The 57,100-nt window shown below is 52.9% G+C and carries 50 protein-coding genes (1 of these 50 cut by a window edge); 35 read left to right on the top strand and 15 right to left on the bottom strand.

Features of this window, described 5'->3' with window-relative positions; all coding sequences use genetic code 11:
* Positions 1-1,169, bottom strand: the 5' portion of a protein-coding gene (locus tag PsW64_RS14220; protein WP_193757807.1) for a bifunctional 2-C-methyl-D-erythritol 4-phosphate cytidylyltransferase/2-C-methyl-D-erythritol 2,4-cyclodiphosphate synthase. Its footprint begins 46 nt before the window's first position; 1,169 of the gene's 1,215 nt are visible here — the first part of the coding sequence; it begins with the start codon at positions 1,167-1,169; its stop codon lies off the left edge, out of view.
* A 226-nt stretch (positions 1,170-1,395) separates the two neighbouring features.
* Here PsW64_RS14220 and dusB point away from each other — a divergent pair, with 226 nt between their 5' ends.
* The 10 genes from dusB to PsW64_RS14170 all read left to right on the top strand — a co-directional run bounded on the left by dusB (position 1,396) and on the right by PsW64_RS14170 (position 14,171).
* Positions 1,396-2,391, top strand: a complete 996-nt coding sequence (gene dusB, locus PsW64_RS14215; RefSeq protein ID WP_063304030.1) for a tRNA dihydrouridine synthase DusB — start codon at positions 1,396-1,398, stop codon at positions 2,389-2,391.
* A complete protein-coding gene (locus PsW64_RS14210) occupies positions 2,391-3,539 on the top strand; it encodes a two-component system sensor histidine kinase NtrB (protein WP_082831117.1) in 1,149 nt (382 codons plus the stop codon). Before dusB ends, PsW64_RS14210 begins: the two co-directional genes overlap by 1 nt.
* 4 nt (positions 3,540-3,543) lie before the next feature.
* Positions 3,544-4,983, top strand: coding sequence for a nitrogen regulation protein NR(I) (gene ntrC, locus PsW64_RS14205; protein ID WP_057466218.1), 1,440 nt, complete (start codon positions 3,544-3,546; stop codon positions 4,981-4,983).
* Positions 4,984-5,222: 239 nt separating this feature from the next.
* Complete coding sequence (locus PsW64_RS14200; RefSeq protein ID WP_057466221.1) at positions 5,223-7,460, top strand: sensor histidine kinase NtrY-like; 2,238 nt, start codon at positions 5,223-5,225, stop codon at positions 7,458-7,460.
* A gap of 18 nt (positions 7,461-7,478) precedes the next feature.
* Positions 7,479-8,846: a nitrogen assimilation response regulator NtrX gene (gene ntrX / locus PsW64_RS14195; RefSeq protein WP_063288837.1), complete on the top strand. Its 1,368-nt coding sequence runs from the start codon at positions 7,479-7,481 to the stop codon at positions 8,844-8,846.
* A 35-nt stretch (positions 8,847-8,881) separates the two neighbouring features.
* Entirely contained in the window at positions 8,882-10,258 is a 1,377-nt protein-coding gene (trkA, locus tag PsW64_RS14190) for a Trk system potassium transporter TrkA (protein WP_057466224.1), read from the top strand.
* Between the two features lie 327 nt (positions 10,259-10,585).
* Positions 10,586-11,464, top strand: a complete 879-nt coding sequence (locus PsW64_RS14185) for a D-amino-acid transaminase (RefSeq protein WP_063304029.1) — start codon at positions 10,586-10,588, stop codon at positions 11,462-11,464.
* Positions 11,465-11,628: 164 nt separating this feature from the next.
* Entirely contained in the window at positions 11,629-11,886 is a 258-nt protein-coding gene (gene hfq, locus PsW64_RS14180) for an RNA chaperone Hfq (RefSeq protein ID WP_008546823.1), read from the top strand.
* Positions 11,886-13,361, top strand: coding sequence for a GTPase HflX (hflX, locus tag PsW64_RS14175; protein WP_063304028.1), 1,476 nt, complete (start codon positions 11,886-11,888; stop codon positions 13,359-13,361). The genes hfq and hflX overlap by 1 nt, the downstream gene beginning before the upstream one ends.
* Before the next feature lie 195 nt (positions 13,362-13,556).
* Complete coding sequence (locus tag PsW64_RS14170; RefSeq protein ID WP_063304027.1) at positions 13,557-14,171, top strand: YdcF family protein; 615 nt, start codon at positions 13,557-13,559, stop codon at positions 14,169-14,171.
* A 54-nt stretch (positions 14,172-14,225) separates the two neighbouring features.
* Here the strand turns inward: PsW64_RS14170 and mazG are convergent, their stop codons facing one another.
* Both mazG and PsW64_RS14160 read right to left on the bottom strand, forming a co-directional pair.
* Positions 14,226-15,059, bottom strand: coding sequence for a nucleoside triphosphate pyrophosphohydrolase (gene mazG, locus PsW64_RS14165; RefSeq protein ID WP_063304026.1), 834 nt, complete (start codon positions 15,057-15,059; stop codon positions 14,226-14,228).
* A 234-nt stretch (positions 15,060-15,293) separates the two neighbouring features.
* Complete coding sequence (locus PsW64_RS14160; RefSeq protein WP_063304025.1) at positions 15,294-16,655, bottom strand: aspartate aminotransferase family protein; 1,362 nt, start codon at positions 16,653-16,655, stop codon at positions 15,294-15,296.
* Between the two features lie 311 nt (positions 16,656-16,966).
* Between PsW64_RS14160 and arfB the strand changes: the two genes are divergently transcribed.
* Positions 16,967-17,401: an alternative ribosome rescue aminoacyl-tRNA hydrolase ArfB gene (gene arfB, locus PsW64_RS14155; protein ID WP_057466233.1), complete on the top strand. Its 435-nt coding sequence runs from the start codon at positions 16,967-16,969 to the stop codon at positions 17,399-17,401.
* A gap of 226 nt (positions 17,402-17,627) precedes the next feature.
* Positions 17,628-18,482 (top strand): class I SAM-dependent DNA methyltransferase, encoded by an 855-nt coding sequence (locus tag PsW64_RS14150; protein WP_063304024.1) that lies wholly within the window; start codon positions 17,628-17,630, stop codon positions 18,480-18,482.
* A 107-nt stretch (positions 18,483-18,589) separates the two neighbouring features.
* Here the strand turns inward: PsW64_RS14150 and aroQ are convergent, their stop codons facing one another.
* Complete coding sequence (aroQ, locus tag PsW64_RS14145; RefSeq protein ID WP_063304023.1) at positions 18,590-19,033, bottom strand: type II 3-dehydroquinate dehydratase; 444 nt, start codon at positions 19,031-19,033, stop codon at positions 18,590-18,592.
* Between the two features lie 38 nt (positions 19,034-19,071).
* Positions 19,072-19,695, bottom strand: a complete 624-nt coding sequence (locus tag PsW64_RS14140; protein ID WP_057466236.1) for a TetR family transcriptional regulator C-terminal domain-containing protein — start codon at positions 19,693-19,695, stop codon at positions 19,072-19,074.
* A gap of 150 nt (positions 19,696-19,845) precedes the next feature.
* Here PsW64_RS14140 and PsW64_RS14135 point away from each other — a divergent pair, with 150 nt between their 5' ends.
* The 3 genes from PsW64_RS14135 (at position 19,846) to PsW64_RS14125 (ending at position 23,697) form a co-directional block, all read left to right on the top strand.
* Positions 19,846-21,222: an MATE family efflux transporter gene (locus PsW64_RS14135; RefSeq protein WP_063304022.1), complete on the top strand. Its 1,377-nt coding sequence runs from the start codon at positions 19,846-19,848 to the stop codon at positions 21,220-21,222.
* A gap of 298 nt (positions 21,223-21,520) precedes the next feature.
* A complete protein-coding gene (locus tag PsW64_RS14130) occupies positions 21,521-22,861 on the top strand; it encodes an aspartate aminotransferase family protein (RefSeq protein ID WP_057466238.1) in 1,341 nt (446 codons plus the stop codon).
* Entirely contained in the window at positions 22,861-23,697 is an 837-nt protein-coding gene (locus PsW64_RS14125; protein ID WP_063304021.1) for a 3-keto-5-aminohexanoate cleavage protein, read from the top strand. The genes PsW64_RS14130 and PsW64_RS14125 overlap by 1 nt, the downstream gene beginning before the upstream one ends.
* A gap of 60 nt (positions 23,698-23,757) precedes the next feature.
* On the opposite strand, the gene PsW64_RS14120 is transcribed toward PsW64_RS14125, so the two are convergent.
* From PsW64_RS14120 to PsW64_RS14105, 4 genes are all read right to left on the bottom strand, one after another.
* Positions 23,758-24,090, bottom strand: a complete 333-nt coding sequence (locus tag PsW64_RS14120) for a hypothetical protein (protein WP_063304020.1) — start codon at positions 24,088-24,090, stop codon at positions 23,758-23,760.
* Between the two features lie 128 nt (positions 24,091-24,218).
* Positions 24,219-24,953: a pyruvate formate-lyase-activating protein gene (pflA, locus tag PsW64_RS14115; protein ID WP_063304019.1), complete on the bottom strand. Its 735-nt coding sequence runs from the start codon at positions 24,951-24,953 to the stop codon at positions 24,219-24,221.
* A 307-nt stretch (positions 24,954-25,260) separates the two neighbouring features.
* Positions 25,261-27,552: a formate C-acetyltransferase gene (gene pflB, locus PsW64_RS14110; RefSeq protein ID WP_208980784.1), complete on the bottom strand. Its 2,292-nt coding sequence runs from the start codon at positions 27,550-27,552 to the stop codon at positions 25,261-25,263.
* A gap of 680 nt (positions 27,553-28,232) precedes the next feature.
* The gene (locus tag PsW64_RS14105; protein ID WP_063304018.1) at positions 28,233-29,360 is read right to left on the bottom strand and encodes an alanine racemase; all 1,128 of its coding nucleotides are present in this window, start codon (positions 29,358-29,360) and stop codon (positions 28,233-28,235) included.
* Positions 29,361-29,645: 285 nt separating this feature from the next.
* Between PsW64_RS14105 and PsW64_RS14100 the strand changes: the two genes are divergently transcribed.
* On the top strand, positions 29,646-30,020 hold the full coding sequence (locus tag PsW64_RS14100) for a carboxymuconolactone decarboxylase family protein (RefSeq protein ID WP_057466242.1): 375 nt from the start codon (positions 29,646-29,648) through the stop codon (positions 30,018-30,020).
* 69 nt (positions 30,021-30,089) lie between these two features.
* Here the strand turns inward: PsW64_RS14100 and mgrA are convergent, their stop codons facing one another.
* The 4 genes from mgrA to erpA form a co-directional block, all read right to left on the bottom strand.
* Entirely contained in the window at positions 30,090-31,151 is a 1,062-nt protein-coding gene (mgrA, locus tag PsW64_RS14095; RefSeq protein WP_063304017.1) for an L-glyceraldehyde 3-phosphate reductase, read from the bottom strand.
* Positions 31,152-31,264: 113 nt separating this feature from the next.
* Positions 31,265-32,047, bottom strand: coding sequence for an exodeoxyribonuclease III (gene xth, locus PsW64_RS14090; protein ID WP_063288823.1), 783 nt, complete (start codon positions 32,045-32,047; stop codon positions 31,265-31,267).
* Between the two features lie 112 nt (positions 32,048-32,159).
* Positions 32,160-32,426 (bottom strand): hypothetical protein, encoded by a 267-nt coding sequence (locus tag PsW64_RS14085; protein ID WP_063288822.1) that lies wholly within the window; start codon positions 32,424-32,426, stop codon positions 32,160-32,162.
* 247 nt (positions 32,427-32,673) lie between these two features.
* The gene (gene erpA, locus PsW64_RS14080; protein WP_063290856.1) at positions 32,674-33,015 is read right to left on the bottom strand and encodes an iron-sulfur cluster insertion protein ErpA; all 342 of its coding nucleotides are present in this window, start codon (positions 33,013-33,015) and stop codon (positions 32,674-32,676) included.
* 213 nt (positions 33,016-33,228) lie between these two features.
* Here erpA and PsW64_RS14075 point away from each other — a divergent pair, with 213 nt between their 5' ends.
* The 14 genes from PsW64_RS14075 (at position 33,229) to PsW64_RS14010 (ending at position 49,749) form a co-directional block, all read left to right on the top strand.
* The gene (locus tag PsW64_RS14075) at positions 33,229-34,446 is read left to right on the top strand and encodes a deoxyguanosinetriphosphate triphosphohydrolase (protein WP_063304016.1); all 1,218 of its coding nucleotides are present in this window, start codon (positions 33,229-33,231) and stop codon (positions 34,444-34,446) included.
* A 90-nt stretch (positions 34,447-34,536) separates the two neighbouring features.
* Positions 34,537-36,291 (top strand): arginine--tRNA ligase, encoded by a 1,755-nt coding sequence (argS, locus tag PsW64_RS14070; RefSeq protein ID WP_063290854.1) that lies wholly within the window; start codon positions 34,537-34,539, stop codon positions 36,289-36,291.
* An 80-nt stretch (positions 36,292-36,371) separates the two neighbouring features.
* On the top strand, positions 36,372-39,197 hold the full coding sequence (locus tag PsW64_RS14065) for an SPOR domain-containing protein (protein ID WP_063304015.1): 2,826 nt from the start codon (positions 36,372-36,374) through the stop codon (positions 39,195-39,197).
* 73 nt (positions 39,198-39,270) lie between these two features.
* On the top strand, positions 39,271-40,284 hold the full coding sequence (gene nagZ / locus PsW64_RS14060; protein WP_063304014.1) for a beta-N-acetylhexosaminidase: 1,014 nt from the start codon (positions 39,271-39,273) through the stop codon (positions 40,282-40,284).
* A 65-nt stretch (positions 40,285-40,349) separates the two neighbouring features.
* Complete coding sequence (locus PsW64_RS14055) at positions 40,350-41,222, top strand: segregation and condensation protein A (RefSeq protein WP_063304013.1); 873 nt, start codon at positions 40,350-40,352, stop codon at positions 41,220-41,222.
* Positions 41,219-41,935 (top strand): SMC-Scp complex subunit ScpB, encoded by a 717-nt coding sequence (gene scpB / locus PsW64_RS14050; RefSeq protein ID WP_057466248.1) that lies wholly within the window; start codon positions 41,219-41,221, stop codon positions 41,933-41,935. Before PsW64_RS14055 ends, scpB begins: the two co-directional genes overlap by 4 nt.
* 57 nt (positions 41,936-41,992) lie before the next feature.
* Positions 41,993-43,075, top strand: a complete 1,083-nt coding sequence (locus tag PsW64_RS14045; protein ID WP_057466249.1) for an ABC transporter ATP-binding protein — start codon at positions 41,993-41,995, stop codon at positions 43,073-43,075.
* An 82-nt stretch (positions 43,076-43,157) separates the two neighbouring features.
* Positions 43,158-43,403, top strand: a complete 246-nt coding sequence (locus PsW64_RS14040; protein WP_057466250.1) for a twin-arginine translocase TatA/TatE family subunit — start codon at positions 43,158-43,160, stop codon at positions 43,401-43,403.
* A 170-nt stretch (positions 43,404-43,573) separates the two neighbouring features.
* The gene (gene tatB / locus PsW64_RS14035; protein ID WP_057466251.1) at positions 43,574-44,062 is read left to right on the top strand and encodes a Sec-independent protein translocase protein TatB; all 489 of its coding nucleotides are present in this window, start codon (positions 43,574-43,576) and stop codon (positions 44,060-44,062) included.
* Between the two features lie 12 nt (positions 44,063-44,074).
* Positions 44,075-44,860 (top strand): twin-arginine translocase subunit TatC, encoded by a 786-nt coding sequence (tatC, locus tag PsW64_RS14030; protein ID WP_057466252.1) that lies wholly within the window; start codon positions 44,075-44,077, stop codon positions 44,858-44,860.
* Between the two features lie 72 nt (positions 44,861-44,932).
* The gene (serS, locus tag PsW64_RS14025) at positions 44,933-46,210 is read left to right on the top strand and encodes a serine--tRNA ligase (protein ID WP_063296953.1); all 1,278 of its coding nucleotides are present in this window, start codon (positions 44,933-44,935) and stop codon (positions 46,208-46,210) included.
* Between the two features lie 84 nt (positions 46,211-46,294).
* A complete protein-coding gene (surE, locus tag PsW64_RS14020; RefSeq protein ID WP_063288813.1) occupies positions 46,295-47,059 on the top strand; it encodes a 5'/3'-nucleotidase SurE in 765 nt (254 codons plus the stop codon).
* A gap of 159 nt (positions 47,060-47,218) precedes the next feature.
* Positions 47,219-47,911, top strand: coding sequence for a protein-L-isoaspartate O-methyltransferase family protein (locus tag PsW64_RS14015; protein ID WP_063304012.1), 693 nt, complete (start codon positions 47,219-47,221; stop codon positions 47,909-47,911).
* A gap of 89 nt (positions 47,912-48,000) precedes the next feature.
* The gene (locus tag PsW64_RS14010; protein ID WP_063304011.1) at positions 48,001-49,749 is read left to right on the top strand and encodes a M23 family metallopeptidase; all 1,749 of its coding nucleotides are present in this window, start codon (positions 48,001-48,003) and stop codon (positions 49,747-49,749) included.
* Positions 49,750-49,849: 100 nt separating this feature from the next.
* Here the strand turns inward: PsW64_RS14010 and PsW64_RS14005 are convergent, their stop codons facing one another.
* A complete protein-coding gene (locus tag PsW64_RS14005) occupies positions 49,850-50,743 on the bottom strand; it encodes an ATP-binding protein (protein ID WP_063304010.1) in 894 nt (297 codons plus the stop codon).
* Between the two features lie 315 nt (positions 50,744-51,058).
* Here PsW64_RS14005 and yajC point away from each other — a divergent pair, with 315 nt between their 5' ends.
* The 5 genes from yajC to PsW64_RS13980 all read left to right on the top strand — a co-directional run bounded on the left by yajC (position 51,059) and on the right by PsW64_RS13980 (position 55,477).
* The gene (gene yajC / locus PsW64_RS14000) at positions 51,059-51,388 is read left to right on the top strand and encodes a preprotein translocase subunit YajC (RefSeq protein WP_057466258.1); all 330 of its coding nucleotides are present in this window, start codon (positions 51,059-51,061) and stop codon (positions 51,386-51,388) included.
* Positions 51,389-51,483: 95 nt separating this feature from the next.
* Positions 51,484-53,088, top strand: a complete 1,605-nt coding sequence (gene secD / locus PsW64_RS28225) for a protein translocase subunit SecD (RefSeq protein ID WP_057466259.1) — start codon at positions 51,484-51,486, stop codon at positions 53,086-53,088.
* 16 nt (positions 53,089-53,104) lie between these two features.
* Complete coding sequence (gene secF / locus PsW64_RS28220) at positions 53,105-54,046, top strand: protein translocase subunit SecF (RefSeq protein ID WP_063300595.1); 942 nt, start codon at positions 53,105-53,107, stop codon at positions 54,044-54,046.
* 144 nt (positions 54,047-54,190) lie between these two features.
* Positions 54,191-54,595: an Mth938-like domain-containing protein gene (locus PsW64_RS13985; protein WP_063290845.1), complete on the top strand. Its 405-nt coding sequence runs from the start codon at positions 54,191-54,193 to the stop codon at positions 54,593-54,595.
* A 21-nt stretch (positions 54,596-54,616) separates the two neighbouring features.
* Positions 54,617-55,477: a phytoene/squalene synthase family protein gene (locus tag PsW64_RS13980; RefSeq protein WP_063290844.1), complete on the top strand. Its 861-nt coding sequence runs from the start codon at positions 54,617-54,619 to the stop codon at positions 55,475-55,477.
* Positions 55,478-55,531: 54 nt separating this feature from the next.
* Here PsW64_RS13980 and trmFO read toward each other — a convergent pair whose 3' ends face one another.
* Positions 55,532-56,929: a methylenetetrahydrofolate--tRNA-(uracil(54)-C(5))-methyltransferase (FADH(2)-oxidizing) TrmFO gene (gene trmFO, locus PsW64_RS13975; protein WP_082831116.1), complete on the bottom strand. Its 1,398-nt coding sequence runs from the start codon at positions 56,927-56,929 to the stop codon at positions 55,532-55,534.
* Between the last annotated feature and the right edge of the window lie 171 nt (positions 56,930-57,100).

Below are 57,100 nucleotides of genomic sequence, written 5' to 3'. Positions count from 1 at the left end.
ATGCCTTCCTGGCGACCGGTGAAGCCCAGCTTTTCGGAGGTGGTTGCTTTCACAGCCACGCGGCCAATGGGCAACTCGCAGATCTGTGCGATCTGTTTGCGCATTTCTTCCCGGTGTGGGCCGATTTTCGGAGCTTCACAGATCAGCGTTAAATCCAAGTGTGCGATCATGCCGCCGCGCTTGTGAACCCGGTCTATTGCGTATTTCAGGAACTGGTCAGAGGCCGCACCTTTCCACTGCATGTCAGAGGGTGGGAAGTGCGAGCCGATGTCGCCATCTGCCAATGCGCCGAAGATGGCATCCGTCAGGGCGTGCAGGCCAACGTCCGCGTCGGAATGGCCTTTGAGTTTCTGGGTGTGCGGGATGGAAATGCCGCCGAGAATGACGGCCTCACCAGCTTCAAATGCGTGCACATCGTAGCCGGTTCCAACGCGAATGTCGCCAAGGTCTGCGAGTTGTTTCATGGCGATCTGTTCCTGTGCGTTCGTCATGTCTTTGAGTGTGGTGAGCTTGATGTTTTGCGGGTCGCCTGTTGTGATGGTGACAGGTTTGCCTTGCCATTCGATGAGCGCCGTATCATCGGTGAAGCTGTCGATGTTCTCATTGGTCGCTTGTTGATGAGCTGCCCAAATGAGCGGATACGGGAAGGCTTGCGGTGTTTGGGCGGCCCACAGGTGGGTGCGATCGACCGTTTCCAGAACTTTCTGGTTTGCGTCTGCCCGCTTTAACGTGTCTGCGACAGGTACTGCAGGAAGGGCCGCTTGCGCGCCGTTTTGCAGGGCCGTGATGGCGTCCTTGATCACCGCTGGTGTGATGAAGGGGCGGGCTGCGTCGTGGATCAGAACGTAGTCCGGGGCGTGCTCTTCCAGTGCTTTCAAGCCGCATGCGACAGATGCCTGACGGGTGGCTCCGCCCGTGACGGGCCTGATCAGGCGATTGTCAGTCAGTGAGCTTGCGGCCTCTTGATAGGCTTCGCCGTCTTCTGCGTGGATGACAGGCAGCACCAGATCCACCTGTGAGGAGGATAAAATCGCTTCCAGTGTTCTTTGCAGAACAGTCTTTCCGCCAAGGTCCCGATATTGCTTCGGGCTGCTGTCATTTTGCGTGGACATGCGTGAACCGCGTCCGGCTGCAACTATGATGCATGCAATTTTTTCAGTGGACTGCAAAACTGGATCACCTGCTTTGAGTGTGAACTGCGTCCTCAGAGTGTGAGGTGGCGGCTCTTAGAAACTGTGTTGGTGAGGGTTTTGCTCGATTTAAGAGCGAAGCTCAACACTTCAATCTCTTCTCTTTAATATTCCCTTGCCTAAATTTTTAGTTTGGTTAGAATATGTGCAACTTCATATGCTGCTTATCAAATGTGCAACTGGGCTCTTTCAAGAAATATGCGTAATGCTTACGATAGGTAATATCCCCCTCAAAAACAAAGTTATTCTTGCGCCAATGTCCGGCGTTTCGGATTTGCCGTTCCGCCGTATTGCTTTGCGCTATGGCGTGGGTTTGGTGGTCAGTGAAATGGTTGCCAGTGAAGCGCTGTGTACCGGGCATCCAGAATCGCTGATGCGGGCTGAAGGTGAGGGGATCGATCCTCACATCGTGCAGCTGGCAGGTAAAGATCCTCACTGGATGGGCGAGGGCGCGCGCATGGCTGAAAAAGCCGGTGCGGATGTGATCGACATCAACATGGGCTGTCCTGCGAAAAAGGTGACTTCTGGTTATTCCGGTTCTGCTCTTATGAAAGATCTGGACCATGCCATGACGCTGGTTGAGGCGACGCTGGAGGCTGTGTCTGTTCCAGTGACGTTAAAGATGCGTCTGGGGTGGGATGAGACTTCCATTAATGCTCCGGAGCTTGCCAAACGGGCGGTGGATGCGGGTGTGAAGATGATCACCGTGCATGGTCGTACGCGATCGCAGTTTTACAAAGGCAAGGCGGACTGGAGGGCAATCCGGCAGGTGCGGGATGTTATTCCGGATGTGCCGCTGGTGGCCAATGGCGATTGTTGCAAGTTTGAGGATGCCGACGAGATGTTGGCGCAATCTGGTGCTGATCTGGTGATGGTTGGCCGTGGTGCTTATGGCCGGCCGTGGGTGCCGGGGCGGATTGCGCATTATCTGGAAACGGGTGAACGGCTTGCTGACCCACACGGGGAAGAGCTGGCCGCGCTTGTTGTGGAGCACTACGACGCCATGCTGGAGCAATACGGCTTTGAGATCGGCGTGCGGGCCTTCCGTAAGCATATGGGCTGGTATCTGGAAGCTGCGGGACGGCTTGATGATGCGCCGCAAGGATTTATGCGAGGGCTTATGACCAGTCTGGATGCTGATCTGGTGCGGAACACCCTTTATGACTGGTTTGTTCAAGTCCCTATGAGGAGCGCTGCCTGATGTTGGAGACGGGAGGAGACACTCTGACAGAAGCCAAGGCTGGTTTGGGCAAGGGTGTGCCGGGACAGGCCGTTTTGGATTCTCTGCCGCACCCTGTTGTGGTGGTTGGAGGAGATGACAAGATCGTTGGGGCAAACAGTGCGGCGGAAGACTTTTTCCATGCCAGTTTGTCGATGCTGAAGCGCCGTGAAGTGTCCTGGTTTGTGCCGTTTGGCAGCCCTCTGCTGGGTTTGATTGCACAGGTGCGTGAGCGCGGCGGTGCGGTCAACGAGTATAAGGTGGACATTGGGACACCGCGCATTGGGCAGGAGAAACTGGTTGATATTCACGCTTCTCCTTTAAGTGATGCTCCGGGCGGCGTTGTGCTGCTGTTTCAGGAGCGCACCATGGCGGAGAAGCTGGATAAGCAGCTGACCAGCCGCGGTGCTGCGCGTACCGTGACGGGCCTTGCCGCCATGCTGGCCCATGAGATCAAAAACCCGCTTTCTGGTATTCGCGGCGCAGCTCAGCTGTTGGAGCAGTCAGCCAGTGAAGATGATCGCACTTTGACCCGTCTCATCATGGAGGAGACGGACCGGATCGTGAAGTTGGTGGACCGGATGGAAGTGTTTTCCGATGAACGCCCGATTGACCGCGAGCCGGTGAATATTCACGTGGTGCTTGATCATGTGAAACGGGTTGCGGAAAATGGCTTTGCCTCCAAAGTGCGGATCGTTGAGGATTATGACCCCTCCTTGCCGCCCGTCTATGCCAACCGTGACCAGTTGGTGCAGATCTTTATCAATCTGATCAAAAACGCGAGCGAAGCGCTGAGCGGCGTGAACGAGCCGGAGATTGTTGTCTCCACGGCCTTCCGTCCCGGTGTGCGTTTGTCTGTGCCCGGCGTGCAGGAGCGTGTGAGCTTGCCGCTTGAATTTTGTGTGCGCGACAACGGCTATGGTGTGCCGGAAGATCTGCGCCCGCATCTGTTTGACCCGTTTATTACGACAAAGACGAATGGCTCTGGCCTTGGGCTGGCGCTGGTTGCCAAGATCGTGGGTGATCATGGCGGCGTGGTGGAGTGCGAGAGCGGCAATCGGGGCACGACCTTCCGCATTCTGATGCCTGCCTTTACCGGGCCTGACGTACATTCTGGAATTGAGGACTAAGAGCATGCCGAGTGGAACCATTCTTGTTGCTGACGACGATTCTGCGATCCGTACCGTTCTCAATCAGGCTCTGTCCCGTGCAGGGTATACTGTTCGGCTGACGTCCAACGCCACCACGTTGTGGCGCTGGGTGAGTTCGGGCGAAGGGGATCTGGTGATCTCCGATGTGGTGATGCCGGATGAGAACGCGTTTGATGTGCTGCCGCGCATCCGCAAGCTGCGTCCGGAATTGCCTGTGATCATCATGAGTGCGCAAAACACCTTCATGACGGCGATTAAGGCCTCTGAGCAAGGGGCCTATGAGTATCTGCCCAAGCCGTTTGATCTGAAAGAGCTGACGGGTATTGTGGGCCGTGCGCTCGCTGAGCCTAAAGGGCGGCAGTTTGATATGAGCGGCGAGGGGAATGACAATATTCCACTTGTGGGTCGTTCTCCTGCCATGCAGGAAATCTACCGCGTGCTTGCCCGCTTGATGCAGACTGATCTGACCGTGATGATCAACGGTGAAAGTGGCACTGGTAAAGAGGTTGTTGCGCGGGCGCTGCATGATTATGGCAAACGCCGGAATGGTCCGTTTGTTGCGGTCAACATGGCGGCGATCCCAAAGGATTTGATTGAATCTGAGCTGTTTGGGCATGAGAAGGGCTCGTTTACTGGCGCTCAAGCGCGTTCTTCTGGTCGGTTTGAGCAGGCTGATGGTGGTACGCTGCTGCTGGATGAAATCGGTGATATGCCGATGGAAGCGCAGACCCGTTTGCTGCGTGTGTTACAGCAGGGCGAGTATACCTCTGTAGGTGGTCGTACGCCGATCCAGACAGATGTGCGGATTATTGCGGCGACGAACAAAGACCTGCGTCAGCTGATCAATCAGGGGCTGTTCCGTGAAGATTTGTATTTCCGTCTGAATGTTGTGCCAATTCGCCTTCCGCCTTTGCGGGAACGGACTGAGGATATTCCTGATCTTGTGCGCCACTTCTTCTCTATTGCAGAGAGCGAAGGTTTGCCTGCCAAGCAGATTGAGGTGGCAGCACTTGATAAGCTGCGCCGTTATCGCTGGCCGGGCAACGTACGTGAGTTGGAAAACCTTGTGCGCCGTCTGGCAGCGCTCTATCCGCAAGATGACATAACCGCCAGTTTGATCGATCTGGAACTTTCTCAGCCTTCTACGGCTGTGAACGACATGGATGCGCCGTCTGTTCAGGATCTTGGTGGGTCTGTGGAGCGGTATCTGGGGGATTACTTCGGCGGATTTGGTGAAGATCTGCCGCCTCCGGGCCTTTACCACCGTATCCTGCGTGAGGTGGAGTACCCCTTGATCAGCGCAGTGCTGGCAGCCACCCGTGGCAACCAGATCAAGGCTGCTGAACTTTTAGGTGTGAACCGCAACACACTGCGCAAGAAAATCCGCGATCTGGACGTTCAGGTGATCCGCAGCTCCAGATAATCGATTTTTATCGAGTGAAGCTTTCAAAATGGCGCGATCTCTTGCGCCATTTTGCGTTTAATGGGGTGAGAATGCGTTTGAGTTGTGCACTGCATGCTTATTCTGACCTGTGGACTTTTCGGTTTTCCCCATCAAGAGTGTGACTAATAAAACCCATTGTCGCATTTTGGCAACAATTCGTGCTAATAGTCTGTTTCCAATATTAATAAAGTTATCACAGGTGCGCAGGTTCGCGTTTCATGATTTTCAAGTCAAAAGCAGAAGAACATACCCCAAAACTTGATGCGAAAGGCCGCAAGTCTCGCATGTTTGGCCTTTCCGTGGTCTTGCTGGCGCTGTGTTCCATCGGGGTTTCCTTTCTGGTGCTGATGGGCGTGACGCCTATCGTTCCTTCTGAAACGGTTGTTTACATTGCGCTTGGATTTAATGGCGCACTGGTGTTCCTGCTTATCGGCTTGATCATCTTTGAGCTTGTGAAGCTGTTGCAGGCGCGGCGCCGTGGGCGTGCTGCGGCCCGGCTTCATGTGCGCATTGTGACTATGTTCTCGCTGGTGGCTGCACTGCCTGCGTTTATTGTTGCTGTGGTGGCAACGATTACGCTGGATCAGGGGCTTGATCGCTGGTTTGAGACAAGAACGCGCAATATCATCACCAACGCCCAGTCGGTTGCGGCCGCTTATGTTCAGGAGCACGGAAACTCGCTGCGGTCCACGCTGATTGGCATGGCCAGTGATGTGGATCTGAACCGTAACTCTTATTTTTATGACCCCACTCGGTTTGACCGCTTTTTTGAGACCCAGACCTGGGTCCGTGGCTTGCTGGGGGCTTATGTTCTGAAAAATGACGGCACCGTCGTGATGCGTGTGTTGCGCGATCCGAAGGTGGAGCCTTTGCTGCCACCGCAGGTGGCGATGAACCAGGCTAAGGATGGGGCTCCTGTGCTGATTGCACCGGGCGTTTCCAACCTTGTGGGCGGCGTGATTAAGCTGTCCGCTTTTGATGACCTCTATCTTTATGTGACGCGTGCGCTTGATCCCCGGGTGGTTGAATATCAGCGTCTGGCGGAAGCTGGCGTCAATGAGTATGCGGAGCTGGAACAGCGCCGCTTTGGTGTTCAGCTGGCGTTTGCCCTTGTTTACGTGGGTGTGGCGCTTGTACTGCTGCTCTCCTCCATCTGGGTGGGCTTTGGGTTTGCCAACCAGCTTGTGTTGCCGATCCGTAACCTTATTGGCGCTGCAGATCAGGTTTCCAAAGGCAATTATTATGTTGAGGTTGAAGCTGCGAAGGCGAGCGGTGACCTTGAGAGCCTTGGGCGGACCTTCAACAATATGACGGGTCAGTTGCGTGGGCAAAGGGATGCGCTGCTGGCTGCAAATGACCAGATTGACCGCCGCCGCCGCTTCAGTGAAGCCGTGCTATCTGGGGTGTCCTCTGGCGTAATCGGGATTGATGATGAGGGTGATGTGACCATGGTCAATCGCTCAGCAACACGTCTTCTCAGTCAGGATGAAAACGAGCTTCTGGAAAAACCGATCTACGACAATCTTCCAGAGGTGCAAGAGGTTGTGTCTAAGGCGCTTGAAGAAAGCTCCAGTGGCTCGCAGGTGGCACAGGTTGCCATTATGCGTAAGGGGCGTGAGCGCACTGTGAATGTGCGTGTGACGACTGAGGAAGCGACCCGTTCTGAGCATGGTTTTGTGGTGACGCTGGACGACATCACGGACCTTGTTGCAGCTCAACGTAACTCGGCCTGGGCGGATGTTGCCCGCCGTATTGCGCATGAGATTAAGAACCCGCTGACACCGATCCAGCTTTCTGCTGAGCGTATCCGTCGCCGCTATGGCAAGCGTATTGAAGATGATGACCGTAAGGTGTTTGACCAGTGCGTGGATACGATCATTCGTCAGGTGGGGGATATTGGCCGTATGGTTGATGAATTCTCCTCGTTTGCGCGTATGCCAAAACCAAAGATGGAAGAGGCCGATCTGCGCTCCGTGGTGCGCGAGTCCACCTTTATGGTGTCTGTTGCCAATTCTCAGGTTCATTTTGAAACCGATGTGCCGGATGAGGCTGTACGGGCAACATTTGACAGTCGTCTGGTTGGGCAGGCTGTTGGTAATGTGATCAAGAATGCGTCGGAAGCTGTTGAGGCTTATCTGGCGAGCGAAGAAAACCCGGAGCAGGGCTCTGTTCTGGTGAAACTTTATAGGGAAGGTCCGGTTCTCACGATTGATGTGATTGATAACGGGATTGGCCTTCCAACTGAGCACCGCACGCGGCTTTTAGAGCCGTATATGACGACCCGCGAAAAGGGCACCGGCCTTGGGCTCGCGATTGTGCGGAAAATTATGGAAGATCATGGGGGTGGAATTGAACTGCTGGATGCGCCATCTGTTGCCGAGGGCGGGCATGGTGCCATGGTTCGGCTGACTTTGCGCAGTTTTGATGTTCCTTCCTTCACTGAAAATGTAACGTAAGAATGGTGGTGATAAGCCGTGGCAAGTGACATTCTGATTGTTGATGATGAAGCAGATATTCGTGAGCTGATCGCCGGGATTTTAGAGGATGACGGCTATAATACCCGCACCGCTGGCAACAGTGATGCGGCGTTGGCTGCGATTGCGGACCGTCGTCCTTCTCTGATTATTCTTGATATCTGGCTCATGGGCAGCAAGCTTGACGGGCTTGAAGTGCTTGAGGTGATCAAGAAAGAAAACCCTGATCTGCCTGTGGTGATCATTTCTGGTCACGGCAACGTGGAGACGGCGGTATCTGCGATCAAAAAAGGCGCCTACGATTACATCGAGAAGCCGTTTAAGGCAGACAAGCTGGTTCTGATCACTGAGCGCGCGCTGGAAGCTTCTTCCATGAAGCGCGAGATCAAGGAACTGAAGCAGCGTGCTGGTGACGTTTCCAATCTGGTGGGCAGTTCGTCCTCAATCAATAACCTGCGCATGACGATTGAGCGTATTTGTCTGACCAACAGCCGTGTGATGATCACCGGGCCGTCTGGTTCTGGCAAGGAGACCGTTGCGCGGACGATCCATGAAGCGTCTCCTCGCTCCAAATCACCGTTTGTGGTGCTTTCTGCGGCGAACATTACGCCGGAGCGGATGGAGGAGGAACTCTTCGGTATTGAAGAGACCGACTCCACACCGCGCAAGGTGGGCGCGCTTGAAGAGGCGCATGGCGGGACCATCTATCTTGATGAGATTGCCGATATGCCGCTGGAGACGCAGAATAAAATTCTGCGTGTGCTGGTGGATCAGACCTTCACCCGTCTGGGTGGCCACAACAAAGTGAAGGTGGATGTGCGTCTCTTGTCTTCCAGTGGCTACAATCTGGAAAACAGGATTGCGGAAGGTTTGTTCCGTGAGGACCTTTATCACCGTCTGGCTGTTGTGCCGCTGCGTGTGCCTGCGCTTGAAGAGCGCCGTGAGGATATTCCTCAGCTGATCCATTTCTTCATGAAGCAGATTTCCAACTCCACCGGCCTGCCAATGCGCCGGATTGGTGAGGATGCGATGGCCGTGCTGCAAACGCATGACTGGCCGGGGAACCTGCGCCAGCTGCGCAACAATGTTGAACGTTTGATGATCCTGACACGGGCTGATTCAGAAGCTGTGATTACAGCGGATCTTCTGCCTGCTGAGGTGGCATCGACTGTGCCAAGCATGCCGGGGTCTTCTGGCGGTGAAGAGCTGATGTCCTTGCCACTTCGTGAAGCGCGGGAACAGTTTGAACGTGAATATCTGCAAGCACAGGTTAAGCGTTTTGGCGGTAATATCTCGCGTACCTCTGAATATATTGGTATGGAACGGTCAGCATTGCACCGAAAGCTCAAGTCTCTTGGTCTCACCTGATTGGTGAGCTTTGAGGTGGAGCAAAGGACTGAATTATGAAGGTTGTAATTTGTGGCGCCGGACAGGTTGGGTACGGCATTGCCGAAAAACTTGCAGCGGAACAGAACGACGTTTCTGTGATTGATACCAGCCCACAGCTGGTTCATGCCATTCGTGACACACTGGATGTGCGCGGCTTTATTGGCCATGGTGCGCATCCGGATGTGCTGGCGCAGGCTGGCGCTGATCAGGCTGACATGATTATTGCCGTGACCTTGTATGACGAGATCAACATGGTTGCGTGTCAGGTTGCGCACTCTTTGTTTAACGTGCCGATCAAGGTTTCGCGTGTGCGTGCGCAAAGCTATTTGCAATCCCATTACCGCAATCTGTTTTCGCGCGATAACATGCCAATTGACGTGATCATTTCTCCTGAAATCGAAGTGGGTGAGATGATCCTGCGGCGCTTGTCGTTGCCAGGTGCCATGGAAACTGTGCGCTTTGCGGATGATAACATGATCATTGTCGGGATCGACTGTGGTGGTGACTGTCCGGTGCTGGATACGCCACTGCGCCAGTTGACCGAGTTGTTCCCGGATCTGTCGGCTGTTGTTGTTGGTATCGCGCGTGAAGGCAAGGTCTTTGTTCCGCACAGCTCTGATATGATGCGGGAAGGGGATCTGGTTTACGTTTGTTGTGAACGTGGTCAGGTGCGCCGTACACTGAGCATCTTTGGGCATGAAGAGCCTGAAGCTAAGCGTGTTCTTATCGCTGGTGGTGGTAATATTGGTGCTTATGTTGCTCGCCGTCTTGAGGAGAAGCAAAGCAGAACCAAAGTAAAAATTATCGAACATTCCCGCGATAGGGCTATTCGTATTGCGGATGAACTGCGCAGAACTGTGGTGTTGCATGGCAGTGCGCTAGATCAGGTGATGTTACAGGAAGCGGATGTCGAAGATTCCGACATGATGGTGGCGCTGACCAATGAAGATGAGGTGAACATCCTGTCCTGCGTCATGGCTAAGAAAATGGGCTGTGAACGGAACCTTTCCCTGCTGAACAACACCAGTTATCCAGCTTTTGCGCATGCTTTGGGCATTGATGCCTTTGTGAACCCGCGTCAGGTGACGATTTCCAAGATTTTGCAGCATGTGCGCCGTGGCCGTATTCGGGCAGTTCATGCGCTGCAAAACGGTGCTGCTGAGGTGATTGAGGCTGAGGCGCTGGATACTTCGCCGCTCGTTGGTCGTCCCCTACGTGAGGTTGAGCTTGCTGAAGGCATTCGCATCGGTGGAATCTTGCGTGATGGCAAGGTGGTGACACCGTGCGGCGATGAGCGTATCCAGGCCCATGACCGCGTTGTGATTTTTGCTATTGCAGACAAGGTGCGTCAGGTGGAGCAGATGTTCCGCGTGTCACTGGAGTTCTTCTAGAGCCAGTTTTGCTACATGGTTCCGGCGCTCTCGTATGAAAGTGCCGGAACATCAAGTCGTTAAGCCTGAAACGCGAGTGTTCGCGACTGGCCAGCAGAGGTGTCGTGGCCTTTGTTTTTTCTTCCCGTCTATAAACCTGTGATTTTAAGTATTTCTGGCTTAAACGCCCGGATAGTAGGTTGGTTTTAGCTTCCCAAAACGGAAGCTCAGGTTTTCTCAGTGATCCCACTCGGAAATATCTAGTTTTATCTGCTGTTAGCCACTTGATAGTATTCAGTAAATGCCCTTAGATGTAACCTGTTGAATGTTCCTGAACAGGAGAGGCTGATGAGCCGTGTTGCCTACGTAAATGGACAATATGTGCCACATTCTCATGCAGCCGTGCATGTGGAAGACCGGGGCTACCAGTTCTCTGATGGCGTTTATGAGGTGTGTGAGGTCTGGAGAGGCCAGATTGTGGACATGAGCGCCCATCTGGACCGGCTGGATCGGTCACTGAGTGAGTTGCAGATTTCAGCCCCTATGTCACGTGGGGCCTTGACGCGGGTGATGAAGGAAGTGATTTCGCTCAACCGGGTGAAGAACGGCTTGATCTACATGCAGGTTACGCGCGGCGTGGCTCCGCGCGACCATTATTTCCCGCCAGCTAATACTCCACCGTCTATTGTGATGACTGCAAAATCGGTGCCGTCACACAAAATGGACCAAATTGCGGCCAAGGGTGTTGGGGTCATTACGGTTGAAGAGAATCGTTGGGACCGGGTCGATATCAAGACTGTTGGTCTTTTGCCTAATGTCCTTGCTAAACAAAAGGCTAAGGAGTCTGGTGCCCGCGAAGCATGGTTTGTGGATAAAAAAGGCCTGATAACTGAAGGCGGTTCAACCAATGCTTGGATAATTCTAAAGAACGGCACTTTGGTGACGCGACCTGCTACCCACGGAATCTTAAAAGGAATTACCAGAGCGGGCGTTCTAAAACTGGCGGAAATGAAAGGCTTTTCCGTAGAAGAACGCGGTTTCTCTCTGGAAGAGGCAAAAAGTGCGCATGAGGCATTTTTAACAAGTGCATCGGGGCTTGTCATGCCCGTCGTGAAAGTAAATGGAACAATTTTGGGTGATGGTAAGCCCGGTCCAATCGTTCAAGACTTAAGAAAATCATTCCATGAAGCGTCAGAGTTGATTAAACTGACGGTTGCCGGGGGTTAAGTGCCTCCGGTGTTTGCTGAAGGGAACTTAGGAAAGACGGCGCACCTTATTAGTGTTGGGGCATCTCTCTTGTGTTTGTGAGTGTCACTTGGCCGTTTCGAGGATGGGAACAGTAAATGGTGGATGCCGCGGCCGTGTCCACTGAGAACAGGAAAAAAATAGTTATGGCTGACCGCGCTCAAAATCTTCAAGATACATTTTTAAATCATGTCAGGAAGCAGAAGACGCCACTGACAATCTTTTTGATCAATGGTGTAAAACTGCAGGGTGTAGTTACTTGGTTCGATAATTTCTGCGTATTATTGCGTCGTGACGGGCACTCCCAGCTCGTTTACAAGCACGCTATCTCAACAATCATGCCAAATAGCCCTATACAGCTGTTCGAACCAGCTGAAGAAGAAGGCGAAAAAGCAGGAGGCTGATGAAGCCCCAATCTAAAAAAGAGGCCGGTCTGAACCGCAAGCAACGCGATGCGAATGTTGAGGCCGGCGAAGACGAAGTGACCCGGGGAACCCGGTCACTCGTCATCGTACCGATTATTCAAAGTAGAGCTCTGGCGAGAGGGAAAGGTGCTCCTGAGCGCCCCTTTGGTGCCGAGCGCAGCCCACAAGCCAGACTGGAAGAAGCTGTTGGACTAGCAGCTGCAATCGAGTTGGAGATTGTCTCCTCAAGTCTGGTTCGATTGGCAAATGTAAAACCGGGAAGTCTGTTCGGCTCAGGCAAGGTGGAAGAGATCCGCTTGCGAATTGATGTCGAAGAGATTGAGCTGGTTGTTGTTGATCATCCGCTCACCCCAATCCAGCAAAGAAATCTGGAACGAGACTGGAACACCAAGGTTATTGACCGGACAGGTCTTATTCTGGAGATTTTTGGTGAACGTGCGCAGACCAAGGAAGGTCGCCTGCAGGTCGAGCTTGCTCACCTGAGTTGGCAGAAATCCCGTCTGGTGCGGTCCTGGACTCACCTTGAGCGTCAGCGCGGCGGTCTTGGTTTTGTTGGTGGCCCGGGTGAGACCCAGATTGAGGCCGACAGGCGTATCATTCAGGATCGTATCACACTGCTGAAAGGTCATCTGGAGCAGGTTCAGCGCACCCGTAAGCTTCACCGCAAAGCACGTAAGAAAGTGCCGCATCCGGTCATCGCTTTTGTTGGCTACACCAATGCGGGCAAATCTACGCTGTTTAACCGCATGACCAATGCGGAGGTGTTTGCCAAGGATCTGCTGTTTGCGACGCTCGATCCTACGCTTCGCCGTTTGAAGCTGCCGCATGGCCGTGAGGTCATTCTGTCAGACACGGTTGGCTTCATTTCCGAGTTGCCGCACAATCTGGTGGCTGCTTTCAGGGCGACGCTGGAAGAGGTTATTCAGGCTGATATTGTGCTTCATGTGCGCGATATTGCTCATGAGGACACCAAAGCGCAGTCTCAGGATGTGAATGAAACGCTTGAGATGCTTGGTCTTAAAGTGTCTGAGAGTGATCGTGTCATTGAGGTCTATAACAAGATCGACATGCTGGACGAGGCACATCGCGCCAAGTTGCTTGAAAGTAACTCGGTTGATGAGGGACCGGTTGCGGTTTCTGCGCTGAGTGGTGATGGGATCGAAGATCTGATTGTCCGCATCGAGACGCGTCTGGCTGAGCAGCTGGATACCGTGACGATGATCCTGCCACACAGCGACGGGCAGGGGCATGCATGGCTCTACCAGAACTGCGAGATCCTTTCGCGCGACGATACAGAGGACGGCATCCGCTTGTCTGTCCGCGTCCCTGATGCACATCGATCTCGCGTCCGGGAACGTTTCGCGAAATACTTCGTGACCGGGCTGGAGCTGGCTGAAGAGCCGACTTCAGAAGACGGTGAAGAAGATGACGACGGTGATTACTCACCGATCTGATTGCCTCTGAGAGACGAATGAAAACAAGAAAGCCCTGCTCATGCGAGTGGGGCTTTTTTGTTGGTGGGCTGTGATATGCCCTAGGCATCCGCGTTATGCGCAGTCTTCCAGCCTTCCTGCTTGTGAGGGACTTGAAGGAGTGTTGTCTGGTGTAGCGTTGCTGGTTGTTGTTTTGGTCGTTAGTCTGGTTGTGTCATGACCTGCCCAGCCAATTCGCATTTAAAGCTTACACCTCAGTTGATCGCCGAGATCAATCGGTACCTGCTTGTCAGAACCGAGATCCGAAAGGCTGATCTGTGTTTGCTGTTTGGCTCACACAGAAGTGCTGAGGCGCGGGTTCAGGTCACAGCGCAATTGTGGCGTGATGGGCTTGTTGGGCGAGTTCTGATTACTGGTGGTGAATACACAGCGTCAGGGCAGCTTGAGGCGCATGAGATGTGTGAGGCGCTTGTTGCTGGCGGTGTGCTAAGGCGCCATATAATTTTGGAGACCTGTGCGACCAACACGGGCGAAAATGTGAAGTTCTCAATTGAGCGTTTGAAGGGGCTTGGGCTTCATGATGCCATTGGCTCTGTGATTGCCGTTGGCAGTGCGAGTGCGTCGCGCCGCTATCTGATGACGTTGGAGCGGCATTGGCCAAAGGTAATCAAGATGATTGCGCCTGCAAACAAGTATCCGGTGGATGTGGTGGATTGGTTTGCTCACCCGGAGTTTGCAGCTGAGGTTTTGGAGGAGTGGGGCAAGGTGCAGCCATATCTTGAGGCTGGTTACCTGCGGGAACTGAACCCAGATACGTGCCCGTTGCTCTAATGCGCGCGTTGCTGATCAGGCGAGGTGTTATCTGCTCGCCTGACAGAGTGCTTTTTAGCTTGCCGGGTCAAACTTCTTAGCTGCTTGCCAATGGGCTTCCATCTCGCCGAGGGAGAGGTCTTTAAGCGGGCGTTGTTCGGCTGTTGCTGCGTCTTCTATGTGGGCGAAGCGGCGGCGGAACTTGGCGTTGGTGCGTTTGAGGGCGGCTTCTGGCTGGATTTCCAAATGACGGGCGAGGTTGGCGATGGCGAACAGCACGTCGCCGAGTTCGTCTTCGATTTTTCTGCGGTCTGGCGTGTTGGCTGTGACTTCAACGGTGAGTTCTTCGACTTCCTCCTTGATCTTGTCGAGGACGGGCTCTGCTGCGCCCCAGTCAAACCCGACTTTTGAGGCGCGGTGCTGGAGTTTTTCGGCTTCTGTCAGGGCTGGGAATGCGGATGGTACTTCATCCAGAAAGCGTGGCATCTGGTCAATGAGGCCCATTGCGGCGCGTTGTTGTTTGCGCTCCTGCTTTTCCTCTTCCTTGATGCGATCCCATGTGCCTTTCGGGAAGCCCGCTGCTTTTTGCTCGTCGTCTCCGAACACATGCGGATGGCGGCGGATCATCTTTTTGGTGATGGCTTCAACCACATCGCCAAAGGCGAAGGCGTCTTCTTCTTCGGCCATGCGGGAGTGGTAGATGACTTGAAGGAGCAGGTCTCCCAGTTCTTCTTTCAGATCACTCAGGTCTTCACGCTCGATTGCATCGGCAACTTCATAGGCCTCTTCGACGGTGTAGGGCGAAATGGTTTTGAAGTTCTGCTCCAGATCCCAAGGGCAGCCGGTCTCAGGTGTTCTGAGGGCTTTCATGATTTCGATGAGGCGGGAAATGTCGCGGGAAGGTAGCATGGGAGTCCTGATGCGTGAGGGCTTTGTAATTCGGGCCGCACATTATCAGCCTCGTGGTTTCATGGCGAGGGGCTTTGTTGTGCATGCTGGGATATGTGGTGAATTGCTGCTCAGGAACTGGTTAAAGTTAATAAGGATTAACTTTAGAATGTGCGTGTAAGTTACTTATAACGTTGCGGTATGTAAAAAGAGGCGCCGGGGCGCCTCTTTGAAATTCCATGCTGAAACAGGAACTTAATCCAGGTTCTTAAGGACGTCGCGTAGTGTGCCAACCAGTACGTCGATCTCGCTTTCGGAGATGACGAGTGGTGGAGACATTGCGATTGTGTCGCCTGTGGTGCGGATGAGAATGTTCTTCTCATAAGCTTTCAGGAAGGCGGTGAATGCACGCTTGGTTGGCTCGCCTGCAATCGGCTCCAGCTCGATTGCGCCAATCAGGCCGATGTTACGAATGTCGATTACATTCGGGCAATCGCGCAAGGAGTGAAGGGCGTCCTGCCAATACGCGGCCATTTTGGCGCCGCGTGTGAGCAGCTCCTCTTCAGCGTAGACATCCAGCGTTGCCAGGGCAGCTGCACAGGCAAGTGGATGAGCTGAGTAGGTGTAGCCGTGGAACAACTCGATCAGATGCTCAGGGCCGGTCATGAATGCATCATAGACTTTGGAGCTGGCAAACACTGCCCCCATTGGCACAACGCCGCTGGTGAGGCCTTTGGCCGTGGTGACGAGGTCCGGAATGACGTCAAAGTAATCGACACCGAACGGTGTGCCCAGACGGCCAAAGCCGGTGATGACTTCGTCGAAGATCAACAGGATGCCATGCTCATCACAGATGTCGCGCAGGCGCTTCAGGTAGCCTTCTGGTGGAAGGATCACACCAGCGGAGCCCGCAACCGGTTCCACAATCACTGCTGCAATGGTGGATGGGTCGTGGAGCTGGATGAGACGCATGAGGTCTTCAGCGTACTCGATGCCGTTTTTCGGTACGCCCTTGCTGAACTCATTGCCTGCAATGCCATGGGTGTGACGTATATGGTCAACACCAGCGAGCATCGCACCAAACTGCTTGCGGTTGGCAACCATGCCGCCAACAGAAATGCCGCCGAAGTTGACACCGTGATAGCCGCGCTCGCGCCCAATCAGGCGGGTCCGTGAGCCTTCTCCCTTAGCCTTGTGGTAGGCCAATGCCATTTTGAGGGCGGTTTCAACGCTCTCTGAGCCGGAGTTGGTGTAGAACACGTGGTTCAACGGGTCTGGCATGAGAGCTGCTAGACGGGCCGCGAGCTCGAACGACTTGGGATGTGCCATCTGGAAGGCAGGTGCGTAATCCAGCTCGGCGACCTGCTTCTGCACAGCTTCGACGATCTTCTGGCGTCCATGGCCAGCATTACAGCACCACAAGCCTGCTGTGCCGTCCAGAATCTGACGGCCATCGGCAGCGGTGTAATGCATGTCCTTGGCCTTCACGAGAAGGCGTGGATCTTTCTTGAACTGCCGGTTTGCCGTGAATGGCATCCAGTAGGCATCAAGGTTGTTTGTAGTCAGGCCGGTGATCTCTTGGATCTCGTCCCGCGCCAATATGTTAGTCTCTGTCATTTCCCCTCCAGTAACGCTTGAGACGAATATTGCTTGTTCGGCTGAGCGCCTTAATTATTTTACCCTCTGGCAGGATATGGATTCGAGACTAGGTAGAAGAACTGACTAAATCAAGCGATATCAAACATATACGTGCATTATACGTTCGCCTATACCTGCGGTGGAGCGTAGCTTTGTTGCGTAAAACTTTGCAAATCTGAGGGGCTGGTATTATAGCGTGCACTGTTGCTTTACTGGTTGTTTTTTGACCAAAGAGTAAAATTTCTTATTTCAATCAATGCTATGCATGCGTGGTGTAATGGGCGGGCCAGATGAGTGAGCGCAAAAAAATAAAGGTGAATGAGCGCTACTCAATTGAGGAACGCGACATCAAAGAAGACTTCATCAGGGCGTCCGGACCGGGCGGTCAAAACGTGAATAAAGTGTCTTCTGCCGTGCAATTGCGATTCAATCTGGATGGAAATGCGACTCTCCCGGATGACTTAAAGACTCGTTTGCGCAAGATCGCGGGCTCACGTCTGACGCTGAAGGGTGAGGTCGTTTTGACGGCTGATCGCTTCCGCACGCAGGAGCGCAACAGAGAAGATGCGTTGGAGCGGTTGCTGGAGCTTATTCGCAAAGCAGCTTATGTGCCCAAGACGCGCAAAGCCACACGGCCAACGCTGGCCTCCAAGCGCCGGCGAATGGAAGGGAAGAAGCAGCGCGGCAACATCAAGAAGCTGCGTAGTTCCAAGAATTACGACTGATTTGGAGGCTTGGCTCCTCCGGTAAGGCCAATCGCCCATATGCCGATGAGTGCGAGGCTGTGCTTGTCGTGCCCCACAGGACGAACAAAAAACAACAGCGCATCCAAACTGTCTGACAAAAATACAAAGAGATATTTATCAAGCAACGTAAGTCTTCATCATGTTTTTTTTGATCTAGTCCTTTTATGAAAAACACCTTGTTTGCTTTAGGCGGAGGCATGTCACGATGATGAACATCAATTTCAATTCAGATGATGAAGACAATCCAATACATGCTGCGCTCAAGAAATTTTTGATCGACTGCCAGGTACAAGACCTTAAAGAGGCAGGCAAGACCGAAGAAGCTGAGCAGCTTGCTTTAAAAAATGTAGAGCAAGATTTAAGTGCTATCGAGCAAGAGCAGTTAGCATCTGGATCGAACGATGAGAATTACACACCTGACACGGTGCCTGAGCAGTGTGTGAGCAAGACTTTTGACAATTATGCAGACAACTTTGATCAGCACCTGACGAAACAGCTCAACTATGCGGTGCCTCAGATTATTCAGGATATGGTCAGCAAGTTCACAGAGGGCAGGTTTAAACGCCTTTTGGATTTGGGGTGTGGCACTGGTTTGTGCACTGAGGTAATCGGCGATCTTGTACTGCATAAGACGGGAGTAGACCTTTCTGAAGGGATGCTTGAGAAGGCCGATCAGAAAAGTCTTTATGACGATCTTTATTTGAATGATCTGACTGAATTCCTGCAGAACGACTGGGATGAACGCTGGGACTTAATCATCTCTGGCGATACATTTATTTATCTTGGGGCACTGGAGGAGGCTGTCGCTGGCCTTGCGAAGAACATTGAGCTTAATGGCAAGGTCATTTTCACAACGGAAACAGCGGCAAACGAGGCTTTTTCAGAAAAACCATATGTGATGAGCAATCGTGGAAGGTTTGCTCATTCTGCTGATTATCTACGCAAGGTGCTGGCGGATAACGACTTTGCACTTATTGAGCTGGATGAAATCACGCCGCGTTTTGAAGATGGAAAACCCGTTCAAGGGCTTGTTGTTGTTGCACAGTATAACGGCAAGTGAACCCAGAGAGCACTTGAATTTCCTGAGTTCGCCCGATGAGGCAAAGCGGCTGCGCCGAACTGTTGCAAGCGTTTGATAAGCTCATACGCATCAACCGTCTACACTGCCTAGTCTTCTTCTTCCAAAATTCGAAGTGCGGCGTCCATGGCAAGTGTGTAGCCGTGCGCACCGAGACCGCAGATCATGCCTTTTGCGACCTTGGAGATGTAGGAAGTGTGGCGGAACTCTTCTCGTTGGTGGATGTTTGAGAGGTGGAGTTCGATCACCGGGCGTTCCACACTGGCGATTGCATCCATGATTGCAATTGAGGTGTGAGTGTAAGCGCCTGCATTGAGCACGATTGCGGTCCGCGTCTGGCGGGTCTCGTGGATCCAGTCGATCAGCTCGCCTTCATGGTTGGATTGCTTACATTCTATGTCTAGGCCGAGCTGTTTTGCGTGGGCGCGGCACTGATCTTCAATCTCTGCAAGCGTGGTGGAGCCATAAACTTCTGGCTGGCGCATTCCAAGCAGGTTCAGGTTCGGTCCGTTGAGGATGAGGATCTTCTTCATGAAAGCTCTCTGAAGTTGTGCGGTGATCAAGTCTCACCTTAATGGCTTGAAAGCAGCTGAGACGCAAGGTCTTTGCTGTTGAGGCCGAGTGTTGACTTCAGTTCTTCCTTAAGGATCTGGACGGCCATGTCTGGCGTCAGATCTGTGTCGGGCAGGTTGGACACGTCGTAGAGATTAAAGGCCAGTGACATGAGTTTCCATGCAACAAGTTCGGCGGGTAAGGTGAGGGCGTACTCGCCGGTGCGAACGCCTTCCTTAAGGTTGTTGCAGATCCATTCCTGGATTTTGTTGGTTTCTTCAGCGTAGACACGGGCAAACTCCGGTTCTCTGTTGGCTTCATCTGCTGCACTGATCCATATGCTGGTCTCTGCCTTTTCCTGAGGAGTTGCATTGAAGCTGATGAGGCGGAGCAGGGCTTGTGTCGGTGGAAGATCTTTGGAGACCGAGATGCAATTATCGCCGTTCTTTTGAGAGAGGTAGCGCAGGGCTTCGCATTTTAAGTCTGTGAGTGATTTAAAGTGGTGATGAACAATGCCGGTTGCGGCGCTAAGCTGTTTGGCTACGGCGCGGGTGGTGATGCCAGCAAACCCATTTTCCTTCACAACGTCCAGCGTTGCCAGAATGATTGCTTTGCGGCGTTCTTCCTTCGCCAGATAGGCCATATAGCGTTCCAGATTAGCTCTTTAAATTGGTCAATCTTGACATAACATGAAATTGAGCATATGTCCAAGTTGATCGATCGTTCAAATTCAATTTCTTATCAATTTTGATTGGAAAAGCGGGAGAGCGCTCTCGTAGGCAAAGGTGAAAGCATGTCAGTGGCAATGGCAAACGAGCAGATGACCAAAGGACATCCGGCGAAAGAATTTTTCCGGTTTGCGGTTCCTGCTGTGCTTGGCATGATTTCCATTGCTTCTGCCAGTATTGTTGATGGCATCTTTGTCGGAAACTTTGTTGGTGCGACGGCATTGGCTGCGCTCAGCCTGATTACGCCTATGTTTGCGCTTTACTTTGGCGTGGTGGTGATGTTGACCGTTGGCGCTGCGGTGATGGCAGGCAAGTTCATCGGTGAGAAACGGGAAAGAGATGCCTCCAACATCTTTATGAAGGCACTGATCAGCGTCCTGGCCTTTTCCGTGGTGTTTGCGGCATTGCTGCTTATCTTTACACCAACAGCAGCACGGATGCTTGGTGCAAACACAGAAACTGCTGAGATGGCGGAGACGTATATCTTCACCGTTGCCTGGTTCTTTCCTGGTTTGAGCCTTGCGGTTGCGCTATCGCATTTCGTCCGCGTTGACGGTCGCCCCAACTTTTCCCTTGCCGGCATGGTGATGATCACTGCGGTCAACATTGTGCTGGATGCCTGGATGATCGGGTATCTGGGATGGGGCGTTTGGGGTGCCGCGTTGGCAACTGGATTGGCCAGTCAGGCTGGCATGCTGTTTCTGCTTTTGCATTTCGCCAATAAAAGCGCCAAGTTGCGGTTTCTACGGCCCTTTGGATCCTGGCGAGTGATGTACACGGCTGCCTATAATGGTCTGTCTGAGTTCATCAATGAAAGCTCTGGCGGTATTGTCGTGTTCCTGTTCAACTGGATCCTGATCACCGAAATCGGTGCGCAAGGCGTGGCTGCTTTCACCATTGTGAACTATCTGTTCTTCAGCGGTATCATGGTGTTTTATGGCGTGGGTGAGGGGCTTGGGCCTCTGGTGAGTGTCAATTTTGGTGCACGAAAACCGCGGCGGATTTATCAGTTTTTGTCGCTTGGGGTCGGGACCAATTTTGTTGTTGGCTTGCTGTTGGCGTGCCTTTTGATTTTCCAGCCCATGTTGCTGGCAAGTGCCTTTGTTGGAGATGCAGATCAGTCGACAGTAGAGCTGACGATTGAGATCATTGGTGTGATCTGGCCTGTCTTCCTGTTCAACGGGGTTAATATCGCGTTTTCCGGCTATTTTACAGGTATGCATTGTGCGACCCAGTCGGCACTGATTGCTGTGTCTCGGTCACTGGTCATGCCGCTGCTGCTGATCGTTGTCCTGTGGTTTGTGATTGGGCCGATGAGTGTGTTTTACGCACTGCCTGTGGCTGAAGCGCTGACGCTGGTCATGACGCTTTTGATGTTTTCGCAGAAAAAGCCACACTGGATACTTCGCCAGACACGGCGTACGGCTTCGGGCGTGCTCTAGGTCGTTCAGATTTTACTGAGTGAGTCTTTCGGTGACTAAGTAACTTTCACGTAAGCTGCACGGGGTTTTGCGTAGTTGGGTGTGGCTCCGTCTAATTTTATTGCCGGAATTTGTAGTAAAATATCTCAACTGTCTTTTGTGCGGGTGTCTCCGATCACAATCTGGAGATATTTCATAGTTTTTTATGGACAAGTACTTTGACGTAGGCAATGTGGTGCCTGTGCAAAATGTCACGCGTAGTTTTGCGTGTCTATGGACGGTCAATCGAACAACAGAGCTACAGCCCGGAGGCTGTAAAATGAGCCACATCTTTCCTAGAAATACCCGTGTAACACTACCAACAGCTGCTAAAGGCGACGGGTGCTACCTCATTGATTCCACTGGTAAGAGATACCTTGACGCCTGTGGGGGCGCCGCGGTTTCCTGCCTTGGTCACTCTAATGAACAAGTGATCGACGCGATTAAGGACCAGCTGGATAAGTTTTCGTTCGCTCACACTGGCTTTTTTGGCAGTGAGCCGGCGGAAGAGCTTGCCGATAAACTGGTGGCCCAAGCTCCTGAAGGCATTGACCGTGTCTATCTGGTTTCAGGTGGATCAGAGGCAATGGAGTCTGCTGTTAAACTTGTGCGGCAGTACTTTGTTGAAAAGGGAGAAAACCAACGCTCGCATATGATTGCGCGTTGGCAGAGCTATCACGGAAATACGCTGGGAGCGCTTTCCGCTGGTGGCAACAAGTGGCGCCGTGAAATGTTCGGCCCATTATTGATCGAAATGTCTCATATCGATCCTTGTTACGCCTATCGCTACAAGGAAGAGAGTGAAACGCTTGAAGAATACGGGCAGCGTTCCGCCAATCTTCTTGAAGAAGAGATTTTGCGTGTTGGACCGGAGAAGGTTGCTGCGTTCTTTGCTGAGCCTGTTGTTGGTGCAACCATGGGCGCGGTACCGGCTGTTAAGGGCTACCTGAAACGTATCCGCGAGATCTGTGACAAATACGGCATCCTGCTTGTGCTGGATGAAGTGATGTGTGGCATGGGCCGCACCGGTCATATTTTCGCGTGTAACGAAGATGAGGTTCGTCCGGACATCGTTGCCGTTGCGAAGGGTATTGGTGCTGGTTATCAGCCACTTGGCGCGATGCTGTGCTCTAAAGAGATCTACGATACTATCGCGACGGGCTCTGGGTTCTTCCAGCATGGTCATACCTACATGGGGCATTCTCTGGCTGCTGCTGCTGGTGCTGCTGTGATGGACCAGTTGACGGCTCCAGGCCGTATGGAGCATGTGCGCACCATGGGTGAGAAGCTTTCTGCTGCGCTGCATGATGAGTTTGGTCAGCACCCATATGTGGCTGACATTCGTGGCCGTGGTCTGTTCCGTGCTCTTGAGCTGGTGAAGGATCGGGATACGAAAGAGCCGCTTGATCCGTCCTTAAAGCTTCATGCGAAAGTGAAGCAGAATGCCATGAAGGCTGGTCTGATGTGTTACCCGATGGGTGGTACGGTTGATGGTAAAACGGGGGATCACATTCTTCTTGCTCCTCCATTCATCATTGATGACAATCATATCACTGAGATCATCGAGAAGCTAAGCCTTGCAATGAAAGAGAGTTTCACGCAGGCCGGAGTTTCTATCTGATGACAAAGCGGCTCATCATGAGTGCGCCAAATGGTGCGCGTCGTGGCAAAGCGGATCATCCGCAGCTGCCGGTGACGATTGAAGACGTCGTTGCCTGCGCGGTGAGCGTGGAAGCGGAGGGCGCTGATGCCCTCCATGCCCATGTGCGCGGTGCAGAGGGGCAGCATGTTCTGGATTCTGGTCTTTACAAGGAGCTTATCCTTGAAGTGACGGCCAAGTGCCCTGAACTGGCTGTTCAGATCACTACTGAAGCGGTTGGCCGGTACAGTGCGCAGGAACAGTATGATGTTGTTGCCGCTGTAGAGCCTGAGGCTGTTTCTGTTGCTATGCGTGAAATGGCGCCAGAGGGCGGTGATATGGATCTGGCGCGCGGGTTCTACCATGAAGCGAAGGAGGCGGGCCGTGCGGTTCAGCATATCCTGTATGCTCCGGAAGATGTGGCTCGTCTCGATCTCCTGATGGGTGAGGGCGTTGTTCCTGCCGGGTATGGCAGCCAGCTTTATGTGCTGGGCCGTTATGCCAAGGATCAGGAGAGCGATCCGCGTGACCTGCTTGGTTTCCTTAGCGCTCGCGATGCTGCAGCTCATATTGCGCAGGACAATCCGTTTATGCTTTGCGCCTTTGGGCGGGCTGAGACGGCGTGCGGTGCTTTGGCGTTTGGTCATGGTGGTCATGCGCGGATCGGCTTTGAAAACAGCTTGTGGCACGGTACTGGTAAGCTTGCCAGGGACAATGCGGAGCGTATTCAGGTGGTCTCTCATATCCGCAGTGAAATGGGCTATGAAGGCGCAGTTTCCAGGGATGATGTACTGAAAGTGCTTGGAAAACCTCAGTAAAGTGGGATTTCGAGACTGAGAATTCAAAAGGCTGCTATCACACCGATAGCAGCCTTTTTGTTATTTGCAGTCTTTGCTGTGTTCTTCGATCAGGTCTTCGCGGTGGTCTGGGTCGGCTTCCAGAATGGCGGAAATCTTGCCGGAGCCGTAACCTAGTGCGTAGATGGCTTCCTGCTTCTTCATGCCTTTGGCATAGGCCATGGCTGTGATGACGCCTCTGGCAATGTCCTGCTTGCTGCTTTGGTTCGTCAAGCCGTAGAGATAGTAGCAGATGATGTGTTCTTCGTTTTTCTTGGCGAATTTTTCCGCCCTGCTTTGATTAAAGCCTGCATCTGCAACTGATGCGCTTGCGGTGAGCATAGCCAGCCCACCGAGGATAACTCGTTTACTCATGAAAAAGCCCCCATGTTTTCGAGGGCTAGTCTGAGTATGTATTGTGGCGACTTTTTCCTGAAAATCAGGAGAACCTATGTAATCGACAGGTATCTTTGGGGCGCCTGTGGCTGAAGCATGGCAGATGTTCAGTGTACGTCCAATCCGTACTTGCGGAAGGTTTCTTTGGCAGCTTCCGTTTCTTCGGCTGATGGCTCGCGGGTGTCTTTGAGCTGGTAGGCTTTGCCCATGGACTGCCATTTGTGTTCGCCCATTTTGTGGAAGGGCAGCACATCAACGCGCTTTACGTTGCCAAGCTCGGAGACGAACTTTGCGACGCCTTCAACGTTTTCAGGGGCGTCTGTGAGGCCCGGTACCAGCACGAAGCGGATCCAGACGTCTTTTTCCATCTTTTCCAGACGCTTTGCGAAGTCAAGGGTTGGGCCAACTTCAACACCGGTGACCTTCTTGTAGGTTTCCGGTACCCAGGATTTGATGTCGAGCAGGTAGAGGTCTGCCATGTCGATGGTTTCGTCATCAAGGTTGGCGTGCAAGTAGCCGGATGTATCCACGGTGGTGTGAACGCCCATCTGGTTACAGCCCCAAAGAAGCGTTTTGAGGAACTCTTTTTGTGCCATAGGTTCACCGCCACTCACGGTCAGGCCGCCGCCACCGGTTTCAAAATAAGTGCGGTAGGTGGAGATGTCCTTCAAAAGCTCATAGGCGGAGGATTGTTTGCCAGCTTTCAGTTTCAGAGTGTCCGGGTTGTGGCAGTACAGGCAGCGCAGCGGACAGCCAGAGGTGAACACAATGTAGCGCAGGCCCGGACCGTCTACCGTTCCGCCTGTTTCTACTGAGTGAACATAGCCCATGGTGTCTTGCATGGCTGGCGTCCTTTACATTGTTTGCGAGCGGCCTGTTTTTGATAGGGAGTGAGGATTTTTCCTCTGGCCGCTTCTGCTTTTTATAATGCTTTAAAAGTAAGGCCTTTGACCTTGTTTTTAAAGATGAAATTGTGCAACGCAGCCATCCATTTTCGGTGCATGTGCGCTCCTGTCGCACTCATTTTGAGCAATTGGAGCACGTTTCAGCGGATTTGTCGCAGCAAAGAAGGCGCGGGACTGAGTCCCGCGCCTTGTCTTGGAGATTGAGAGGTTAGCGTTATAAGCGCTGACCGTTGGCCCAGTGCTGTTAGCGCTGACCGTGGAATGTACGGTTGATCACATCCATCTGCTGTTCACGGGTCAGCTTGATGAAGTTCACTGCGTAACCGGAGACACGAACGGTGAGCTGTGGGTACAGTTCAGGATGTTCCATCGCATCTTCCAAGGTCTTGCGGTCGAACACGTTCACGTTGATGTGGTGACCCATGTCATGCATGTAACCGTCGAGCAGGTGGGACAGGTTGTCGATCCGTTCAGCTTCGTCCTTGCCCAGTGCGCCCGGGATGATGGAGAAGGTGTAGGAGATGCCGTCCTGGCTGTCTTCGTAAGGAAGTTTGCAGAGAGACTTCATAGAAGCCACTGCGCCCTTCTGATCACGGCCATGCATTGGGTTTGCACCCGGTGCAAATGGCTCACCTGCTTTACGTCCATCCGGAGTAGAGCCAGTCTTCTTACCGTACACCACGTTGGATGTGATGGTCAGAACAGACTGTGTCGGTGTCGCATTGCGGTACATTGGCTGATTGCGGATTTTGCCCATGAATTTCTTCATGATGTCTTCTGCAATCACATCAACGCTGTCGTCGTTGTTACCGAAGCAAGGGAAATCACCCTCAATTTCGTAATCAACTGCGAGACCTTCGTCGTTACGGATGATGTTGACCTTCGCGTTTTTGATTGCGGAGATACTGTCAGCAACAACGGACAGGCCAGCAATACCACATGCCATGGTGCGCAGGATGTCGCGGTCATGCAGCGCCATTTCAACACGCTCGTAGTTGTACTTGTCGTGGCTGAAGTGGATGCAGTTCAATGCCTGAACGTAAACCTTTGCAATCCAGTCGAGCATCTGGTCGTAAAGTGGTTCCAGCTCATCCCATTCCAGCACGTCGCCGGTGATTGGGTGTGCTTTTGGACCAACCTGTTTGCCAGTTTTCTCGTCGATGCCGCCGTTGATTGCGTAAAGCATTGCTTTTGCAAGGTTGGCACGTGCACCGAAGAACTGCATCTGCTTGCCAATGCGCATAGCAGATACACAGCAAGCGATACCGTAGTCATCACCCCAGTAACGACGCATCAGGTCATCATTTTCATACTGAACAGAAGAGGTCTCAATGGAGATCTTTGAGCAGTAATCTTTGAAGCCCTTAGGCATATGCTCGGACCACAGAACGGTCAGGTTTGGTTCTGGTGCAGGGCCGAGGTTCACAAGGGTCTGCAGAACACGGAAGGAGCTTTTGGTGACCAGTGTGCGGCCATCGACGCCCATGCCACCGATGGATTCAGTTACCCATACCGGATCGCCAGAGAACAGCGCGTTGTAATCTGGAGTACGCATGAAGCGAACCATACGGAGCTTCATAACGAAGTGATCCATCAGTTCCTGTGCTTCATCTTCCGTGATGATGCCTTTGTCCAGATCGCGCTGGATGTATACGTCAAGGAAGGTGGTTGTGCGGCCCAGAGACATGGCTGCACCGTTCTGCTCTTTGATCGCAGCAAGGTAGCCGAGGTAAAGCCACTGAATAGCTTCTTGAGCATTTTCTGCAGGGCGGCTGATGTCGCAGCCGTGTGCAGCGCCCATTTCCTTCAGTTCAGCGAGGGAGCGGTACTGTTCTGAGATTTCTTCACGAAGGCGTAGCGTTTCTTCGTTCAGGACGTTGCCGTCCAGAGAAGCATGCTGTGCTTTCTTGTCTTCCATCAGCTTGTCGATGCCGTACAGCGCAACGCGGCGGTAATCGCCGATGATGCGGCCACGGCCATAAGCATCTGGAAGGCCGGTTACGATGCCAGCGGAACGAGCGCGGCGAATTTCCGGAGTGTAGAGATCGAACACACCGTCATTGTGTGTTTTGCGGTGCTTAGAGAAGACCTCAGCGGTTTTTTCTGAAAGTTTGTAACCATTGCTCTCCAGAGCGGCTGCTGCCATTTTCAGGCCGCCGTAAGGCATCAAAGCGCGCTTCAATGGGGCATCGGTCTGCAAACCAACGATCTTTTCGAGGTCTTTGTTGATGTAGCCTGGTGCGTGAGAAACGATAGAAGAAACAACTTCAGTATCAGCGTCGAGAACGCCTTTCTTGTTTTCTTCTTTCATCAACTCAAGAACGTTGTCCCAGAGTTTGGTTGTTGCAGCGGTTGGGCCAGCAAGGAAGTCGTCAGCACCTTCATAAGGGGTGTAGTTGAGCTGAATGAAATTGCGCACGTCAATTTCTTTGTTCCAGTCACCCTTTTTGAAACCTGCGTAAGCCTTGGGTCCGTCGTCTTTCAGAAAAGGAAGAGTGTCGGCGGTAGCTTTATCGATGTTCTGGTGAACGCCCATTTTTAGGTCCTTCATCATTTGAGCAATTTAGCGTGGTGCTACAAGTAAATTCCAAAGGCTTGCAGAGAGTTACGCTTCCTTGCGTCCAGTGCTTGTTGACATTGACTGTACGCTTCAAGTGGGGCCGCATCTTGATTTATGTCAATTCCGAAATGGCTGGCAGACCTGCAAAAAATGCAAGGCAGAATTATACAAATGCATACATTTTGGATATTGGGCGGCCAATTGTGGGTAGTGATATAACTCGCTCAAGTTGTGTGCGTTGCGAAGAGGCCTGGAATGGTTCTAGTCCTATGAATTTACTTATAAAATTGCGTGTTTAGAGGCGCGAATTTTGTGCGTTTGCGAAACAGTGCAACAGGGCGCCCGCATTTTCACTTAGTCGCGCTCTAAGTACATTATAGTAAGTATAATGTAGGTAGGTCAATTTTGCATAGCTGATATGCGATGTTTGAAATATTAGTGGTGGGCGTGGAAAATCGACTTTTGCAGTTCAGGGCAACACCTGGAGGTGGCCAAAAAGACTCAATTTCACCACAAATCTTGATTGGTAAACGGTGATATCCACGGGAGATTCAGAGTGCCGCAATTGGAAAAAACTTTTGCCAATCAATTTCCTAGTGCGACAATCTGTAGGGCTCAATGAGATGTGACCGATATAATTGATGGAACGGGTTGACCTACCACCTGTTACAGCGCGGCCACCACTCTCCTTCATGGTCTCCGTCGATCATATTGTACCCCTCATAGGCGGCGACAGTCATGCAAGAATGGTTGGGCAGAACACGGAGCTGTGATCCCAGAGGGTATAGTTCGAAGGGAAGAGGGCTTCCGTCTCTGGTGGTGATGTAGCCATGCTCCTGGCTGACACCTTGCACGTAGAGCAGCGGGTCGATGTGTCCATCTGCATCACTTAGCAGGCCGAAACCGCAGTCATTGCTTTGGCTTGCGCTCGAGCGGTCTTTGGAGAGTGCCAGTCCGCCAGCATCTACAACGATGCGGTTGAGGTGTGGGGCATGGCTGATGATGCTGGTGAGTACAGTTGCGGCCACATCTTCCATGGCGCACATGCCAAGATTGGCCTGAAACACATCCTGAAACACGTAAACACCTGCCCGGACATCAGAAACTCCGTCAAATGATGTTCCGAAGAGGGCTGTTGGGGTGGAGCCGATGCTGACGTACGGGCAGGGTAGGCCTGCTTCCAGAATGGCGTCTTTGACTGCAAGGGTTGCGGTGCGCTCCTGTTCCGCAGCGGCTTCCAGTTCCTGCTTGCCGTTTGCTGCATAACTCACACCGCCGCCGTGGGCCATAACGCCGGCGAACTCAACGTTAGATGCGTTTGCAAGTATTCTGGCGACATCTACCGCGCGCTTTTGATCTGCCTGCACGCCGGTGCGATGGCCGTCTACATCGACCTCCAGATAGACGCGGGGCTTTGGACCGTCCAGCGTCATGGTAGCAAGGTGTTTTGCCATCTCGGTACTGTCCAGACAGATGGACATTTGAGCGCCGGCGCGATTGAGGTGCATGATGCGATCCATCTTCTGCGGGATGATGGAGACGGCATAGAGGATATCTTTGAGGCCAAAGGAGGAAAAGTACTCCGCTTCCTTCAGCGTGGAGACGGTCCAGCGGTCTGCGCCGTGCTCTTGCAGTATCCGGGCGACATCGATGGATTTGGCTGTCTTGAGGTGCGGGCGCAGCGGAACGCCGATCTGTTTGAACCTGTCTGCCATGCCTTTGATGTTTCGGCGCATTGCGGTTTCATCAAGCAAAAGGCAAGGGGTTTGAAGGTCTTCAAGCATTCCAGTGGCTCCGCAGTCCAGTGTGTTCCTCGTAAAAATGCCTAGCAGATCTGAGACGGAATAAACAGTAGGTGCTGCCGGTTTTGTAAGGGGCCTCTCTTTTCTCACAATTTCAGCTTCTTAGGCGGTCTGTCGAGCCTAAGGTACCGGCTGGGCTGAAGGTGCTGCAGCGCGAGTATTTGCGGCAATCACCTCAACTTCTCGGTGATTAACACACCGATTTTCAAGAGGAGGCAGTTAGGCAAGTCTGACTGGCGGTTGTTTATGACTTGAGGAGACTGGCTTATGAATGCGGAGAAAGTCCTGAGTATTTTAAATCCTGAACTGAAGAAGAAGCTTGCTGATAAATATGATGCTGCGGTGCCCGGTATGTCTGAAAGTGTGGTGGACTGGGCCTACGACAAGCACTATGGCCGTGAAGGGGTTGACCTGAAGACCCGGCAGTTGTGCAGCATTGCGGCTTTGACAGCGATGGGCGGGCATACAGGGCCGCAACTAGTCATGAACATCGAGCATACACTGAACTCAGGAGCACGCCCCTCCGAGATCCTTGAAGTCATCTGGCAAATGGCGGTCTATGCAGGCGTTCCCGCCGCCCTGAACGGCCTGAATACAGCAATCGCGTATTTTGAAGAGAAGGGACTGGATCCGCGGTCTTGAAGGAATTTCCTCGACCTCTCATCTGGAGTGCGAACCTGATGTCCGCACTCCATTTGTCTTTGTGCGTTTTTACTTCTTCTTCGCCGGGCGGGATGGGCCTTCGCGTTCGGAGGATTGGGCCCAGAGGTTGATGTTGGCTTCTGTGGCGTACTGATCGATGGCGGTCAGTTCGTCCTCTGTGAACTCCAGGTTGTTGATGGTGGCTGCGCAGTCGATCACCTGCTCCTTGCGGCTTGCGCCGATCAGAGCTGAGGTGACGCGGCCTTTGCGCAGAACCCATGCCAGCGCCATCTGGGCCAGTGTCTGCCCACGGTTCTCGGCAATCTCGTTCAGCGAGCGAATGTGGGTCAGCGTGGTCTCGTTGAGGAAGCTTTCCTGGAAAGAACCGACGTGTTTGCCCGCGCGGCTGTCCTGTGGAACGCCGCCCAGGTATTTGTTGGTCAACATGCCTTGTGCCAGAGGGGAAAAGACGATGGAGCCGATGCCTTCTTCTTCCAGCGTGTCGAGCAGGCCGTCCTCTTCCACCCAGCGGTTGAGCATGGAATAGCTTGGCTGATGGATAAGACACGGGGTGCCCAGTTCCTTCAGGATCTTCGCTGCTTCCTTGGTGCGTTTGGAGTTGTAGGAGGAGATGCCCACGTAGAGCGCTTTGCCCTGACGAACGATCTGGTCGAGGGCCATCATGGTCTCTTCCAGTGGAGTATCCGGATCGAAGCGGTGGGAATAAAAGATGTCGACGTAGTCCAGCCCCATACGCTTCAAAGACTGATCGCAGCTGGCCATGAGGTATTTGCGGCTGCCCCATTCGCCATAAGGTCCCGGCCACATGTCATATCCCGCCTTGGAAGAGATGACGAGTTCGTCGCGGTATCCGGCAAAGTCGGTGCGCAGGATCTCGCCAAAGGCGGTTTCTGCACTGCCTGGAGGCGGGCCGTAGTTGTTGGCAAGGTCGAAGTGGGTGATGCCCAGATCGAACGCTGTGCGACACATTTCGCGTTTGGTTTGATGTGGGGTAGTTTCACCGAAGTTGTGCCAGAGGCCGAGGGAAATGGCAGGTAGCTTGAGGCCACTCTTCCCGCAGCGGTTGTACTTCATGGTGTCATAGCGATTTTCAGCTGGTTGCCAAGCCATCAGATGTCCTCCCAGACTTCTGTTTATTTGTTTTGGATGGAAAAAATAAGGAGGGCTGGTGGCGCGGTCGCCACCAGAATTTTTGGAGGGTACGCTCAAAATGAGCGCGGTATTTAAGCGGAGAGTTCAACCCAGACCGGGACGTGGTCTGATGGTTTCTCCCAGCCGCGGACGTGTTTGTCGATGCCGACGCCCTGCATGATGCGGGCGGCTTCCGGTGAGAGTAGCAGGTGATCGATGCGGATGCCGTTGTCGCGTTGCCATGCGCCTGCCTGATAATCCCAGAACGTGTAGGTTCCGGCAGTGCCGTTGGTGGCGCGGACGGCTTCGGTGAAGCCGAGGTTGAGCAGGGCGCGGAAACGCTGGCGGCTTTCCGGGCGGAAGAGAGCATCACCAACCCAAGCCTCTGGCTTCTTTGCGTCTTCCGGCTCAGGAATGACGTTGTAATCGCCAACCAGCAGGAAGGCTTCTTCCTTTTCCAGCTGCTTAACGGCGTGCTTGTGAAGGCGATCCATCCAGCGCAGTTTATATGGAAACTTTTCGGTCTCTACCGGATTGCCGTTTGGTAGATAGAGGCAGCCAACGCGGATCGGCTCGTTGTCGCCGGCGATAACGGCCTCGATATAACGGGCTTGCTCGTCTTCATCTTCACCCGGCAGGCGGCGGTTAACCTCCTCAAACGGGCGTTTGGAGAGGATTGCGACGCCGTTGAAGCCTTTCTGGCCGTGGGTTTCCAGATTGTAACCCAGCTCCTCAAACGGAGCGCGCGGGAAGTTCTCATCAACCGATTTAATTTCCTGAAAACAGGCGACGTCTGGCTGTTCTTCTTCGAGCCACTTGAGAACCGTTTCTAACCGCGCTTTGACGCCATTAATGTTCCAGCTTGCGATTTTCATCGGGTTTCCTCTCAATAAGGCCTGATAGCCATATTCTGTGTGGTTCTGCGCACTGTTTAGCCCAGTGCGGAGTTTCTCTTATGAAAACTCAGATAAGGGGTGTTGTAGACTCTCAGCTTTGGGTGCGTGCATCAACTAGGCGCTTTAAGTAATCAACGACAAACGCCAGAGCAATTAACTGTCCGCTCCCCCACATAGTTGCTCCAAGGTAATAGAGCATCACAGGAAGGGAGTTGTTGCTGTTATTAAAGAAACCGCCGAAGCCTTGGAGAAAAATAGGCGTAACGATATTTAAGTAAATTTCACCAACGAGCTTGATGGCGCCGAATGCTAAAAGCCCGATTACGACGACTTTGTGGTACTTGTCGAGTTGATGCATTAAATCCTCTGAAATACGTGTAATTCTGAGTGCAATGAGTTCGGGCACCGAATTAAATTGTATGGGGGGCAACCTCCTTTGATTAGGAGGATAACTTGTTTGCGTTGAAATGTGCGTTGGTTTGAGAGGAAAGCGGGAAAGTTGCGTTCCTATGGGGCGGAGCTTTGAAGCCAATAGGGCGTGGTTGCTTTGGGATGCATTCACGCCCGCTTTTTAACTTATTCCCCTGATGTGCGACTGGCTTATCTTAGATGGAGAAGCTTGTGCCGCATCCACAGCCGGCGGCGGCCTGAGGATTTGAGATCTGGAAGGACTGGCCCATGAGATCTGTTACGAAATCAATTTGCGAGCCTGCCATATATTGCAGGGAGATGCTGTCGATGAGAACCGTTGCGCCGAGTTTGGCGAGGACGAGGTCGTCATCTTCCTGTTCTTTTACGATGTCATACTTGTATTGAAAACCGGAGCAGCCGCCACCTTCGACAGAAATGCGGAGCATGCTGCCATTGGTTTCTGTTTCCAGTATCTGGGCTACGCGTTTTGCGGCCTTGTCGGTCAAGCCGACGGTATTTTCAGGGGTCTGGGTCATAAGCTCAGTCTTGTTTCGGCTTGTATGCTTTCTTTGCCTTATAATTTAGGTGGTCTCCATGGTAATTTCCATAGTATTTTATTGCTAAATTACATTTGGCTTGGGAAAGCGGTTGTTTACAGGGCTTTTACATCTGTTATGTCATTGCTGTGATACGAAAATCGCAGGGAATGACCTGGGCATTTTCTGATTGTAAGGGGCGGGGGATAAAGAATGGTCAAGACGTTAGGATACGGTGCTCAGCCACGGGCGGAGTATGCTGTTGATCCGGAAGTCAGCCGTGGCCGACTTTTTCCAGAACCGGAAAGCCCGACACGCACTCCGTTTCAGCGCGATCGTGATCGTATTATTCATAGTGCAGCTTTCCGCCGCCTCAAGCACAAGACGCAGGTCTTTGTGTACCATGAGGGCGATCACTTCCGCACACGCCTGACGCACACCATTGAGGTCTCCCAGATTGCACGCTCGCTGGCGCGTGCGCTGCGGCTGGATGAGGATCTGGCCGAGTGTCTGGCACTGGCGCATGATCTTGGACACACTCCGTTTGGGCATGAGGGCGAGGACGTGATGCATGAATGCATGGCGGACTATGGCGGGTTTGACCACAACGCCCAGTCTCTGCGCATTGTGACGGATCTTGAGCGCCGGTATGCCGAGTTTGATGGCCTCAATCTGGCGTGGGAAACGCTGGAAGGGCTTGTGAAGCACAATGGGCCGCTGACGGATCGATCCGGCGCGCCGTGTGGCAAGCTTGAAGGCAAGCATCTGCCGTTTGCTGTGAGCGAATACGCCAGGCATCAGGATTTGCTGCTGTGGTCGTGGCCGAGTGCAGAAGCGCAGGTGGCAGCGATTGCAGATGATATTGCTTATGATGCGCATGATCTGGATGACGGATTGCGGGCTGGGTTGCTTAGCTTTGAGGCGATGAAAGAGGTGCCGTATCTGAAGCGTATTTTAGACGAGGTGGACGGGAAATATCCCGGTCTTGAAGATGCGCGGCGCATTCATGAGATTGGGCGCAGATGTATCACCGGCATGGTAGAGGACGTGATTGCGGAGAGTATTTCGCGAATTAATCAGGTTTCTCCCAAGAAATGCGGGGATATTCGTGATGCAAATGGTCCTGTTATTGCCTTTTCAACTGAAATGGCGCGAGAAGAGCGCGAGTTGAAAGAATTTTTGTTTGCCAATCTGTACCGGCACGAAAGTGTTCTGGCGGTTCGCAGGAAGGTTGCCAAAGTGGTGCGGGATTTGTTCCATGCCTACTTTAAAGCACCGGAAAGAATGCCAGAACCATGGTGTACGGGACTGAAAGGCGAGGGTGATGATGTGAAGGCCCGCAGGGTTTGTGACTTCATTGCAGGCATGACGGACCGTTATGCCATAGACGAACACCGACGATTATTTGACGATACCCCGGAACTGGGGTAATGCGCCAATTCAAACACTATTAATTCATGGAGTTTATGTGGGGCTGCGGCTTTGCAAAACCCTGTGAGCTGTCAAACTAGGCTATTAAAAATGAACATCTTTGCAGACTTCGCCGAAAGGGTAAACAGTGTAGTCAAGGGTCTCGACCTTGCTGCTGACGCGCCGGAGCTGGATCTGCGACGAGTGACTGTTGAACCTCCTCGGGATGCTGCTCATGGCGATCTGGCGACCAATGCTGCCATGGTGCTGGCTAAACAGCTGAAGATGAAGCCGCGTGATCTTGCCGAAAAGATTGCAGAAGGCCTGCGCGCCGACAGTGAAGTTGATGCTGTTGATATTGCCGGACCTGGCTTCATCAACATCCGCGTAAACAAAGCTATATGGGAACGCGTGCTGGCAGATGTTGTTGCCAAAGGCAATGCGTTTGGCAGTGGCAGCCGTGGTGCCGGTTTGAAGGTGAACGTGGAGTATGTATCCGCGAACCCGACCGGGCCTATGCATGTGGGCCATACACGTGGTGCTGTTGTGGGGGATGCGCTGGCAAGCCTGTTGCAGTTTGCTGGTTATGATGTGACCCGCGAATACGTGATCAACGATGCTGGCTCCCAGATTGATACTCTGGCGAAGTCCGCCTTCCTGCGTTACCGCGAAGCACTGGGTGAAGACATTGGGCAGATCCCTGAGGGCTATTATCCGGGCGAATACCTTGTTCCCGTCGGCAAGGCGCTGGCAGAGGAATATGGTGAGCGCCTGAAGGATATGGGCGAGGGCGAGCGCCATGCTTTGCTCAAGGGCTATGCCGTTGACAAGATGATGGATCTGATCCGTGAAGACCTGAGTGCTTTGAACGTGAAGCACGACGTGTTCTTTTCAGAAAAGACCATGCACGGTCAGGGGAATGCCATTGATCTGACGCTGGATGCTCTGCGTCAGCGCGATCTGGTTTACACTGGCACTTTGCCACCACCAAAAGGCGAAGTGCCTGATGACTGGGAAGACCGTGAGCAGACCCTGTTCCGCTCCTCCAATTACGGTGATGACAGTGATCGTGCGCTGGTGAAGTCTGATGGCAGCTACACCTATTTTGCCGCTGACGTTGCTTACATGCGCGACAAGATTGAGCGCGGGTTCAAAGAGATCATCTTTGTGCTTGGTGCAGACCATGGCGGCTATGTGAAGCGTCTGGAAGCGATCGGCAATGCGATCTCTGGCGGTGATGTGGATGTGATTGTGCGTCTGTGTCAGCTTGTGAAGCTCTTTAAGGGCGGCGCCGAGTTCAAAATGTCCAAGCGCTCTGGTAATTTCATCACCCTTCGCGATGTGGTTGATGAAGTGGGCGTAGATGCGGTACGCTTTATGATGCTCTATCGTAAGAACGATGCGCAGCTGGATTTCGATTTTGACAAGGTGAAAGAGCAGTCAAAAGACAATCCAGTGTTTTATGTTCAGTACGGTCACGCTCGGTGTCATTCTGTGCTGCGTCAGGCTGCTGGAGAGCTGGATTGGTTCTCAAATACTGCTGAAGAGTTGCAGTCTGCAGATTTTGCACAACTTGAAGATGAGGGTGAACTTGCACTGATCGCGAAGATGGCTCAATGGCCTCGAATTGTAGACGGAGCCTCAGAAAATCACGAGCCGCATCGCATCGCGTTCTATCTTTATGAGCTGGCCAATGCGCTTCACAGCCACTGGTCTCGAGGCAAGGAAAAGCCGCAATTACGCTTTATTAATGATAAAACGCCAGAATTAACCAAAGCTCGACTCGCGTTAGTTTACGCAGTTTCACAGGTAATAGCTTCTGGCCTCAATGTTTTGGGTGTCACAGCACCAAATGAAATGCGCTAGCGCCTGAGCATAGTTGATAGAGTACTGGAGGTTCGCGGTGGGGATTGCGAGCCTCTTATTTAAGGGAAAACACCGCTGCAATGACCAATCGCTCCAAGTATCCGGGTCCGGGTGAGGTTTCTGCTAGGCAAACGGCAGGCGATGAACCGCAACAGTGGGCAGGCGATCAAGATCCGCTCGTAGAACTTGCCAGAATTGTCGGGGAGAGCGCTGCTCAGTACCGTCCTAGTTCTCGCGTAGAAAGCGAAGTCTCTGACCGTCCGCTGTTTCCAAAGACTGACGAGCGCAGTGTAACTGCCGATCATGCTCCACAGCATGGCTCTCAGGACGCCACGTTGGCCGATGATTATTCAGTGGGTGCAGCTGAAGTGAATGAGCCTGCATCAACTCAAGATTCATTTGCGGCTCTGGATGCTGTTTTTGCATCTCCAAAAACCTCCGCGTCACCTGCACATGCTGATCCGTTTGCGGATTTGAGCGCTGCTGCGTTGTCTGCTGGTGCGCCGAGTGAGGCTGTTGACTATGTCAGCGATCTTCCACCGGTTCCAAAAGCGGCGGCTGTGCCTGAAGCAAAGCCAGTTCCTGCTCCTGCACCTGTGCGCCAGTCTGTGACTGCTGCTGATGTGACTGCAGAGCCGGAAATGGATGATATTCTTTCGCGCGATCTTGAAGAGAGCCTTGTTGCCTCTCTCAATCAGTCTCAGGTGGAGCGTGAGCAGACGTCTCGTCCTCAACGGTCCGTGAGCCGTGCGACACCGACGCTGGATGCTGTTGGCGCACGGGATGTGCGCCCTGAGCAGACTTTGCGTGAGCGCCTTGAACGCCGCACAGTGGATGCTCCACGTGTGGTTGAAACACCGCGCGTTGCTGAGCCTGCTGCGCCTGTACAAAATGTGGCGTCTGCTTCGCCGAGAGCTCTGGATGAGCTTTCCCAGAGTGATTATGACAGCTGGCGCGCCGAGCGTGCTGCTGAGCGTGCAACTGCGGCAGCAGCTGCCAAGCCTGTTCAGCCTGCACCGGCACCAACGCCTGCGATTGAAGAAGCTCCTGCCGCGCCTCAATTGCGTGGCACGCATGATGATGTGGCACCTGCTGCTGACCCTGTTTCATTTGAACCTGATATGACAGCGTTTGCGATGGACACCGGTGCTGAGCTTGAGGGTGAGCACATCAGCGCTCCTGAAGTGTCTGCACAGGAAACTGTTATTCCTGCCAAGCATCTTGAAGAAGCTTTGTTGGCTGAGTTCAGTCTTGACGAGGAAGCGCAGCCAAGCGTTGTTGCTGAACCTGTTGCGCCTCAGCCTGTGCGAAATGTTGCGCAGGAGATTGAGGCGAGCGTTGATGACATCTTTGCAGATGAAATTGCGCAGGAGCCGCAGCCAGAACCAGAGCCGGAGGTTGAAATCGGCCCTGAAGTGGCTGCAGAGCTGAATGAATTTGAGCGCATGAGTGCCGGTTTTGAACAGGTTGCTCAGGAAATCGATCCATTTGCCGTTGAAGGTGATGATGCATGGCAGCTGGACGAAAGCGTTGCCAACGATACGTCTTTGGATGAAATGTCCTGGCCTGCTGCTGCTGAAAAGCTGGCGCAGACAGAAGCTGCTCATCAAGAGGCGATGAATGCAGCGAAAAAGCCTGGTGAAGAGCAGTCTCCTCCTCCTGGTGGATATGATCTTGATGCTGTGGCGCAGGCTATGCGCAAAGAAGACCCGAGCCTTGATGGCGGCGTTCTTCCGCAAGCTGTGCCACGCGTTTCTGTTGATGTTCCGATTGAGGCAGAAGAGAACCGCAGTGGCGGTATGCGCAAAGGCCTGATGGCTGCTTCGCTCATTGGCGGTATTGTTGTGGTTGGCGGTGCCGGTCTGTTCCTGTTCGACTTCGGTGGAACAGGCGGAGATGCAACTCCACCACCAATTATTCGAGCTGATGCCTCTCCAATGAAGGAGGTTCCATCTCCTTCTGCGCAGCCTAAGAACGACACAGCAAAAGTCTTTTCTCCGGAGGAAGCGTCTCAGCCAGTCACTGGCGAGAAGATGATTCAGCGTGAAGATGCAGCTGTTACACCATTGCCGCCAGCATCCAGCGAAACGGATACTGCAAAGTCCAGCGTGTTTGATGTGAACCCGACGAAGAAGGTGCGGACCGTTATTGTTCGTCCTGACGGGACCATCGTTCAGCGGGCTGGTGCAGAGGCAAATGTGTCTGCGCAGCCTCGTGTTGTCACAAGCAGCACTGTGCGCAACAGCAATCCGCAGAATACGGGTAGCACCACACCGGCGGCAACGTCTGGGCAGTGGGACCCACTTCCGGGTGAAACCCAGAGTGCAAACCAGCAGGCTGCAGCTGTACCAACAACCACCAGCTTGCAGGATGCGTTTGCGAATGCTCCGGTGGCAACGCGGACCGAGACGCGCAATACGCTTCTGGGTGTGAGTGTTGTGCCTCAGTCCAAGCCATTTGTTGTGGCCTCTGCCAATACAGGCAGCGGTACTGTTCGCTCCAACACGCTGACGCCGCTGCAGCCGCAGCCGACGTCTCGTGCCAGCAACGCACCGCTGAACCTGACTGGAAACCAGAACACGCAAACAGCTGCTGTAAACCCGCAGGCAATTGCTCCAACTCCAACACCTACCGAAGGTGTTGTTGGTGAGATTCCAGGTGGGACTTACATTGTGCAGGTGGCTTCTGTGCGCACTGTTGAGGATGCTCGTGGTCAGATCCGCCGTTACAACAGCCGCTATCCAAACCTGATGGCGTTGGTGACACCGGTGATTACGCGTGCTGATCTTGGCGACAAAGGCATTTACTACCGCATTCAGGTTCCGTTTGATGGTCCGACCAGTGCAAACACCTTCTGCGGTGAGTTTAAATCTGCTGGTGGCGACTGTTACGTTCGCCGCAACTAAATACGCTTTCCCTTTTCAGGGACTACGCTTTGGAGCTTGACGCCGTAACAGCGTCAAGCTACCAGCTTTACTCATGTTTTTAAAATCGTTCATTTCCGGATGCCTTGGACCTGAGCTCAGCGCTGAGGACAAAGCCTTTTTTCGCGACCAGCAGCCGTTTGGTCTGATCCTTTTTGCTAGAAACATGGAAACGCCGGAGCAGATCCGCCGACTTTGCGCTGATTTTCGTGAGGCTGTTGGCCGTGCGGATGCGCCTGTTTTCATTGATCAGGAAGGCGGGCGTGTGCAGCGCTTTGGTGCGCCACATGTGCCAGTCTATCCAGCGGCAGGGATCATCGGGCGGCTTTATGCGCAGGACGTTGAGGCGGCGAAACGAGCTGCTTATTTGCATGCCTTGCTGATTGGGCTGGATCTGCGTGATCTTGGGTTGAACGCCAACTGTATTCCGTGTCTTGATATGCCCATTGAAGGTGCGAGTAACATTATTGGTCTGCGGGCCTACGGATCTGATGCGGCGCTTGTGAGTGATCTGGGCCGCGCTGCGATGGATGGCTGTCTTGCTGCTGGTGTGATGCCGGTTATGAAGCATATGCCGGGCCATGGCCGAGCGCTGGTTGATAGTCATCTTTCCTTGCCTGAAGTGACAAGCCCTCTTGAGGAGCTTGAAGCGCGGGACCTTTTGCCGTTCAAATCCTTGTGGGATTGCCCGATGGGGATGACCGCTCACATCGTCTTTAAAGAGATTGATGGAGATCATCCTGTTACGCAATCTTCCTATGCTATTCAGAAGGTTATCCGGGAAGCGATTGGTTTTGATGGCGTCCTGATCAGTGATGACATCTCCATGAAAGCGCTTGGCGGTGATCTGAAGAGCCGGGTTGAGAAAATTGTTGCGGCGGGGTGTGATCTTGTTCTGCATTGCAATGGCGAGCTGGATGAGATGAAGACGGTTGCTTCGGCTGTGCCGGAGATAGATGGCAAGCGCGCTGAGCGCGTTGAGGCGGCTATGCAGCGAAATACCCAAGTGTTTGATGGGGATGAAACGGCACTGCGCGCGGAGTTTGATGAGTTGTGTGCGAAAGTTTGAGAAGGTGTCTTCTTACCGGAGTGCAGGACATGCTCTTCGGGGATACGCTTTAAAGGGATTGATGCTTGAGCGACGTTGAGGCCACAGAGCAGATAGAGGAAGCGTTGGCAGGCGCGGCGGCTGTGGAGCAGCCCGCGACTGGCGACCCGAACCTGCTTGTGGATGTGGACGGGTTTGAAGGCCCGCTTGATGTTTTGCTCACACTGGCCCGCAGCCAGAAGGTTGATATCACCAAGATCTCCATTCTGGCGCTGACAGAGCAGTATCTTGAGTTTGTAAAGGAAGCGCGCCGTTTGCGGTTGGAGCTGGCTGCAGACTATCTGGTGATGGCGGCGTGGTTGGCTTATCTGAAATCCCGTTTGCTTATTCCGCAGCAAAAAGACAGCGACGAGCCAACGGGTGAAGAGCTGGCAGCGGCGCTGGCGTTTCGTCTGCAACGATTAGAAGCCATGCGGGATGCTTCTGCAAAGCTGATGAACCGGTCGCGTCTTGGACGGGACTTGTTTGCGCGTGGTGCTCCTGAAACGGTGTCGGTGGAACGGCGCAGTGTCTGGACTGCCACGCTTTATGATTTGCTGATGGCGTATGCCTCTCAGCGCCAGCGCCACTCGGTGACGTCCGTGCATGTGAAACGGCGTGAGGTTTGGTCGCTTCAGGATGCGCGCGATATTCTGACCCGTCTTGTGGGGCAGGTCGCAGTATGGACGCCGATTGAGCGGTTTTTGACGGCTTATCTGGAAGATCCGCAGGAGCGGGCGACGGCTATGGCTTCTGCATTTTCGGCCAGTCTGGAGCTGGTGCGTGAAGGCGTGATCGATATTCAGCAGTCCGGGCCGTTCGAGACGATCTATGTGCGTGCCTCACAGCGGACGCCGGAAGAGATTGGTGCGGGTGAGCCTGCTGAAGAGCTTCAGGAAAAAGAGGTTGAGTTGTCATGAGTAAAACGCCAGACCTGCTCGACACAGTCTCACAAGATGAGGCGATTGAAGTTGCGGATGCCGGGGAGCTTTTAGAAACGGAGCGCATGGTTGAAGCTTTGATCTTTGCCAGTGCGGAGCCTCTCAGTTTTACCGAGCTGACAAAGCGTATTCCCGGTGATCGGGATATTCGCGGCGCACTCAATCGCTTACGTGCTCATTATCGCAAGCGTGGCGTGCAGCTGCGGTCTGCCGAGGACCGGTGGTCGTTCCGTACTGCTGAAGATCTGTCGTTTATTTTGCACCGGGAAGCGGTGGAGCAACGGCGTTTGTCGCGAGCTGCGCTGGAAACATTAGCTATTATCGCCTTTCACCAACCTGTGACCCGCGCGGAGATTGAAGATATTCGCGGTGTTTCTACATCTAAGGGCACGCTTGATGTGCTGCTGGAAACGGGTTGGGTGCGCATGCGTGGTCGACGCAGAACACCAGGGCGTCCTGTAACTTATGGAACGAGCTTTGATTTTCTTGATCATTTTGGTCTTGAGAACATTAAGGATTTGCCGGGACTGGAAGAGCTGAAAGGGGCAGGGCTGCTTGATAGTGCGATCCCTGCCAGCTTCCATGTGCCAGCACCGGATGACAGTATTGATCTGACAGAAGATGAAGATCCTCTGGAAGAAAGTGAAATGTTTGCAACTGGCGCACTTGAAGAAGACGCCGGAGAAAAATAAACACATGCAAGGGGCGCGATGTTGTGTTCGCCGCCTTGCAAGTTTTATGAGGGACGAATGGAGCCAGGGAAGGTTGCAGCATCAGAACGGCTGGTGTTTGACAATATCTACCATCATTATGGGGACTTACCTGCGGTTCGCGGTGTTTCGCTTTCATTGAAAAGCGGTGAAGTGCTGTGTTTGCTAGGGCATTCTGGTTGCGGAAAGACAACGGTGCTGCGTATTGCAGCTGGTGTTGTGCGTCAGCAGCAGGGAAGCGTCCGGATCAATGGTTCTGTGGTTGCCGATGAGCGGACTTTTCTGCCGCCGGAAAAGCGCGGTGTGGGGCTTATGTTCCAGGACTATGCGCTGTTTCCGCATCTAACGATTCTTGAGAATGTGAAGTTTGGTCTTTCCGACCTTTCTTCTGAAGTGGCCGAGCGCCGTGCGCGTGATGCGCTGCACATGGTTGGTCTTGGTCAGTATCTGGATGATTATCCGCATGGATTGTCTGGAGGTGAGCAGCAACGTGCTGCGCTGGCGCGTGCAATGGCACCGCGGCCTCATACACTGTTGATGGATGAGCCATTTTCAGGACTGGACAGCCGCTTGCGTGATGATGTGCGCACGCAGACGCTGGATATGATCAAAATGCAAGGCGCGACAGCGGTTGTGGTGACCCATGATCCTGAAGAAGCCTTGCGCGTGGGTGACCGGATTGCGCTGATGCGTAATGGGGAGGTGGTACAGCTGGCGACGCCAGAGGATATCTACTTCCGCCCGAATAGTTTGTTTGCCGCTAAATTCTTTTCCGATCTCAATGAGATACCCGGAAAAGTTGTTGGTGGCCGTGTGGTCACGCCTATCGGGAATTTTTCCTCTAATGGCCTTGAAGAAGGGGCTCATGCGACCTTATGTGTAAGACCGCATCACTTAAAGGTATGCCATGGTGAGGGACAGTTCAAAGGCAGAGTAATTTCTCGCGCAATGGCAGGTGAGACAGATCTTCTGGACGTACAAGTTGATGGAATTGAGCGTCTTCTACGTATTCGTACGAGGGATGTATTACAATTCTACCCAGAAAATGTCATAGACTTGTGTATAAATGCAGAGAATGTTTTGGTTTTTGGGCGAGAGACGTCAGTAAATCATAGTGGGTAATTCTTCTGGATACTACCTATTAGTATCTGGGGGATGTAGTGTCTCTCAAAACACAGTTCAGGGTTCTTAAGGAGTTTGGTTGATGGGCTCAATTGGTATTTGGCAAATTGTCATCATCGCGGTTGTCGTAGTTCTGCTGTTTGGTCGCGGAAAGATTTCCGAGCTGATGGGCGATGTTGCAAAGGGCATCAACAGCTTCAAAAAGGGGCTGAATGATGATGCTGCGGAAGCAAAAGAAAAAGAAGAAGATCCTAAAGTGATCGACCATGCGCCGGGTGACACCGTGAATGCGCAGGAAAAAACTGAAGACACCGCGAAAAAGGACTAAGTCTCCTTTAAGGTAGTCTGTGTAAATTACCTAGGGAAAGTCGGCGTTTTCTGGCTTAGAGTTTGTGATCTACGCCTTTCCCTAGTGAATGTGCCGTTTGCGGCACGACATGTCTATGATGAGAGCCTGGCAACGGGCTGTCATTGAGACACTAACGAAACGGCTTCTTTATGTTCGATATCGCATGGACAGAGCTGCTGCTTGTTGCTGTGGTTGCCATTTTGGTGGTTGGCCCCAAAGAACTGCCGGGCATGTTGCGCACAATCGGGCGCACAATCGGCAGTGTGCGGCGTATGGCTGGCGAGTTTCAGTCTAGTTTGAATGACGCTGTCAAAGAAGCGGAGAAGCAGACCGGCATTGATGAAATGCGGAAGCAGGCTGATGCCGCACAAAACTTCAATCCACTTGATGACTTGAAAAAGACATTGGCGGACGAGAAGAAAAAGCTTCAGGACAGCATGAAAACTGCGGAGAGCGATGTGAAAAGCTCGCTGAACGGTGAGGGCTCTTCGGAGAGCAAGCCGGACAGTGCGCCAGAAGCTGCGCCTGTGAAAGCAGAGGTTCCGACGCAGAAAGTTGTTTCTTCAGCTGAGCTGGCTTCCACGCAAAAAGCAAAAGAAAGTGCCGCAAGCACTCCTTCCAGCAAAGATGAAAGCTAGGGCGGCTATTTTATGAGTGATAACGAAATTGAAGATTCGCGTGCGCCACTGATTGAGCACCTGATCGAATTGCGTTCCCGCCTGATGAAGTCGGTGATTGCGATCGCTATTGCCTTTGCGGTTTGCTTTTACTTCTCAAATGACATCTTCAACTTCCTGATTGAGCCGTTTTCGGCAGCGGCCGGGGAAAGCATTGAAGTCAAGCTGATCTACACCGCACCGCACGAATGGTTCTTCACCCAGATGAAGCTGGCTTTGTTTGGAGCGCTGTTTATTGCCTTCCCGGTTCTTGCTAGTCAGATCTACATGTTTATGGCGCCCGGGCTTTATAAGCACGAGCGCAGTGCCTTTATTCCGTATCTGGTCGCGACACCTATTTTGTTCGTGATTGGCGGGTCGCTGGTTTATTACCTTGTGCTGCCAATGGCGATGGGCTTCTTCCTGGCCATGCAGCAGATGGGCATGGACGGGCAAGCGTCCATTGAGATGCTTCCGCGTGTGAGTGAGTACCTGAGCTTTGTGATGGTTCTGATCTTCGCGTTCGGTCTGGTTTTTCAGCTTCCGGTTGTTTTGACGCTTATGGGACGCGCGGGTCTTGTGACCTCTGAGTCTTTGAAGGGTAAGCGGAAATATGCTGTGGTTGCTGCGTTTGCAGCTGCGGCAATTTTAACACCTCCTGATCCGATTTCGCAGATCGGTCTTGCACTTCCTACTCTGCTTCTCTACGAAGTCTCCATCTATTGTGTAAGGCTCGTCGAGAAGAAACGTAAAGAGAAGGAAGCGGAAGAAGAGGCCTAGTCTCACTTCCACCCTGATTTACGAGTTTCCCGGCGGGTTATTTGAAGGCAAACCTGCCGGGGTTACTAAGTTATGCTTGATATCAAGTGGATTCGTGAAAATCAGGAGAGCTTTGATACAGCTCTCGCTAAACGCGGCCAAGAGCCACGCGCTGCACTGCTCGTTGAACTGGACGATGCGCGCCGTTCCCACACCACCAAGCTTCAGGAGGCGCAGCAGCGCCGTAACTCCGCATCCAAAGAAATCGGCATGGCCATGGGCCAGGGCGACAAGGAAAAAGCAGAGGCCCTGAAGGCTGAAGTTGCCGAAATTAAAAGCTTTATCCAGAACGGCGAAGAGGAACAGCGCAAGCTGAACGCTGCGCTTGAGGATGCTTTGGCTGTTATCCCCAATATTCCTCATGAGGATGTTCCGCTTGGCGCGGATGAGGCTGACAACGTTTTGCTGCACACGCATGGCGAAAAGCCGCGTAACAACTTTGAGCAGAAAGAACATTACGAGCTGGGTGAGCAACTTGGCGGCATGGACTTTGAAACCGCTGCTAAAATGTCTGGCTCCCGTTTTGTATTGCTGAAAGGTCAGATTGCGCGTCTGGAGCGTGCGATTGGTCAATTCATGATTGATCTGCACACGCAGGAAAACGGCTACACCGAAGTTTCTCCACCACTGTTGGTGCGCGACAATGCACTTTATGGCACCAGCCAACTGCCGAAGTTTGCTGAAGACCTGTTCCGTACGACAAATGATCACTGGCTTATTCCAACAGCAGAAGTTCCGCTGACGAATGTGGTTGCTGGTGAGACGCTTGCTGAGGCAGACCTGCCACTGCGTATGACTGCTCTGACCTATTGCTTCCGGTCTGAGGCCGGGTCTGCTGGTCGTGATACGGCTGGCATGCTGCGTCAGCATCAGTTCCAGAAGTGTGAACTTGTTTCTATTACGGATGAGAACAGCTCTCTGGAAGAGCTGGAGCGGATGCGTGAGTCTGCTGAAAAGGTTCTGAAGCTGCTTGGCTTGCACTACCGTGTTGTCACACTGTGTGTTGGTGATATGGGCTTTGGTGCTCGTAAAACCTACGATATTGAAGTTTGGCTGCCAGGTCAGGATGCTTACCGCGAGATCTCTTCCTGTTCTGTTTGTGGTGACTTCCAGGGCCGCCGCATGAATGCACGCTACCGCGTGGAAGGCGAGAAGGCTCTGAAGTTCGTTCATACTCTGAACGGCTCTGGCCTTGCTGTTGGGCGCTGCCTGATTGCGGTGATGGAAAACTATCAGAATGCAGACGGAACAATTACGGTTCCTGAGGTTCTTCGCCCGTACATGAATGGCCTTGAAGTCATTGGCGCTTAACAATTGATGTAAGCGTATTTTCAGCAGAAGGGCGGTAGCGTTCTTCTGCTGCACTGCGCGACTTATATGAGGAATTGCTGCGATATGCGTATCTTACTAACCAACGATGACGGGATCCACGCTGAGGGTCTTGAGGTTTTGGAGCGCATTGCGCGGCAGATTTCAGATGATGTTTGGGTTGTTGCACCAGAAACCGACCAGAGCGGTGTGGCGCACTCCCTGTCTTTGAATGATCCGTTACGCGTTCGTGAAATTGACAGCCGTCACTTCGCGGTTCGCGGCACTCCAACTGACTGTGTGATCATGGCGGTTCGTTCCATCATGGATACACCTCCTGATCTGGTTCTTTCCGGTATCAATCGGGGTGCGAACATTGCAGATGATGTGACCTATTCCGGCACCATTGCTGCGGCTATGGAAGGCACTTTGATGGGCGTTCGTTCCATTGCGCTGTCTCAGGCCTATGCTTTTGGGTCTGAGTTCGGCCCGAGCTACGACACGGCTGAAGCGCATGCCGTTGGTGTGATCCGCAGCCTGCTGGAATTCAATCTGCCATCTGACACGCTGCTGAACGTGAACTTCCCGAAAGACGCGCCTGACATGGTTAAAGGTGTTAAGGTTGTGCGTCAGGGTAAGCGCGATGCGGGTTCGCTCTACATTGAAAGCCGCAAGGATGGCCGCGGTAATCCATATCACTGGCTTGCTTTCCAAAATCGTGTGCCAAGTGCGTGTGAAGGGACTGACATCAATGCTTTGAAAGAGGGCTATATTTCGGTCACGCCTCTGCATCTGAACCTGACAGCTGATGAGTTGATGGGGCAGTTGGAAAAGACACTCGAAAAGTCCTGATTTGATGTGAAGCTGATGAGGTCCTTCGGGTTCACGTCAGGTTCTTAGGTTATATGTGCGTTTCCTTCAAAGGGCGGTAGTGGCCTTTGAAGGCGCGCTCTTTTGAGCTTGCTGGCCCGCCAGCGGGTTTTGCACTGCAGATAGACGGAGTGTTTTAAAATGGAAGACAGTCTGTTTGCTGATGAAGAAGGTCGCTTTGATGAGAACCTTGCCAAGCAAGCGGCATGGGTGATGAAGCTGCGATCTGAGGGCGTGCGGAACCTTGAGGTTCTGGGCGCGCTTGAAGCTATCCCTCGTAGAATATTTCTGTCAGCCAGCCAGCAATTTCTGGCCTTCGAAGACCGTGCATTTCCAATTGATTGCGGGCAGATGAGTACACAGCCATCCTTGATTGGGAAGGTTGCTGATTTTCTGCAAATGAAGCCGGATCATTCCCTTCTGGAGATTGGTAGTGGGTCCGGGTATCAGTGCGCGGTTCTTTCTAAAATCTGTGATCGCATCGTCTCGCTGGAGCGCTACCGGACGCTGGCTGATCTGGCGCGTGAGCGACTTCGGTCTTGCAAGATCAACAATGTCGATGTGATTCATGCAGATGGTCTTGTGGCGCCTGTTGATGAAGAGGATGATGGCGGCCCGTTTGATCGCATTATTTTAAATGGTGCATTGGACCGTGTGCCGGGCTTCTTGTTCGACCGCCTTGCGCCCGGGGGGCGTTTGTTGGCGCCAATCAAGCATGAAAGCGGTATTTGCCGCCTAATTCAGTATGACAAAGGTGGCCGCGGTCTTGATGAGACTGACCTTGGTGGTTTCCGCTATCTTTCTCTCACACCGGGAATAGCTGCGAAACTGTAGGGGAATGAGGCTTTAATTAAGTCTTTATCAACTCTGTTGTCAGTAAACTTACGCCAGTTAGCCTTTTATTTGTATTGGGTAGGGCGGATATGCAGTTTCATTCCCGTGAGAAAGCCAGATTGCGGCGCGGTGTAGCCTTGTTTTTGCTGTCAGCAGGTCTTGCTGGTTGTAGTGGCAATGTGGACCGGTTTGGCAAGTCTGAATATGTTGATGAACCAACGTCTCCGGCTCGAACTGCCGTTGTGGTGACGCCCGGACTTCCATCATCAAGCACAAAATCTGTTGTTCAGCGCGGTGTCTTGTTGCCTGCGCCAACATCAAGCAATGCTCCTATTGTGACCGGATCTGCGCAATCGCGCGGGTATCCGCAGCAGACATGGCAGCCAACATTTTCTAAACAGCCTATTGCGGTGAGCCAGCGCACGCGCGCGAGCGCCCGGGTTCCTGCAGCACTTGCCAAAGCGCCGAATGATGGCACGCTTGGGTGGACAGCTGTTGGTGGCCGCGTTGTCACGCTGAAAGCCAACGAGAATGTTGATAGTCTTGCCTGGCAATACCGTGTGCCGGCGAACGAAATTCTTCATGCCAATCGCGTGACTGTGAGTTCTGCGCTGCAGCCAGGTGATTCCGTTGTTATTCCGGTGAAGATGGTTCGTAAACCGAACCGCTTGCCGAAAGCCAGCGCTCGTGTGTTGCCGTCCAATAGCCAGCAACCTCAGACGACAGCCTCCATTCCTTCGCAGTATGTTGCGCCTTTGAATGCCAATGGCTCTGCTTCCAGGCAGTCTCGTGATGTGTTTGCGACCAAGATTGCGGCTGCGTTGCTTCCTCCGGGCAATGTGGGAGAACGATCGCGTCCTGTTTACAGTGATGCGCCTCCAGCAGCTTATCCGGTGCAAAGGCGAGCACCAGCAGCAGCTGTGCCTGCGTCTTCGCTTCAGCCAATTCAGCAGTCTGCACCTTCTCAGGTCTATCGTGCACAGCAACAGCCAACGACCTATCGCAGTCAGTCTTTGACACCGATTGTCGCTCCTCAGTCTGCGACTGCGCAGCCATCTTACGGTGTGCCTGTTACGGGGCAGGCAGCGCGCAGCGTTGCTCCTCTGCGCGTTTCAGCTGTGCCAAAGAGTAAACCCAGGGCTTCTGTTGCACAGCGTCCGGCATCGGTTGCCAGTGTTACAGCGACACAAGCCGTGCCGAAGCCGAAGAGAATCGCTTTGGCAGGGTTGAACCCGCAACGCGTGACCGCTCCGGTTGCGACACAGCGCACGCTTGCCAATTCTCTTGCGCCGACCCCAGTTCACACCGCAAGTGTTCAGAAGCCGCAAAAACCGATTGTTCCGGTTATCTCTGAAGCTGAGACGGATGTTGTCCGTTTGCAGCCGACAGAAGTTTCCAAGCCAGCGCCTGTGCAGCCAGTTGCGACAGCGAAGGCTCCTAAGGTTGCTGTGGCAGATGAAGCGACGTTCCGCTGGCCGGTGCGTGGGCGGATTATCTCTGACTTTGGCGTGAAGCCGGGTGGGTCTAAAAACGACGGCATTAATCTGGCGGTTCCATCAGGGACAGACATTAAAGCTGCGGAAGACGGAACCATCGTTTACGCCGGTAACGAGCTGAAAGGCTTTGGAAATCTGGTGCTGATCCGCCATGATAATGGCTGGGTTTCAGCTTATGCACACAACAAAGAGCTGAAGGTGCGCCGTGGTGATGCCGTACGCCGTGGTCAGACAATTGCCATGGCTGGCGCGACCGGGTCTGTGACACAGCCTCAGCTGCATTTTGAGCTGCGTAAGGATAACAAGCCGGTAGATCCTATGAACCATCTACCGCGTTCCTAATAAAAAGGGGGAGGGTTCTTCTTGGAACTCTTTTCATAGGTAGAGCACGCCGCGTTGGTGACCTTCACGCGGCGTGCTTTTTTATGAGCGCTTTTGCTTGTCAGGACAGCGTTTGGCTGAGGCGGCCTGCCAAATCCTGAATAAACTGCCATGCGACACGGCCAGAGCGGGCGCCGCGTGTGGTGGACCATTCCAGCGCCTGTGCGCGGAGCTGCTCCTGCTCGACCTTTAAGCCAAAATGCTCTGTGTAGCCGTAGATCATATCCAGATACTCATCCTGAGAGCATTTGTGGAAGCCGATCCAAAGGCCGAATCGATCAGAAAGTGAAACCTTCTCTTCCACCGCTTCGCTTGCATGGATCGCGGTTGACCGCTCGTTCTCCATCATATCGCGCGGCAAAAGGTGTCTGCGGTTGGATGTGGCGTAAAACAGGACATTTGCTGGTCGACCTTCAATGCCGCCGTCCAGAGCTGCTTTCAGGCTCTTGTAGCTGGTGTCGTCGCCATCAAAGGAGAGGTCGTCGCAAAAGATGATGAAGTTGTATGGCTTGCCGCGCAGCTCGTTCATCAGCGCGGGGAGGGCTTCGATGTCCTCGCGGTGAATCTCAATGAGAACAAGTTTGCGGACGCCTTCGGAGTTTGCGTGTGCTGCGTTGATCGCAGCATGAGCAGATTTCACCAAAGATGACTTGCCCATGCCTCTGGCGCCCCACAACAGCACGTTATTGGCCGGAAAACCTTCTGCGAACCTATTTGTGTTCTCCATCAGCATTTTCTTGGAGTGATCGACGCCTTTGAGCAGGCTAATATCAACCCGATTGACTTTGGGTACAGGTGCAAGCTCAAACGGGGAAGGGTGGAATACAAAGGCATCGGCTTCGTCGAAATTGACAGTAACCGGAGGCTTTGGAAGGGAGCAGGCCAACAGGGCGACAATCTCGTCCAGCTTGGATGTAAGAAGGGCGACTTCAGAGGTATTTTCTTTAGTGGTCATGTGTATCTACGTGATTAACTCAGGTGCGCTGGCATAGGCTTTACGCATAATGCACTAGGTGAAAAATTTTCTCAGCGGCGGTTCTGCTATTTGATCTGCGGCCAAGTATCCCTATTTACAGCTGTATCATGTCCAATACTCTTGGGGAAAGTCCCAGTTAGCATGTCAATGCCTTGAAAAGGTTGGAGTGGACTGTATAGTCCAGCGCAAAATCCTTGTTCTTTCGGGCCAAGGTCAATTTTGGAGGGGTTTACCTCGCCAATTGTTTAATGAACGCCACCAGGTTCCTCGGGAATTTGTGGTAAGGAGAAACTAATGTTTATTACCCCTGCCTATGCACAGGCCGCAGGCGGCGTGCCAGACGTTGTAATGTCTATTGTGCCGTTCGTCCTGATCTTCGTGATCATGTGGTTCCTGATCATTCGCCCTCAGCGCCAGAAAATGAAGTCTCATCAGGAAATGGTGAGCAATCTGCGTCGCGGCGACACCGTTGTGACCTCTGGTGGTCTGATTGGTAAAGTTGCTAAGATCGTTGATGATGCTGAACTGCAGGTGGACATTGCTGAAGGTACGCGTGTGCGTATTGCTCGTGCCATGATCCAGGAAGTTCGCTCCAAAGGTGAACCTGTTAAGGACGGCGAATAATCGCGCCTTGATACCTGTAGTTTCAGACCGCTTTCCTGTTTCGGCAATCGCCGCAGTGAGAGCGGTCTGCCTATTCTAGGACCGGGCATATACTCATGCTTCATTTCGCGCGTTGGAAAATCGCCCTGATTATCGTCGTGGTGCTGGGCGGTATCTTTACAACATTGCCGAACTTCTTCCCGGCAAGTACCGTTCAATCCTGGCCGGATTTTATGCCTAAGCGCCAGATTGTTCTCGGTCTTGACCTTCAGGGCGGTGCTTATCTGCTCTATGAGGTTGATAAGGAAGATTACAAAGAAAAACAGTTCCGTCAGCTGGTTGGAAATATCCGCCGGGCCCTGCGCGAGAACCCACGTATCGGCTACACCGGTCTGGGTATTCAGGGAGACGGTGTTCAGGTTCGCATTCGTGATAATGCACGCTTCGATGAGGCTGAACAGCGCCTTGCAGAACTGGTAAACCCGCTTAACTCCGGCGTTTTTGGCGGTGCAGCGGTTAACGAATTTGTTCTTGAACCTCAAGGTGATGGCCTGTTCCGCATGGCTTTCTCCGAGGAAGGTCTGGACATGCGCCTCGCTTCCGTTGTGAGGCAGTCCATTGAGGTTATCCGTCGCCGTGTTGATGAACTCGGCACGACTGAGCCTTCCATTCAGCGTCAGGGCACTGACCGTATCCTTGTTGAAGCGCCGGGTGAATCCAACCCTCAGCGTCTGAAGGATATCATTGGTGCAACTGCGCAGCTAACGTTCCATCTTGTTAGTCAGGAAATGAGCGCGTCACAGGCACTTCAAGGCCGTCCGCCAGCAGGCACGATGGTTGTTGAGGGTTCTGATGGGCAACCATACCTGTTGGATGAAAACCCGTTGCTGACGGGTGAAGAGCTGCAGGATGCTTCTGTTGCGTTTGACCAGCAGACAAACGAGCCTGTTGTGAACTTCCGCTTCAACACTGCCGGTGCCCGCGTCTTTGCGGATGTGACCCGCGCAAATGTTGGTCGTCCGTTTGCGATTGTGCTGGATGACGAAGTGATCACCGCTCCGGTTATCCGCCAGCCAATTACAGGTGGTTCCGGTCAGATTTCCGGCAGCTTCACTGTTGATGGTGCGAATGATCTTGCTGTTCTGCTGCGTGCTGGTGCGCTTCCTGCGCGTCTGGATGTAGTTGAAGAGCGTTCAGTTGGTCCGGGCCTTGGTCAGGATTCCATTGATAGCGGTAAGGTTGCTTCCATCGTTGCAGCGGCAGCGGTGGTGATCTTCATGCTGCTGGCTTATGGCCAGTTTGGGATCATTGCGAACCTTGCGCTCGCTTCCAACGTGTTCCTGATCTTTGGTGTGCTCACCACACTTCAGGCAACGCTGACCCTGCCGGGTATTGCGGGTGTTGTTTTGACAATTGGTATGGCGGTTGATGCCAACGTGCTGATTTATGAGCGCATTCGTGAAGAGGCACGTGCTGGTCGTTCCGCTATTGGTTCGATTGATGCGGGCTTTAAGCGTGCACTTGGCACCATTTTGGATGCAAACATCACAACGCTGATTGTGGCTGTGATCCTGTTCTTCATCGGTTCCGGTCCTGTTAAAGGGTTCGCCGTAACGCTGATGATCGGTATCTTCACCACAGTGTTCTCTGCGTTTACTATCTCTCGTTTCCTCATCTCTGTATGGGTGAAGCGTAAGCGTCCATCCAAACTGCCAATCTAATTCGGAGCATGAACCTATGAAACTTCTTAGACTTGTTCCGGAGCAGACCAACTTCCGCTTTATGCATTGGCGGGTGTTGAGTTTTCCGTTTTCTGGAATTACGGCAGTTCTTTCCGTTGTGCTGTTCCTGACAATCGGCCTGAATTACGGCATCGATTTTAAGGGCGGAACACTGATTGAGCTGCAGTCCACAAGCGGTCCTGCGAACCTTTCTGAAATTCGGCGGACCCTTGGTGGTCTTGATCTGGGTGATGTGCAGGTGCAGGAATTCGGTAGTCCTACCGAAGTTCTGATCCGCATTGAATCTCAGGGCGAAGGTGAAAGCGCCCAGCAGGATGTGGTTGAGAGTGTCCGTGGTGCCTTTACCGATGGATATGAATTCCGCAGAACTGAAGTGGTTGGACCTCGAGTCTCCGGTGAGCTTGCTTATGCAGGAACGCTGGCGGTCGGGTCTGCCTTGCTGATGATCATGTTTTACATCTGGTTCCGCTTTGAATGGCAGTTCGCAGTTGGCGCGATCATCACCACCTTCAATGATATCCTGCTGACGGTTGGCTTGTTTGCGGTGTTGCAGCTGGACTTTACGCTGTCCAGTATTGCGGCGGTGCTGACGATTATCGGTTACTCACTTAACGATACGGTGGTTGTTTATGACCGTATTCGTGAGAACCTGCGTCGTTACAAGCGTCTTTCTCTGGAAGAGCTGCTTGATAAGTCCATCAACGAGACTCTGTCCCGTACAACAATGACATCCGTGACCACTTTGCTCGCGCTGTTTGCGTTGTACTTCCTGGGCGGTGAAGTGATCCAGTCCTTCGTGCTGGCGATGATCTTCGGTATCGTGATCGGGACTTATTCTTCTATCTTCCTTGCTTCTCCGCTGCTGATGCTCATGAAGCTTCGCACCAGCGTGTTTGACAAGAAAGACGACGAAACATCTCCGGCAAAATCTGCTTAACCAACGGAAACAGCTAGTGTTTTAGATGGGGCTGACCACAGTTGTGGTCAGCCCCATTTTCTATTGGACATTCTTTCGCGTGTAATTAAACAGAGGCTATCAATTTGCGCGTATACTGGGCGAAAATAGCCATTGGAGGACACTATGGGAAAACGTGGAGAGCCTTTGGAAGTGCGGGATGCGCATTATCCAAGTATGGTTCAAATCGACGCCTACGGAAATGGCGGCTTTCGATTTGCCGATATGTCTCATCGTGGATCGCTGATGTGTGTGCCGTCTGGCGTTTATGGCTGGTCGCCTACCAGCTTTGATGAAGTTACGGATGAAGCACTGGCGCAAATCCTTGCAGAGTCTGACGACATTGAAGTGCTGTTGATTGGTGCTGGTGACGAGTTGAAGCCATTTCCGGAGTCTCGTAAGGGGCCGTTTCGTGAGAGGGGCATCATGGTCGATAGCATGTCCACTGGTGCTGCTGTGCGCACATACAATGTGCTTCTTGGTGAAGACCGCGCTGTTGCAGCCGTGTTTATTGCAGTTGAAGACGTTTAAGAAGAAGCGTGGAACCCAGCTATGAGCCAGGCCTATGACCACTGTAATGATTTCGTAAAACGCTTCTCCTACGAGCGTTACCTGAGCACATTGTATGCTCCGATTATTGCGCGTCCGAGTTTGATTGCCCTTTACGCCTTTGCCTGTGAGATTGCGCGTATCCGAGAACTGGTCAATGAGCCGATGCCCGGAGAAATTCGCCTGCAATGGTGGCATGATGCGCTGAGTGGAACTGATCATGGCGATGTGATGCACAACCCGGTTGCGCAGGCGATCATTGAGACGATTGAGCATCATAAACTGCCAAGAGAGCCGTTCCTCAACCTGATTTCTGCGCGCCGGTTTGATCTTTATTCCGATCCAATGCCAACCATCAATGATCTGGAAGGGTATTGCGGGGAGACCAGCTCTACAGTGGTTTTGCTGGCCTCTATGATATTGAGCGGAAAACCAGCTGATCGCCAGCTTTCTGATGCCAGCGGGCATGGTGGTGTGGCGTATGCGCTCTCTGGCTTGATGCAGACGCTTGCGTGGCAGGCTTCGCGGCACCAGCAGTTCCTTCCCAAAGATGTGATGGAACGACACGGTGTGGATGCCAATGCCTTGCGAGGGAACCGTTCAAATGATGCTGTCTGGGCGGCTTTTGAAGAAATGGTGGAGCTGAGCAAAAAGCATCTTGATGATTGTGAGAGTGCACTGGAAGGGATTGACCCGTCTGTGCTGCCTGCGTTTTTGCCCGTGTTTCAGGTGGAGCTGTTCTTCAATGAGGCGGACAAAGATAGTTTTGAGCCGCTGCAGGTTTGCGGTGGGGCGCCGCATATGCGCCGTGTCTGGCATATGTGGCGGACATCTCGTCGCCTCACCAAACTTTCGCGGAAATAGAAAAAGGCCGGAGTTTCCGGCCTTTCCTGTCTCTAATAGCATGCTGCGTACGCGTTAGACGTTCGCGACCCATGCTTTAAAGTCATCCAGACCACGCTTGGCCATAACCTGCTTTTTAAGGCGGGTCTTTTCTTTGCCGCGCAGGCGCTTGCCTTCCGGATGCTTCGGCATTTCGTCCAGAGGAGGCAGGAGGCCGAAGTTGATGTTCATTGGCTGGAAGGAACGCGGGCCGGAGCCATCTTCGCGATCGATGTGACCGCCCGTGATATGGTTGACGATTGCACCGCATGCAGTTGTGACTGGCGGAGGTGCGATGTCGGTTCCAAGTGCCTGATGAGCTGCAAACAGACCTGTCAAACATCCAACAGCGGTGGATTCCACATAACCTTCACAGCCGGTGATCTGACCTGCGAAACGCACGTGTGGTAGAGCTTTGAGGCGCATTTGATCATCGAGAAGACGCGGTGAATTGAGGAAGGTGTTGCGGTGCAGGCCGCCGAGGCGGGCAAACTGAGCTTCTTCCAGACCCGGGATCATGCGGAGAATTTCTGCCTGTGCGCCGTACTTCAGTTTGGTCTGAAAACCAACCATGTTGTAAAGCGTGCCAAGGGCATTGTCCTGACGCAGCTGCACCACAGCGTAGGCCTTGATGTCTGGCTGATGGGCATTGGTCAGGCCCATTGGTTTCATTGGGCCGTGGCGCAGAGTTTCGCGGCCACGTTCTGCCATCACTTCAATTGGCAGGCAGCCATCAAAGTAAGGCGTGTTTTCTTCCCATTCCTTGAAAGAGGTCTTTTCGCCACCGATCAGTGCATCGATAAAGGCTTCGTATTGCTCTTTATCCATTGGGCAGTTGATGTAATCTTTACCCGTACCGCCCGGGCCGACTTTGTCGTAGCGAGACTGAAACCATGCCTTGTCCATATTGATGGATTCAGTGTGGATGATCGGTGCAATCGCATCAAAAAAGGCGAGGGAGTCTTCGCCGGTTGCTTGCAGGATCTGCTCGGAAAGAGCTGGAGATGTGAGCGGGCCGGTTGCAAGAATGACCTGACCGCTTTCTGCTGATGGAATTTCAGTCACTTCTTCGCGGAGGATCTCTACGTTCTCGTGGCCTTCCAGCGCGGCTTGTACAGCTTGGGAAAATCCATCGCGGTCCACGGCCAGTGCGCCGCCAGCAGGCACTTTGTTGGCATCTGCGCATCTCATGATCAGGGAGCCAGCGGCACGCAGCTCAGCATGAAGCAGGCCAACGGCATTGTTTTCGGCATCGTCAGAACGGAATGAGTTGGAGCACACCAGTTCTGCAAGGCCATCTGTTTTGTGTGCATCGGTCTCACGTGTTGGGCGCATTTCGTGCAGAACGACCTTCAGGCCTTTTTCTGCGATCTGCCATGCTGCTTCGGAGCCTGCCAGGCCGCCGCCAACCACGTGTATGGGCTGCTTCGTCATTTCCTATCCAATCGACTGGGCTTCTGTTGCGCCAAAGCGTCTGATGAAGCCTAAGTGTTTATCGCTTGCGAATTGCTTAGCCTCTGAACTTGCTCAGTTCAATCATTTAGGCCATCAATCTTCCATGGTTGTGCAAAGTGATTCACAAAAACACATGTATTTTTCAAATAA

This window comes from Pseudovibrio sp. W64 (genome assembly GCF_001623145.1).
Classification (GTDB): Bacteria; Pseudomonadota; Alphaproteobacteria; order Rhizobiales; family Stappiaceae; genus Pseudovibrio.
Note: the sequence above shows the minus strand (reverse complement) of the source record. Positions and strands in the feature narration are given on the sequence as shown.

What these genes read in the sequence shown, in the direction of transcription:
- PsW64_RS14120 (WP_063304020.1), bottom strand. Translation starts at nt 24,090, where the DNA reads ATGAGTAAACGAGTTATCCTCGGTGGGCTGGCTATGCTCACCGCAAGC.
- arfB (WP_057466233.1), top strand. Translation starts at nt 16,967, where the DNA reads ATGAGTGAGCGCAAAAAAATAAAGGTGAATGAGCGCTACTCAATTGAG.
- erpA (WP_063290856.1), bottom strand. Translation starts at nt 33,015, where the DNA reads ATGACCCAGACCCCTGAAAATACCGTCGGCTTGACCGACAAGGCCGCA.
- PsW64_RS14005 (WP_063304010.1), bottom strand. Translation starts at nt 50,743, where the DNA reads ATGACCACTAAAGAAAATACCTCTGAAGTCGCCCTTCTTACATCCAAG.
- tatB (WP_057466251.1), top strand. Translation starts at nt 43,574, where the DNA reads ATGTTCGATATCGCATGGACAGAGCTGCTGCTTGTTGCTGTGGTTGCC.
- dusB (WP_063304030.1), top strand. Translation starts at nt 1,396, where the DNA reads ATGCTTACGATAGGTAATATCCCCCTCAAAAACAAAGTTATTCTTGCG.
- PsW64_RS14130 (WP_057466238.1), top strand. Translation starts at nt 21,521, where the DNA reads ATGAGCCACATCTTTCCTAGAAATACCCGTGTAACACTACCAACAGCT.
- PsW64_RS14040 (WP_057466250.1), top strand. Translation starts at nt 43,158, where the DNA reads ATGGGCTCAATTGGTATTTGGCAAATTGTCATCATCGCGGTTGTCGTA.
- yajC (WP_057466258.1), top strand. Translation starts at nt 51,059, where the DNA reads ATGTTTATTACCCCTGCCTATGCACAGGCCGCAGGCGGCGTGCCAGAC.
- PsW64_RS14125 (WP_063304021.1), top strand. Translation starts at nt 22,861, where the DNA reads ATGACAAAGCGGCTCATCATGAGTGCGCCAAATGGTGCGCGTCGTGGC.
- PsW64_RS14210 (WP_082831117.1), top strand. Translation starts at nt 2,391, where the DNA reads ATGTTGGAGACGGGAGGAGACACTCTGACAGAAGCCAAGGCTGGTTTG.
- PsW64_RS14085 (WP_063288822.1), bottom strand. Translation starts at nt 32,426, where the DNA reads ATGCATCAACTCGACAAGTACCACAAAGTCGTCGTAATCGGGCTTTTA.
- xth (WP_063288823.1), bottom strand. Translation starts at nt 32,047, where the DNA reads ATGAAAATCGCAAGCTGGAACATTAATGGCGTCAAAGCGCGGTTAGAA.
- PsW64_RS14170 (WP_063304027.1), top strand. Translation starts at nt 13,557, where the DNA reads ATGACCTGCCCAGCCAATTCGCATTTAAAGCTTACACCTCAGTTGATC.
- hflX (WP_063304028.1), top strand. Translation starts at nt 11,886, where the DNA reads ATGAAGCCCCAATCTAAAAAAGAGGCCGGTCTGAACCGCAAGCAACGC.
- trmFO (WP_082831116.1), bottom strand. Translation starts at nt 56,929, where the DNA reads ATGACGAAGCAGCCCATACACGTGGTTGGCGGCGGCCTGGCAGGCTCC.
- nagZ (WP_063304014.1), top strand. Translation starts at nt 39,271, where the DNA reads ATGTTTTTAAAATCGTTCATTTCCGGATGCCTTGGACCTGAGCTCAGC.
- PsW64_RS14105 (WP_063304018.1), bottom strand. Translation starts at nt 29,360, where the DNA reads ATGCTTGAAGACCTTCAAACCCCTTGCCTTTTGCTTGATGAAACCGCA.
- mazG (WP_063304026.1), bottom strand. Translation starts at nt 15,059, where the DNA reads ATGCTACCTTCCCGCGACATTTCCCGCCTCATCGAAATCATGAAAGCC.
- secF (WP_063300595.1), top strand. Translation starts at nt 53,105, where the DNA reads ATGAAACTTCTTAGACTTGTTCCGGAGCAGACCAACTTCCGCTTTATG.
- PsW64_RS14010 (WP_063304011.1), top strand. Translation starts at nt 48,001, where the DNA reads ATGCAGTTTCATTCCCGTGAGAAAGCCAGATTGCGGCGCGGTGTAGCC.
- serS (WP_063296953.1), top strand. Translation starts at nt 44,933, where the DNA reads ATGCTTGATATCAAGTGGATTCGTGAAAATCAGGAGAGCTTTGATACA.
- PsW64_RS14100 (WP_057466242.1), top strand. Translation starts at nt 29,646, where the DNA reads ATGAATGCGGAGAAAGTCCTGAGTATTTTAAATCCTGAACTGAAGAAG.
- PsW64_RS14140 (WP_057466236.1), bottom strand. Translation starts at nt 19,695, where the DNA reads ATGGCCTATCTGGCGAAGGAAGAACGCCGCAAAGCAATCATTCTGGCA.
- PsW64_RS14200 (WP_057466221.1), top strand. Translation starts at nt 5,223, where the DNA reads ATGATTTTCAAGTCAAAAGCAGAAGAACATACCCCAAAACTTGATGCG.
- PsW64_RS14015 (WP_063304012.1), top strand. Translation starts at nt 47,219, where the DNA reads ATGGAAGACAGTCTGTTTGCTGATGAAGAAGGTCGCTTTGATGAGAAC.
- argS (WP_063290854.1), top strand. Translation starts at nt 34,537, where the DNA reads ATGAACATCTTTGCAGACTTCGCCGAAAGGGTAAACAGTGTAGTCAAG.
- PsW64_RS13985 (WP_063290845.1), top strand. Translation starts at nt 54,191, where the DNA reads ATGGGAAAACGTGGAGAGCCTTTGGAAGTGCGGGATGCGCATTATCCA.
- PsW64_RS14075 (WP_063304016.1), top strand. Translation starts at nt 33,229, where the DNA reads ATGGTCAAGACGTTAGGATACGGTGCTCAGCCACGGGCGGAGTATGCT.
- aroQ (WP_063304023.1), bottom strand. Translation starts at nt 19,033, where the DNA reads ATGAAGAAGATCCTCATCCTCAACGGACCGAACCTGAACCTGCTTGGA.
- secD (WP_057466259.1), top strand. Translation starts at nt 51,484, where the DNA reads ATGCTTCATTTCGCGCGTTGGAAAATCGCCCTGATTATCGTCGTGGTG.
- mgrA (WP_063304017.1), bottom strand. Translation starts at nt 31,151, where the DNA reads ATGGCTTGGCAACCAGCTGAAAATCGCTATGACACCATGAAGTACAAC.
- pflB (WP_208980784.1), bottom strand. Translation starts at nt 27,552, where the DNA reads ATGGGCGTTCACCAGAACATCGATAAAGCTACCGCCGACACTCTTCCT.
- PsW64_RS14045 (WP_057466249.1), top strand. Translation starts at nt 41,993, where the DNA reads ATGGAGCCAGGGAAGGTTGCAGCATCAGAACGGCTGGTGTTTGACAAT.
- scpB (WP_057466248.1), top strand. Translation starts at nt 41,219, where the DNA reads ATGAGTAAAACGCCAGACCTGCTCGACACAGTCTCACAAGATGAGGCG.
- ntrC (WP_057466218.1), top strand. Translation starts at nt 3,544, where the DNA reads ATGCCGAGTGGAACCATTCTTGTTGCTGACGACGATTCTGCGATCCGT.
- trkA (WP_057466224.1), top strand. Translation starts at nt 8,882, where the DNA reads ATGAAGGTTGTAATTTGTGGCGCCGGACAGGTTGGGTACGGCATTGCC.
- PsW64_RS14150 (WP_063304024.1), top strand. Translation starts at nt 17,628, where the DNA reads ATGATGAACATCAATTTCAATTCAGATGATGAAGACAATCCAATACAT.
- tatC (WP_057466252.1), top strand. Translation starts at nt 44,075, where the DNA reads ATGAGTGATAACGAAATTGAAGATTCGCGTGCGCCACTGATTGAGCAC.
- hfq (WP_008546823.1), top strand. Translation starts at nt 11,629, where the DNA reads ATGGCTGACCGCGCTCAAAATCTTCAAGATACATTTTTAAATCATGTC.
- PsW64_RS14185 (WP_063304029.1), top strand. Translation starts at nt 10,586, where the DNA reads ATGAGCCGTGTTGCCTACGTAAATGGACAATATGTGCCACATTCTCAT.
- PsW64_RS14160 (WP_063304025.1), bottom strand. Translation starts at nt 16,655, where the DNA reads ATGACAGAGACTAACATATTGGCGCGGGACGAGATCCAAGAGATCACC.
- surE (WP_063288813.1), top strand. Translation starts at nt 46,295, where the DNA reads ATGCGTATCTTACTAACCAACGATGACGGGATCCACGCTGAGGGTCTT.
- PsW64_RS14065 (WP_063304015.1), top strand. Translation starts at nt 36,372, where the DNA reads ATGACCAATCGCTCCAAGTATCCGGGTCCGGGTGAGGTTTCTGCTAGG.
- PsW64_RS14135 (WP_063304022.1), top strand. Translation starts at nt 19,846, where the DNA reads ATGTCAGTGGCAATGGCAAACGAGCAGATGACCAAAGGACATCCGGCG.
- pflA (WP_063304019.1), bottom strand. Translation starts at nt 24,953, where the DNA reads ATGCAAGACACCATGGGCTATGTTCACTCAGTAGAAACAGGCGGAACG.
- PsW64_RS13980 (WP_063290844.1), top strand. Translation starts at nt 54,617, where the DNA reads ATGAGCCAGGCCTATGACCACTGTAATGATTTCGTAAAACGCTTCTCC.